A 56,722-nucleotide genomic window follows, 5' to 3' on the forward strand; every position below is an offset into this window, starting at 1 on the left:
TTTTACGACCAACTATCGTTTTCTTAATCTTCAGACAAAATCAATGTCATAGTTTATGCAACGCTAGTGTGCACAGGTAAACTGAAAAACATATTTGAATATATACGGTTCCACTAGCGTTGCATTAATGTTCTCTGAATCTTCATAAATTTCTGTTTTCTCGAAAGGAGAACACAAAAAAATCCTTTACAATAGATCGGAGAGGTAGACCTGTCCATAAATCCATTGAAAAGGATCATCGCATGGACAATCATACGCTATTATCTTCATTTGGTAAATGGCTTGCGCCAATTTGTACAAAAATGTTCATAACTGCTGTAACGGAATGCCAGCAGGATAAATATGCGAAAAAGCTAACCACCACTGCCTATCTCAAGTTGTTTCTGCTTGCACAATTGCAAAATCGTGAAGGCTTGCGCCATATCGCCGACGATGTGCTGTGTGAAGACTTGCAGCGCGAACTCCGCCTGACTTCAATCTCGGCTTCGCAGCTAAGCCGCAAACACAAGCAAGTTGATCCGGAGTTATTGCGACACGTGTTCGAGCGGCTGGCTAAGCTTGCATTGTCACGCCAATGCGCGGTTGCTCATCGGCACAAGATCAAAATCGTGGATTCGACTACGGTGACGTTATGTCTGCAAAAATTCAAGTGGGCTGAGTTTCGCAAGACGAAAGCAGGCATCAAGATCCATAGGCGACTGGCCTTTATGGACGAGCAAGACGTCGTCCCGGAGAAGGCAACGGTGACGGTAGCCAAGAAAAATGACCGCACCCAGATGGATGAACTCGTTTATGAGCCGGGCGTCACGTACGTCTTTGATCGTGGCTACATCGACTATACGACTTTCGATCGCTACTGTTTAGACGGCATCTTATTCGTCACACGGCTGAAGAGCCATACGCATATCGAGCCGCTGGAGGAACTCACTGTTCCCGAAGGCAGCCCGGTTTCAGCCGATTGGCGCGTCCGAATCGGCTCCCAGCAGAAGAAAATGAAGCATGAGCTACGGATGGTACAGACGCAAGATTCTGAAGGTAATCTGCTCTTCCTGGTGACCAACCGTTTCGACCTGACCTGTGATGAAATCAGCGAGATGTATCGCAGTCGCTGGGCCATAGAGACATTCTTCAAGTGGATGAAGCAGCATTTGCAGATCAAGCATCTTTACGGTACGAGCGAGCATGCTGTCTATAATCAGGTCTGGATCGCCCTGATTGCGTTTTGCTTACTCGTACTGGTAAAGCTGGAAACGAAGGTCAAACACAGCTTGTTGCAGCTCACTCGCTGGCTAACGAAGTTATACAAAAGTGAACAGAATTGCATAATTCAACCAAATGGACGAGCTACCTTTGAGAGCTGTCCGACTCTTTCGTTTCACCGCAAAAACTCGTTTTCTGAATATTCGGTTTTTGATAGCGGCAAGATTTTATGCAACGCTAGTGTGTTGAAATATACGACCTGCAAGCGACTTGATGAAGCGTCAATAACCTTGCCGTTACCGGCATAAATGCTGACATACGTAATATCCATTAATCCCCATTTTTATCATAACTCCAGAAGAGCAAGTTAATGATACCCATGACAAACTAAAAAATCTCGGACAACAGCATTAAACTTTAAAGGCTGGCACAGATGGCTTGGATCAAGAGAATCATTGATAATTTCAACTTTGGAACGCGGCAATAGCCTCCTCATTTCCTGTGCTTCCTTAACCAAATATGTGTTTCCTTTGCTGGCAATAAGCAAGACCGGAATTTGAAGTAAAGGGGCAAATTCTCTGTAATTCAAGCGATGAAGCGCATATTCTTGTTTAATCGTTTCTGTCGGCCTTTTCTGGAGCCCTTCTCTTTTTAAAATTTTATAGGCCTGCAGCCACTGAGAATATATGATTCTTGTTGTTCGTGTCCCCATATCTTCAGGAATAAAATGGGACAATGCGGCAAGAGACTGAAAAAAACGAACCGTTCGATTTTGGGTGATTGACCAATGATGACTATCGGCAGCAACAACTGCGCGGACTTTATCAGGATACAAATGCGCAAATTTTTGAACCACAAAACCGCCTCCCGAAAATCCTATGAACACGGCATTTGTTATATCAAGCTGATTTAATAGTGCAGAAATATCTCGACATTGTTCTTGGATGATTTCTTTGCCCGAAACACCAAGCTTTCCGGATTGTCCGTTCCCCCTCAAATCCATAGAAACTACTCTGTAATTATGCCTGAAATATTCAATTTGCGGCTCAAACAAACGATGCGAAAATGAAGGTCCTGGTATAAAAATCAGAGGCAGACCATTCCCGCGGGATTCGTAATATATAGAGCAATTTCTTCGCATGATTTGCGGCATTCTCTTTCACCTCGACCTCGAAAAGTAATGAATTATGATTTGTCCAACGGTTTGGCATGAGGCTCAAAGTCCGCAACAATCAGAACATCCATATGTCGGGCTTGCCGCAGTACAGTCTTGACGATGGAACCATGGCGCACAAGCTTCCAGATGTTCTTGCCGGATTGCCCCAAAACCATTTGCGTTGCCATTCTCTCGTCCGATTTTCCGATCAGAATGGAAGCAATGTCTCGTTCTCTTGCTGTAAATTGCACTTCGAATATGCCTCCCAAACGCATGGACAATTCCTTTAATCGTTCGAGACGCTTGTTCAGCTCATCCGAAATCAAATGGCCCTTGTGAACATAAATCACGTACCACTCGGCTTTCAAACGATATGCGATTCGAAATCCCCTTCTAATCAAACGCTCTGCATTAGGACTTGCCGTTACTCCCACACAAATCGTTTCTTTTCTTCTCCATGGTCCCCGAAGCGAAGCTTTGCGCTCCCAGGATTCCAATCGCTCATCTACATCATCCGCAATCTCCCGAAGTGCAAGCTCACGCAGCGCGATCAAATTTCCTGTTTTGAAAAAAGAACCTAAAGCCTGTTCGATTTTATTAGCTGTATAGATCCTTCCTTCTCTCATGCGCTGCTGCAAGGACGCAGGCGATACATCAATGAGTTGGACTTCGTCCGCCAAATGCAGAATATGGTCTGGAACAGTTTCCCTTACCCTAACGCCAGTAATTTGCTCAACAGCGTCATTCAAGCTTTCCAGATGCTGAACGTTCATAGTGGAAATCACAGAAATGCCGGCATTCAGGACTTCCAGCACATCGGTATAGCGTTTCCGGTTTTTGCTGCCAGGAACATTGGTATGGGCTAACTCATCGATTAACACTACCTCAGGATTACGCTTTATAATCGCCGGAACATCCATTTCCTCGAGCTCTGTTCCTCGATAAGGTGTTTTGTTTCTAGGGATGATCGGCAGTTCGCCTACCTGTTCCAACGTTTCAGCGCGGCCATGCGTCTCCAGAAGACCGATGACAACATCGATTTGTTTTTTAAGGAGGTCATTCCCTTCCCTAAGCATCGTGTACGTTTTCCCAACGCCGGGGGCTGCGCCGATGTAGACTTTAAACTTCCCTCGCTTGATTTTCTGTATTTGTTCCTCCATTTCCTGATCCGTAAGGCGATGATAGGCGCTCGACTCCCGATTTTGGTGCGTCCTGGTAGGCAATACTCGTCTACCTTCCCGTTCTGAGCTGTCGGCCATAAACAAGAGATCGACATTTTTGATTTTGCTCAATAGCCGGTTTGCAAATGACCCCCTCCAAAACTCTTGCCATGGGCTCATCTTGGAATGTCCCATCACGATTCGGGTAACGTTATGGCTAGCTGCGTAATGGCCTAATTTAGATGGTAGCTCGCGCCGGGAAGCAATCGGAATCTCTTCGAATACTCCTTCTACTTTTTCAACCAATTGAAGCAACGAGCGCTTAAAGGTCAACGATTCTTTAGACATCGTTTGTTTCGGATTGACGAATGTGACGACGAGCAGGTCGCCGCCGAGCCGTTTGGCCACCTGCTGGCCTCTTCGCACGTAGATCGAGCCATTCCAATGGTACTGCGCCGACACAAGGATACGCTCTGCCGCACCAGATGGGCCGAACAAGCCAGTAGCTTCCCGATGCTTTTCCAACGATTCGTTCACGCCTTCAGCCATAAGCCGCAAAGCAAGCTCCCGAAGTTTCGCTAAATTGCCCCGTTTGAACAGGCTTGGATCGGGATGATGGAAACGGCCATCAGTTAATCGTTCCAGTATCGCCTCCGGCGTTACATCGATCAAACGAACCTCATCTGCGGAATCCAGTATATCGGAGGGAATCGTATGCTCCGCTGTGATACCCGTTAATTTATGAGCGAGCTCGAATACCCCCTCCAGCTCATAGACATTAACCGTTGTAATGACACTGATTCCCCGATCCAGCAAATAACGAATGTCATCCAGCCTAGTCGGGTGCTGCGCTCCTTCTCGGTTCCGATGGGCCAAGCCGTCCACCAGAACCACTTCCGGATTGCGCTCTAGCAACGAATCCAAATTTAAATCTTTGTATTCGACGCCATCCTTTATCCAATGAATGCTTGGAATCCGCTCCAAATCTCCAATCTGCTCCAACGTCTCGGGGCGTTGTCCGGTTGAAACAGCACAGATCACCACATTAACCCCTTGCCGTTGTAACATTTGTCCTTCCTGGAGCATATGATAGGTTTTGCCTGAACCGCTCACAGCTCCAATGTAAATTTTCAAACGCCCTCGGTGAAGTCGGTAAATGGAATATAAAATTTCTTCCGGCGTTTTTCGCTTGAATGGCTCCATGTCCTCACCTCGTTCCCTTGAGCAAATAACAAACGGAAATTCCCTGCCCCATATAAGCAGGCAGGGAGATTCATATTTCGTTTACCTCGCAAGCAAACGCTGTAGTTCGATATTGAGCTGCAATACATTTACCGCAGGTTCGCCTAAGAATCCAAACGTCCGCTGGCTCGTTTGTTCTTGCACAAGTCTTTCCAACTGTTGCGGTTCCATACCGGTCAAGCGGCTGATTCGAGGAATTTGAGCACGCGCCGCCTCCGGGCTGATATCAGGGTCCAAGCCTGATGCGGAGTTGGTCAGAAGATCAATTGGCAGATCACGGACAGAAACTTCCGGGTTATTCATTTTCCATTCCTCCACAGAAGCTGTCACCCGTTCCATCAATTCGGGATGTGATGGCGCATAGTTCGGCGATCCCGATCCATCCGCCTGATACTCAATACTGGAGATACGGCCATGGAAAAATTCGGATTCGCTAAACAATTGTCCAATCAACCTGGAGCCGATTACGGTTCCATCATCGTCTTGAACCAGGCTTCCATCGGCTTGTTCGGGGAATAAGATCTGTGCCATCCCGGTAACCGCCAGGTTATAACCAAGTCCGCATAATGCCATGAATAGCAAGCTGATTCGCAAGCTGGATGCCAATACTTTCATCTCCGGTCCTTCCTTTCGTCATACCCATAAATGGATAACAAGGTCAATGAGCTTGATGCCGGCAAAGGGGACAATCACACCGCCTAAGCCATATATAAACAAATTACGTTTTAACAGTTGCGCTGAACTGACTGCTTTATAGGCGACGCCTTTCATTGCTAGCGGAATTAACAGCGGGATGATGATCGCATTGAAAATGAGCGCGGATAGAATGGCCGACATCGGCGATCCCAACTGCATGACATTCAGCGTATTCATCTCCGGAATGGCGAGCATAAACATAGCAGGCAGGATGGCGAAGTATTTGGCAATATCGTTGGAAATGCTGAACGTCGTAAGTGCGCCGCGCGTCATCAGAAGCTGCTTTCCAATCGCCACAACTTCAATGATTTTGGACGGGTCGGAGTCTAAATCCACCATATTGGCTGCTTCCTTGGCGGCTACCGTACCACTATTCATAGCGATTCCCACATCCGCCTGCGCCAATGCAGGCGCATCGTTCGTGCCGTCTCCCGTCATTGCGACCAGCTTGCCTTCTGCCTGCTCCCGCCGAATCACGGCTATTTTATCTTCCGGTTTGCTCTCCGCAATAAAGTCATCTACTCCAGCCTCTCTCGCGATTGTAGCCGCAGTGAGCGGGTTATCGCCTGTACACATCACCGTTTTAATGCCCATTTGGCGCATTTGGTCGAAACGTTCACGCATACCGGGCTTGACCGTATCTTTTAAATAGATGACGCCGTAAATTCGGTTATCAACTGCCACGGCCAGCGGCGTGCCCCCGGCAGAAGCGACTTTATCAGCTGCCACATCCAAATCGGTCGGCATGATCCCGTTCTGTGCAGCTACCCATCTTTTAATCGCGTCGACGGCCCCTTTGCGTACTTTTCGGCCATCCGACAAATCAATCCCACTCATTCGTGTTTCCGCTTTGAATTCGATGAACTCCCCACCGGAAGCCGATGATTCGTTATACCCGAGCTCCAGCTTCTTCATCAAGTCCAGTACGGAACGTCCTTCCGGCGTCTCATCCTTCATTGAGCTGATGGCCGCCCATTCGCCTACTTCAATCTGTTTGGCACCGCCAACCGGAATGAATTCGCTAGCCATCCGGTTGCCGTAGGTGATCGTACCGGTTTTGTCAAGAATGATCGTATTAATATCGCCCGCAGCTTCCACAGCTTTTCCCGACATGGCAATCACGTTAAACCGGGTCACCCGGTCCATTCCCGCGATTCCGATCGCAGACAATAATCCTCCGATTGTAGTCGGGATGAGGCAAACGAGCAGGGCAATCAGGACGGGGACATCAATTTCAATATTCAAGTAGTCCCCGAAAAACGGCAGTGTCACAACGACAATAAGGAAAATCAGGGTCAAACTGATCAGAACCGTATTCAGGGCAATTTCATTCGGCGTTTTTTGCCGTTTTGCCCCCTCGACAAGCGAAATCATACGATCCAGAAACGATTCGCCAGGATCGCTGGTGATCCTCACTTTGATCTGGTCGCTAATGACACGCGTTCCACCTGTTACGGAACTGAAATCGCCTCCAGCTTCCTTAATGACAGGCGCGGACTCCCCCGTAATAGCCGATTCGTCTACTGACGCGAGCCCTTCGATGACCTCCCCATCTCCCGGAATCATTTCTCCTTGTGATATGACGACAATATCTCCTTTACGAAGATCCGTTGAAGCCACCTGCTTGATCTCTCCGCCGACCCATTTGTTTGCAACAATATCTTTTTTTGTCTGTTTTAAAGAATCCGCTTGCGCCTTGCCTCTTCCTTCAGCCAATGCCTCCGCAAAGTTCGCAAACAACAACGTCACCAACAAAATGGCAGCAACCACTATATTGAACCAAGCCGGTGTCGAGCCTTGGAACGCTCCGGGAAAAAAGCATAGAAATAATGTGATGATAAATCCTATCTCCACTACAAACAGGATTGGATTACGAAACATGACTCTAGGGTCCAGCTTCATGAACGCTTCTTTGACAGCATTCCGAATAATCGGCCCGCTAAGCATAGATGTTTTAGTTTGCATCGTGAGAACCTCCATTACAATCAAACTTATGGTTTCAATGTCAACTGTTCTGCAATTGGGCCGAGTACGAGACTTGGGAAGAACGTTAACGCTCCAACGATCAGCACAGCAGCCAAAAATACAATCGCGAACAATCCTGTGTCCGTCCTAAAGGTGCCTGTTGTTTCCGGCACCGTCTTCTTGGCAGCAAGCGACCCGGCTACAGCAAGCAAAGCGACAATGGAGAAATACCTGCCTAAGAACATAACGATTCCGGTTGTGATGTTCCAGAACAATGTATTATCACCTAGCCCTTCGAATCCGGAACCGTTGTTCGCAGCAGACGAGGTAAACTCGTACATCGCCTGCGTCAGGCCGTGAAAGCCCGGATTGGACAGCGTATCGGGATAGCTGAACAGCGCAATTGCCGTTGGAACCAGAATGAGAAAAGGCGAAACTAGCATCGTGACGGCAATCAGCTTCATTTCCTTGCCTTCTATTTTTTTGCCCAAGAACTCCGGTGTACGCCCTACCATTAGCCCCGAAAGAAACACACCGATTATGGCATACATGAGTACATTCATAAAACCGGCTCCAACACCTCCGAAAGCCGTATTCAGCATCATATTGGCAATGGTGATCATTCCGCCGATTGGCGTCAGCGTATCATGCATCGCATTGACCGCCCCCGTTTCGGATGCCGTTGTTACGACTGAATACAAGGAAGATTGTGCAACTCCGAATCGAACCTCCTTGCCCTCCATACTGCCTTGTTCATGCTGAATGCCCATTGCATTCAGAGCCGGATTGCCGGCATTTTCAGCCGTCAGCGAAACGCCCAGCAAAACAATAAAGAGCATGGCCATGGAAACAAACAGTACCCTTCCCTGCTTGGCATTCCCGACCATCTTGCCGTATGCAAAAGGTAGGGATGTCGTAAGTAACATCATTAGCAAGATCTGAATCAAATTACTAATCGCATTGGGGTTTTCAAACGGGTGAGCCGAGTTGACGCCCATAAATCCCCCACCGTTATTCCCAAGCTCCTTAATGGACAAGAACGAACCCATCGGGCCTCTGGCAATTGTTTGCTCACCGCCTTGAATCGTTTGAGCGACCGCCGCCGGTTCAAGCGTCTGTGGAACGCCTTGCGCAATAAAAATAAGGGCCGTAACAAAAGCAATCGGCAGCAATACCCGTGTAATAGCACGAGTCATATCGACGAAAAAATTGCCTAACGGTTTTCCGGCCAGCCCGCGCATAAAAGCGAACACCGCTGCAAGCGCGGTTGCCGGAGCCGTAAACATCATAAAAACAATAGCAATCATTTGCGACAAGTACGATAATCCACTCTCCCCGCTGTAGTGCTGCAGATTGGTGTTTGTCATAAAGCTGATTGCCGTATTAAATGCAAGGCTCGGGTCCATATTGGCAATACCGGCCGGATTCAGCGGCAAATACGCCTGTGTTCGAAACACGAGATATACGAGCAGGATCATCACGCTATTACTAATGACTAAGGTCGCAGCGTATCTCTTCCACGTTTGATTTTCTTGGTGAATGCCTCCGATGGCATAAATCAATTTTTCCAATGGGCCATAGACTCGATCCAGTCCTGATGGGTTGTAATCATATGCCTTGGCCATATATAGTCCAGTAGGCCGAGCCAACAGCAGGACTAACAACAATGTAACAACAATGGCAATCATTCCGGCCATATGACGATACTCCTTCCTGAAAACAAGCGGTTTTTTAGAATTTCTCCGGCTTTACCAAAGCATATACCAGATAGAAAAACAACAGGACGACGACACCCTCCAATGCCCACATCATGCTTCTTCACGCCCTTCCTCCACCACTTTGCCTGACCAAGCGGCAAGGCCAATCATGGCTGCTGCCAGACCAACCACCAAAGCAATCATTCCAATATCCAGCATCTTTCACATCTCCTTTTGAGGCTTTACTGGTTTTCACTTAACAGAAAGGACAGGTCATTCCCCTGTGAATGGATCACATAATTGGCACCAAGCCCTTTATAAATGAGCCGACTGTTATGTCCCTGTGTAATGACATAAATCGGTTTTCCCGTCCATGAGCGGCATGTATGAATGTACCTGCAGCATAAATTGAAGCTACGTTCAAACAAGAAAACCTTTCCGATTGGCAACTCAGGGATCATCGGTGGACGACTGTCTCTTGTATCCACCATGAGGATTTCCTTTACTCCGATTTCCTCCAGAGCTTGCTTATCAGCTCTATTATTCGTTAGTGCCACAAATGGCATTCCTTTCATCGCCAACGTCCGCAGAAATGCTTGACCGTCTTCCGTTGGCGCTGAAACAAGAATATAATCCTCTTGTATAATCACTTCTGTCCCTCCTGTCGATAAACGCGGAGGCAACAAAAAAGAAGCTAACGAAAAGAGGTCACTTTTCATCAACTTCCAAGGCACAGCGAATAAACCGTGTCTAGTTTTGATTAATGTTGCCTCTCTTATGTCGCTTGCGAGGTTAGCTGTCGGATTCGGGCGTAAGAGTCGCCCTACGCCGGTACTTCCGGCGATTCACCCCATAAAGCCGATTGTTCCGGCTTCCGTTGGTTCCCCCGCTTCTTTGGCACATCAAAGAATTCAGCGAAAATTGTAAAACCACATGAGGCCTAAGCCCTGTGGTCGAAAGTTACGATCACAAGCTTCATCATTCTCTCTCCATAAGCAACGAAATCTGGCAAAGAGTTGCTCTGCGCTTACGAGGTTAGCTGACGGATTCGGGCGGTGAGAGTCGCCCTACCTGCCAACGAGTCGTATCCCGGTGGCAGGATTCACCCCGCACGGAAGCTTGCTCTCACACAAGCTTCCGCAATTGGTTCCCCCGTTTGCCTATAAAGCAATTCAGCGAATAAAATGGTGAATCATTGAATTCATGAATCGTATGTTACGCCGTATGCAAATAATTGTAAAGCAATACACGGCGGGTATAGGTTTAAATTTTATTGTCTAGTTGCAACTGGACACTCCATCACGCTATATCTTTAATTTCCTTCTCTTTTCTCTTGTTTTCTATTATTTTCGTGATTTTTACGGAACTTTTACCCCCGGAAACCGTTTCTTTTACGCTTTATTTACAGTACGCTTATAGTAAAAGTGAGTCATGATTGGTATTGGAGGCAAAGACCATGACAAATTCCCGTTCAACATTCCGTTGGCATCCTTATGCTATCACCGCGCTGCTCATAGCTGGGATGACGATCCTATTAAAGCCATTTGGACTCGCGTTTGAAACGGCCAATATTGCGTTGATCTTCTTACTCCCTGTTCTTTTAAATGCCGCAGTTTGGGGACTGCGACCGGCATTTTTTGCTGCCTTTCTTGGTGTACTGTCCTTTGACTTCTTTTTTATTCCGCCGGTACTCAGTTTCACGGTCGCGGATTTAAGGTATCTGATCTCCTTCGCCGTTTATTTGGTGGTCGCGGTTTTAACAGCCAGCTTGGCCGCGCGGCTCAAACAACAAGTGCTTTATTCCAAGCAAAAAGAGAAGCAAACCGCCACGCTCTATGCGCTCAGTAAACAGATTAGCTCTGCCGTCGATATGCCGTCATTGCTGGACCGTTTTTCCCGACAGCTATCTGAAATCCTGAAAATGGACGTCACGATCTATCTCGCAGAGAACAACAAAAATCTTACGCTCGCCCGTCGTTCCAGCCCATTTTCCCATCATGTACAGGAACAAGCCGAGCTTGCGCTTGCTAAACGCGTCTACAAACAAGGTAAGTCATTGGAAAAAAGAATTTCCCATACGGGCGGACTCATCGGGCATTTTATCCCGCTTCAGATTGAGGAACACAGATTCGGAGTTATGGTTCTTATTTCCAAGCACGAGCGAGGCGAAACCTTACCAGAACAAGCCTTGTTATTTGAAGCGATTGGCGGGTTGGCGGCCAGTGCAGTCGCACGCGTCAAGTTTGAGGAAGAGGCAAAGTTGGCTCATCTGACCGCCGAATCAGAGCGGCTTCGCATCGCCATATTGAACTCCGTCTCGCACGAGCTTCGTACACCGCTAGCAGCCATTATCGGTTCGGCAACCGGGCTGATCGATGGCGAGAAACTGTTTACCGCCGAGGAACGAATGGAACTTCTTGTGACCATTCGCGATGGCGCGCTACGTATGAATCGGTTGGTTTTGAATTTGCTGGGTATGGCCCGACTCGAAGGCGGCATGCTTACCTTACGGAAAGATGAGTGCGAATTGGAGGAAATCATCGGCTCTACCTGCATGCAGTTGAAAGGCTACCAGGAACATCGCACGATCCGCCTTGACCTGACCGCTGAAATCCCCATCATTCTTGGCGATGAAGCTCTGCTTGAGCAAATGCTGATCAATGTGATCAGCAATGCGATCAAATATAGCCCCAATTACAGTGAGATCATCCTGTCTGTCAAGGCAGGCAGTGAATTCATCCAACTATCTGTTGCCGATGAAGGGGTCGGGCTGAAGGAAAATGAGTTGGAGCGCATTTTTGAAAAGTTTTATCGTTCCGAACAAACTGGGCACCTCACGGGAACGGGCTTGGGGCTGGCCATCAGCAAGGGGATCGCCGAACTGCATGGAGGAACCATCTCCGCCAAGCCTAACGTGCCAAAAGGAACCATCATCACGATATCGCTTCCGCTTGTCCAAGATAACTAATAGGCCAGCCAACAATAGGAGGATGAGACGAATGTCAAACCTTGAACACCATGTTCGAGTTCTTGTTGTGGAAGACGACACTCAAATACGCAAGTTACTCAAGGTGACGCTGCAAGCCCATAAATACAACGTATACGAAGCGTCAACCGGGGAAGAGGGACTGGAGAAAGTTTCTCTTGCCTCTCCGGATCTCGTGATACTCGACTTGGGATTGCCGGATCTATCCGGCCTGGATGTACTGAGGAGTATTCGGGAACGGTCCAATTTGCCAGTAATCGTCCTCACTGCCATTGACCGGGAAGCGGATAAAATCTTTGCGCTGGATCATGGGGCCGACGATTATGTGACCAAACCCTTCGGAATGGGAGAGCTAGTGGCGCGGATTCGCGTAGCGCTACGACACTCAGCCAGGGCTCAAGAAGAGCCGGTCCTGCACCATGGGGAACTAATGATCAATGTTGCGCAAAGAAGTGTGGAATTGAAGGGAGAACCGATAAAGCTATCTCCGACGGAGTTTGATTTGTTGAAAATTCTGGCTTTCAATGCAGGGAGAGTCATTACAAAAAGCCAATTGCTGAAGCAAGTCTGGAACGAGTACGATGATTCCAATCGGCATTATTTGCGCATATATATCGGGCACTTGAGGAAGAAGCTTGAAGACAATCCCGCAGAACCCAAATACATTGTAACAGAACCCGGCGTTGGATATCGCTTTCTCGCTGCTGAATGACCGCGAACATTTTCGAATGTGAATAGTCAAGCAAGCCGCAAGTACACTGTCGAAAATGAACGTAACCTCATTGAAATATGATTCGGATCGTGATTCTAGGCAGAATTTGATTCAAAACCAGTCTGTTTTGAAGATTTACTTTGCAATAGGAATGAAGTATTATTTCCATCAACAACTATATAATGCGTTTCATTCGCTGAATTCCATCGCGGGAAACGGGGGAAACAATCGAGAGCAAGCTTCCGTTTTGCTTGTCTCATGGGGTGAATCCTTGAACCAAGGTAGGGCGACTCTCGCGTCCGAATCCGACAGCTAACCTCGTAAGCGTACTGAGAGAGCAATCCAGCCATGCAGCTTATGTTATAGCTTTTTTTGCTATACCAATCAAGAAGCCGACAGGAAAGTTCCCTCCTCCTTCTGGCTTCTTTTCGTTTTTTATTCTGCTTTTCATCATCCATTTTTGAGCAACCGGAAGCGAGCTTCTGCTTGTTGTTGCGCATATTATATCGACAGGGGCGAAGCAAAATGATCACAACTTCTTACTCCGATTCAACCGAAACCGATGAAAGAATACTCGTTTGTTTGTACTATGGACCGAATTCAGAGTTATTGATTCGCCGCGGCTGGAAGCTGGCCACCGCTCTTCGAGCGCCGCTTACCTTGCTTACGGTAGATCCGATTGATGATAACCGCTATAGTGAGGCGCGGGAGAAAAACATGGCTTTTTGGACCTCCATGGCCGAGACACTACAGGCTGATCTGATTGTCGCAAAAAATGATTCCAGGAATGTCGCAGAAGTCATTGCAGACCATGCAAAGGAAAGGCGAATCACACAAATTATTATTGGGCAGTCGGCTCGCACCAAATGGGAAGAGATTACGAAAGGTTCAATCATTAATCAGCTTCTTCATTTGATCAAAGATGTAGATATTCATATCGCATCCGTACAGCGCGAGATGTAAAAACAAAACGAAGACTATGAGATGGGGGCTGTTTGACCTTGCCATCGACAGGCTGGCCAACCTGAACGATTTCCTGGAAGACAATTTGATGTGATAAAGACAAAACCAACGCCATACAAGGAAAGCGAGCTAAGCGGGCCGCTTTTCGTATCATTATCTTGGACTTCGGGGCAAGTTAGCCCGAAATGGAGGGGGTTGGAAAAGCTCCCCGACAAGCAATGTGATTGTAGCCACAGTCACATTACTTGTCGGGGAGCTTCTTGCGTTTTAGTTGTAATTCATATCAGAACAACAACCATTGACAAACCAGCTACTATGTATTACTTTATAGTAGTAGTAAGTAATACTTAATACCAGTCTTACAGAATTGCAAGGAGTGATTGTGCTGGAAAACCTAACGGAAATGCTCAAAGGGGTGCTTGAGGGCTGTGTCCTTGAAATTATAAGCCGCAAAGAAACTTATGGCTACGAAATCACGCGGCGGCTGAACGCCCTCGGCTTCACAGATGTTGTGGAGGGAACGGTGTACACCATCCTGATTCGGCTTGAAAAAAACAAATTGGTGGAGATCACCAAAAAGCCCTCCGACATGGGACCGCCGCGAAAGTTTTTCGCGATCAACGACGCAGGACGCAAGGAGCTGCGGAAGTTCTGGGAAAAATGGGAGTTCGTATCATCTAAAATTTACGAGTTAAAGGAGAGCGAACAATGAATTTATGGGAAAAAATCACCGGAAGCGACATGACTAAAGAATTGAAAGCTTTTGAGGCGCGAGCCAAAAAGCTGCCTGCTGATTATCAAGCAGCATGGGATGAAATTAAGGCCAATCTGTGGCTGCACTCCGATTTCACCGGTCGCAACCTCATGCCAATTCTTGACGGTGTGCTTGGTCTGCTCGAAGAAACGGCGGCGGACGGTCAGATTGTCCAAGAGGTTTTGGGTGACGATATCAAAGGCTTCTGTTCAGCGCTGGCCGGCGAAGAAGGGGCAAAGTCCTATCGCGACAAGTGGCGCGAGCAACTCAACCATACTATCGCTAAAAAATTAGGCAAATAGGAGGAGGATAAAATGAGAATACGAGATATTATCGAAGGCAAAAAAGAGTGGCGGGCGCATGTGGCACGTGTCAAAGCGCTCCCTCAGGATTATCAGATTGTTTATAAAGAGATTCAAAAATATCTCTTTAAGGTCGGCCCTGTTGAGCTAACCCACGGGACGGTTTTGCTCTCGGGGATTATCGATCTTTTTGAAGAGGGAGCGGTCTTGGGGAAAGGCGTGCTTGAAGTGACGGGCAGTGACGTTGCGGCTTTCTGCGACGATCTAATCAAAGATTCAAAAACTTACGCTGATATCTATCAAGAATCTGTTGACCAAAAGGTTAACAAGGCCATAAAAAAGGTTACCGACATAAAAAAATAAAAGGGGAGTATCGAGATGGAAAAAGCAATTGAAGTGAAAGTTCTGCGAAAGTCTTTCAAGGACACGGAAGTCTTAAAGGACGTCGATTTTGAAGTGAAGCCAGGCGAGATTTTCGCCCTGCTCGGCTCCAACGGCGCGGGCTCGACATCGCCTTGAGCCTTGTGGGAAAACCGCAGATCATTTTCCTCGACGAGCCGACCACCGGGCTTGACCCCGAGGCGCGTATCGAGGTTTGGAATATTGTCAAGGAGCTAGCGGGCGGCGGCACGACGGTATTCCTGACTACGCAGTATTTAGAGGAAGCCGAGCAGCTTGCCGATCGAATTTCCATTTTGCACGAGGGCAGGATTATCGCCAGCGGCACGCTCGCGGAGCTGAAACAGCTGTTCCCGAAAGCGAAGGTAGAGTATGTTGAAAAACAGCCGACATTGGAGGAAATATTCCTCGCGATCATCGGTAAAAAGGAGGCCATCTAATGGAGACTTCAAAAAAACATTTTTTCAGCGATATGAGCGTGATGCTCGGACGCTCCATGCGCCATATTTTTCGCAGTATGGACACCATCTTCACCGTCTGCATCACTCCAATTGCAATGATGTTGCTGTTCGTCTATGTGTTTGGCGGCGCAATCGAAACCGGTACGGATAACTATGTGAACTTCCTGTTGCCTGGTATACTGCTTATAGCGTGCCAGCGGGGTGGCCTACGTGGCTTACCGCCTCTTCTTGGATAAACGGGGCATCATTGAGCGGTTCCACTCCATGCCGATTGCGCGTTCCACTGTGCTGTGGGGGCATGTGCTGACCTCGGTGGTATCCAACGTCCTTTCTGTTGTCGTCATTATTCTCGTAGCTCTCCTTATGGGCTTTCGCTCGTCGGCAGGGGTACTGTCTTGGCTTGCCGTAGCCGGTATACTCGTGCTGTTTACGCTGGCTTTGACTTGGGTCGCGGCCATTGCCGGACTGTCCGCAAATCGGTCCTTATGTTCATTCAAATGTTCAAGGATTATATGCAAAAAGAAGAGGCCTTTCCGCACCTGCAAAAGATGGCAGGAGACCTCAATAAACTGTTTTTTTATGGACTTGTCGGAAGCAAACATAATTGGGAGGAATGACCGGTTGCCTTGCCGATTGCTCTCCGGTCTTAAACAATCCCCGGTTTTTAATCTTGCTGCAGGATGTTAGAAATCGGGGGCATCTCTAGCCAATCAGAACTTTCTCCTCGGGATACCGGAATTTCTCCCGACTGTGTTTTTGCGACAAAGCGAATGCAAGCGTCAAGGGTCCAAGCCTGCCGATAAACATGGTGAGGATAATGATCAGCTTACCGAGCGTGGAAAGCTCCGGGGTCATCCCCATGGATAAGCCTACTGTCCCGAATGCCGAAGTGACTTCAAAAAGAACCTCCATAAAATCCTTCTGCAGGCTATGCTCACTTAGCGTAAGAAGCAAGGTTGCTGCAATCACCACAATCACGGAAATAACCATAACTGCCAAGGCGCGCATAACAATAGATTGAGAAATTCTTCGATGCATGATTTGAACATCCTGCTTGCCTTTCACAATACTGATCAAGGTGAGCAGCAAAACGACAAATGTCGTCGTCTTGATCCCCCCGCCGGTCGAACCGGATGAAGCGCCAATAAACATCAGAAAAATCATAAAAAATTGAGAAGCGGTCATCATCGAAGCGATATCAATGGTGTTAAACCCAGCCGTTCTCGTTACTACTCCCTGAAAGTACCCCGCCCAAATCCTTTCCGACCACGTCAATGAACCAAACGTGGCAGGATTAAACCATTCAATCATCACAATCACAAGAAATCCAGCCACGCACAATATCCCAGAAGTAGATAGCACGATTTTGGAGTGGAGAGACAATTTGCGCCAGCTCCGATTTTTCCATAGATCAATAATGACCGTAAACCCCAGACCGCCAAAGATAAATAGCAGCGTGATTACCCCATTGATGAGCGGATCTCCCACATATCTGCTCAAGCTGTCCGGCCATAATGCAAACCCTGCATTGTTGAAAGAAGAAATGGAATGAAACATGCCATAATAAAATGCAGTTATGAAGTCCATATCGCCCATCCAGCGAATGGTCAGAAAAATAGACCCAAACGCTTCAATAACAAGAGCTGCCGCAAGAATGCCAAGAGACAGCCTCACAACTCCCCGAGTAGACAGGGCATTTGTTGATTGCTGAATCAGCAAGCGATCCTTCAAACCTATTTTTTTGCCTAATACGACCGCTACCAGCACACTATACGTCATAAATCCAAGACCGCCAATCTGAATCAGACACATAATTACAATTTGTCCAAAAAGAGAGTAGGCAGTACCCGTGTCCACGACAACCAAACCCGTAACACATACAGCGGATGTGGATGTAAAAAGCGCGTCCAGCCAGCCGACGCTGCTGCCGTTCGAAGAAGAGACGGGCAATACTAGCAAAATCGCTCCCAATAAGATCGGAATCGCAAAACTTAAAAGAATAATTCGTGAAGAGGTTAAATAAACAAGTGGAGCAAGTCTGAACTTATGTAAAACCATAACGAATGATCCCCTTTCCAATGCCCCGCTCAAAAGAAAATGAAACGGCTATGCTCTATCTTCGTATTATTACCTGAAAATACATCTGCATTCAACCATAACTATGCAAGCAGCCTATGACGGATTTTATCGGATCATCTGTTTACTTTCGAAATGAACTGCTTTATGATAGGTTACAACAATTGCATATTCATCGCTTAATCCTCTATTGAGGAGCGGGGGAACCAACGAAGCGTACTCGCTTCAGGGGTGAATTCTTTCTTTTGCAGAAAGAACGGGGACTCTCAGACCCGAATCCGACAGCTAACCTCGTAGGCGTCATGAGAGAGAACATGAATGCTTCTTTGGTTTGTCCTGACTTCACATTCCGAAGCTTGGCAGCAGAATTTCTCTGCTCCAAGCTTTTTTGTCGTTTCACAGCAATCATTCTGTTACCTTCAAGTTTTAGCAAAGGAGTATAGCCCATGTTAAGCAGTGAGAAAATTATGGTATGTGTGTACCACGCGCCAAATGGAGAACGGCTGATCCAGCGAGGCGGCCAATTAGCTGCCCTCTGCCAATGCCCATTGTTTACTGAAAGTACAGACTGAACTAGAGAATAACCAGATTAGCAGAGACGTCAGTGAACGCATTCTCCATTGGAAAACGATATCCGAAGAATGCCATGCGACATTTATGACCAAAACTCGTGGCAATCACAAGGTCTCCGATGTGATAGCCGATACGGCCAAGCAACTTCAAATCACTCAATTAATCATTGGACATCCCGGTATGACACGATGGCAAGAGATTTGGAATGGCTCCATTGTCAATGAACTATTAAAGAAAATTGGAGTAATCGATATTCATATTATCGCCCTTCAGGAAAGTCAGGATAGACAGACATAAGGAACAATTTCTTAAAAGGATGTGTAATGCATGAAAAAACAGTTTATAGTGATTGGCTTGGGCCGTTTTGGGTCTAGCTTGGTGCACACTTTAGTTCAGAATGGCCATGAAGTACTCGCCGTTGATAAGAATGAGCAGCTCGTACAAGACATATCCGGCGTAGCGACTCATGCTGTGCAAGCAGATTGTACAGATGAAGGAGTACTGAAAGAACTGGGCGCACGAAACTTTACCCATGCGATTGTTGCTATCGGAGATGATCTGCAGGCGAGCATCTTGGCAACCTTGTTGCTTAAAGAATTGCATATACCGAAAATAACGGCCAAAGCTAAAAACGAAATGCATGGGCAAGTACTCATCAAAATAGGGGCGGATCATATTGTGTATCCGGAACGAGACATGGCTGCTCGCCTTGGAAACCAATTAAGCTCCGATAATCTGATTGATTACATTGAGTTGTCTCCCGATCACAATTTGGTCGAACTGAAGGCCCCGCCTGCAATGAATGGAAAATCTCTTCAACAATTAAATATTCGGGCTAAATACGGATGTACCATTATGGCGATCAAAAAAGGAATTCATATCAATATTTCGCCAAAGGCGGAGGATGAAATTAACACGGGAGATATTCTGGTGATAATCGGCAGTAACACGGATATTCGAGACTTGGAAGAAGACTATGAACAGAAATGAAAATCGTATGCATAGCCGTTCCCTCTTCACTATGCTTGTCGCCATCGTAAATCGGCTGAAAACACGAACAAGCCCTCCCCAACTCATTTTAATGATCTTTTTTTGCTTGATCTGGGTAGGCGCTTTGCTTTTAATGCTCCCTTATTCATCATCATCCGGCCAATCGATCGGTCTGCTGAATGCGCTCTTTACGGCAACCTCCGCCATTTGTGTCAATGGCCTGGTTGTAGTGGATACGGGTAGTGTGTTCTCTACCTTCGGGCAAATCGTCATTATGATTCTCATTCAGGTCGGCGGCCTAGGCTTTATGACCGTCGGCGTAATGGTGGCTATCATGATCGGCAAAAGGATCGGGCTTCGCCAAAGGCTGATCATTCAGCAGGCTACGCATTCAACATCATCGCAAGGCTTGGTCAAATTATCGATTTATATGGTGCTTATCGCATTTGCATTTGAAGCATTGGCTACATTGGTACTCACCCTGCGTTGGCAAGCCGATATGGGATGGGGCCAAGCTGCTTATTATGCGCTCTTTCATTCCATTTCGGCGTTTAACAATGCGGGCTTCGCTTTATGGTCCGACAGTTTATCTCCTTTTGTTGGCGACCCTGTAGTCAACATCACCGTCATCCTGCTGTTTATTATCGGGGGGCTTGGCTATATTGTCGTCGTGGATGTCTTTCGCAAACGTTCATGGCGCAAATTATCCCTGCATGCCAAAGTTGTCTTGTTTGGTTCCGGTATTTTGTTTGCCGTCGGCTTCTGCTTGATATACCTGCTGGAAAGCTGGAACCCCGCAACCTTCGGTTCCTTGTCTGCCGGGGAGCGGATATGGGCCGCCTTATTCCAGGGGGCTACGCCCAGAAGCTCCGGGTTTAATACCATTGACATCGGAAGCATGTTGGCCGCGTCGCAATTCCTGATCATCATTTTAATGTTCATTGGTGCAGCTTCCGGCGGAACTGGCGGGGGCATTAAAGTCAATACAGTGTTTGTACTCGTACTTGCAACCATCAATACGTTCCGCGGCGGCGGGCAAATTCACGCCTTCGAGCGCAAAATCGCCTTCGAGACGGTCATGCGCGCATTGTCTGTTGTGATCAGTTCCCTTGCGGTTGTCCTTTTGGTCTCCCTTCTTCTGACGATTTCAGAAGGCATGCTCGAGGAACACTTTCTGGAGGTACTCTTTGAGGCCACCTCGGCCTTCAGTACAACTGGATTATCCATGGGCCTGACAAGCGATTTGTCTCCACTTGGCAAAATCATCGTGACCATTACCATGTATGCTGGGCGACTGGGGCCCCTCACACTGGCTTTTGCCTTAGCCCAAAAAAAGCGTTCATCCAAAATAGGCTATCCCGAAGATCATATACTGATTGGCTAGACTGGAGCGGACTTCCGCTCCAGTTTTTTTAGCTTGCATCATTTTAATGAACGAATTATAATTTTATTCACACATTCACTAAGAGGTGCCTTTATGCCAAGAAAATTTGACGACAATGAAAAGAACAGCATTCATAACAAATTGCTGGATGCCGGATACGAATTGTTTTCACAGTATGGATTTAAAAAAACAAGCGTCAGTGATATTGCTAAAGCTTCCGGCATTGCTTCCGGGACTTTCTATTCCTTCTATGCTAGTAAAGAAGAACTGTTCTTCGCCTTAATGGAGCAAGAAGAGCAGCGCATTCAACACAGCCTGCTTCAGCAGTTCCACGGCGCTCCCATGAACAAGGAAGCGTTTATCGTTTTTTTAAAGCAATCTCTGGAACTGATCATCGACAATCCGATTCTGAAAGAAGTGCTCTTGCCTGAGCAGCTTGAGTCCATCATCCGCAAAGTGCCCGCTTCCCGCTGGGAAGGCAACTACGCTGGAGACGTCGAGAAGCTCGGACCGCTTATCGTAGAATGGCAATCACGCAACGTTGTGCGCGCCGACCTAGAGCCCGCGCTGATTGTCAATCTCATTCGATCGCTGGTTCTGCTTTCGCTGCAAAAAAAAGCGATTGGCAATTTTACGGATACTTTCGAGCATTTAGCAACTTCGGTTGCACAATACTTAACGACTACTGACCATTAATTGACCCAGCGAGGTGAACGTTATGATCGAGGCGACCAATTTAGCCTATGCCTATCCTGCTGCCAAACGTCCTGTCCTAGAAGGACTTCACTTTCACATCCAGAAAGGAGAAATCTTTGGATTTCTTGGGCCGTCCGGGGCTGGCAAGAGCACAACGCAGCAAATTCTGATAGGGAAACTAAAGAAATATAGCGGCTCAGCTCGAGTGCTAGGTCAGGAAATTCGCTCAGCAAATGCAGCGTTTTATGAACGCATTGGCGTCGCTTATGAATTCCCTCATTTCTACAATCGCTTCACGGCGCTTGAGAATCTACAGCACTTCCGTTCTCTTTATCGGAATCAACTGACCAATCCCGTTGCGTTGCTGAATCAGGTTGGGCTGGAGGATGCAGCCCACAAAAAAGTAGAAACCTTTTCCAAAGGCATGAAAATGAGGCTTAATTATTGCCGTTCTGTTCTAAACAACCCGGAGCTGCTGTTTCTCGACGAGCCGACTTCTGGTCTCGACCCCGTACATGCCGACAATCTGAAACGCCTAATCGAAGCCAGGCGCCAGGCCGGAGCGACAATTGTCATTACGACTCATAACATGCAAGCCGCCGAACAGCTATGTGACAGAGTGGCTTTTATGATGGATGGACAAATCCGTTTTATTGACTCGCCCCGAAACTTAAAGTTGCTGAGCGGCGAACGAAAAGTACGCGTGGAATACGAGTTTGGAGAAGAGCGAGCGACGGAGGATTTTCCATTAGAGGGGATCGGATCAAATGAGCGTTACCTGTCACTCATTCGCTCGCATCGAATCATAACTATGCATACGTTGGAAGCATCGCTCGAAGACATCTTTATCGCCGCCGCGGGGAGCATAACGCCATGAGGCTATCACGACTGGTTTGGTTTGACATCTGCTATCAATGGCGGCATCGCTATTACCTTGTCTATCTGATCGTCTGCTCCGTGTATGTTGGCATTTTGCACGCGATCCCGGATTCATACGCTGAGCACGTGCTTGTATTGCTCACCTTTTCCGATCCATCAGCGCTCGGGCTATTGCTTGCCGGCAATATCCTTCTGCTTGAACGGGATCAAGGGATCTGGAATGCACTTTTTTCAACTCCCTTGCGGGCTTGGGAATACCTGGCCTCCAAATGCTTGTCTCTTGGCTTTTTGTCTATGTTGGCTGCCTTCGCAATTCATTTGCCTGTTAACGGTTTGCCAAAATCTCCTTTTGCTTTTGTATTAGGCATCGCGCTAACATCATTTTTCTTTACCCTGCTGGGCATGGCTGCCGCCTTGAACAGCCGCTCGATCAACGGCTTTTTGATACGTTCACAGCTTTATGCCCTGCCCTTTACACTTCCTATTCTAGGATATTTAAACGTGGCTCATATTCCATTCGACCGTCTACTGCCATCCAAGGGCTCACTGATTCTAATCTCAGGGTCTGCTCGTCCGCCTGTACCAGCCGAAGCCGGATACTCATTTGCTATTCTGACCCTATGGATCATCGGTGCCGGAATCATCACCTTGTCTTTGCTGATTGCGAACACCAGACAGCGGGAGGATCGTCATGGCTCTGAACAAATATAGCGCATTGCTGCGACAGGATTTGAAAAATGGGTTGCGAGACCCCATGCTTATGCTTATTTTCATCGGTTCTTTGTTGATTATTGCTGTATTTCGATACGGTGTGCCCTTGCTAAGTAATTGGCTTTTCGTGAAGCTGGAGGTTGACTTGCAGCCTTATCATGCACATATCGCTGCGTTCCTCCTCTCATTAATTCCGCTCCTTATCGGTTCTGCAGCAAGATTGCTCATGCTGGATGAAAAAGACGAGCGCCTTGTGGACTGCTATGCCGTCACTCCATTGCGCAAACAAGGCTATTTCATTTATCGCCTGCTCTTGCCGATCATACTCTGCAGCTTGCTCCTGCTGCTATTTATAGGGATCAACAATAATCTCAATGCACTTCCGGTTTTGCCTTTGCTGTTACTTGTTCTTGAAGCCCCCCTGTATGCTTTGTTCCTGGCAAGCGTTGCATCCAACAAAGTCGAAGGACTGGCTCTTACCAAACTTATCAGCCTTTCCGTCCTCGGTGCACTATGCTCAACCCTGGCGGCCGCTCCCTGGCATTGGCTAGGAAGCTGGATTCCGGCTTTTTGGCCCCTTCAGCTATACCTTAGTCTTGGTCATACTGGGCCTATCCAGGCTGCTCATCTAGCTCAGTTTCTGGTAGCCTTGGCTTTTCATTGCATTCTTCTATATGCAGGATTAAGACGCTTCTCACGCCAAATATAAGCTTCTTACCTAATCCTCAATGTGTCGAAATCGTAACGCGGAAAGGTTGGTACATAAATGGTCGATTTTATATTACTGCTCAAATATATGCTTCTTGGCGCGGTACAGGGATTTACTGAACCTATTCCTGTGTCTTCAAGCGGCCACTTGATTGTCATGCAGCAACTGATTGGACTCCCGCACCGAGGGCTTGCTTTTGAAACCTTTTTAAATACAGCATCGCTAATAGCAATTGTCATCATTTATCGAGAAATGCTGATCAGGCTGACCGTTAATGGTCTACGTTATGTGCGTACTCGAAAGGCCGAGTATCGCTCGGATTTTATGTTTATCGTCTATATTATCGCGGGTACAATTCCCGCGGGCATAATTGGTTTCCTCTTTATGGACAAGATTGAGGCGGTATTTTCATCAGCCAAGATGATTGGTCTAACCTTGCTTATTACGGGGGCAGCCTTATGGTTGATTCGCAATCTGCGAGGGGTAAAGCGTGATGGGGATTTGAAGCTGAAGGATGCCATTATCGTTGGACTTGCTCAAGCGGTAGCGCTGATACCGGGTATCAGCCGTTCCGGAGCCACAGTGATCACTTCAATTGCAGTAGGCATGCGGCAAGAAACTGCGCTGCGTTTTTCTTTCCTTCTTTACATTCCGATTAGTTTAGCCGGACTTGCTTTAAGTGTCTCTGATATTGCCAACGTTTCAGAAATGTCGACGCTGTGGGCACCATATGCCGCCGCCTTCATTGCTTCCTTGATTTTCACCTATGTATCGATGAAGTGGCTAATGAATATTATGGAGAAAGGCAATCTGAAATACTTTGCCTATTACTGCTTTGCGGCGGGCTTATTGTTATTGCTCGTTTTGTAAACCCATTATTCACATTGACTTCCTGACAACTGCCCCTACTTGCTTATTTGCAACAAAGGGTTTTAAATTTGGACAACAGCTTGGCATAAATCACAATACAGGTATAGGCCAAAAGATAGGAAATAAATGTCCATCCGATTGTCCAGTTATTATCGTAGGATACGATCTTCATTAAAAAAGCGATATACTCAAATAAAGTCGTCAACAGAAAAGTACAAGGATATAAATGGGATGGGATGAGTGTTCACTCGATGGATGGTATACACCATAAAGCTCGCTATAACCGGATAGATGCCAAAATCAAAAGGCATTCCCGCAATGGTTTCGTTTGCTTGGATGTACGGTCTCATATTCCAGAAGTTGAAATAGAATCCGATTGTATTAAAAAGCATGGAAATGGCAATGGTAGCCGGAGTAATCAACAGGAACAGCAGCGGTTGCTTGCGAATCCAATGGATAGATACCATCCAAGGCAAAAAGCAGCCAATTAAAATATTCGTTAACATTGTTCATCTCCAAAACTTCATTCAAAGTAGCGCTGATCTGAGCTCGTCTAATAATGATTTTTAGCACAAAACACCACCTCATCTGCTAGTATTGTTGCCTAGATAAATGGCATTCATTCCTATTGGGGTACCACCAACAAAACGCGGAAAACGTACGCTAAGCAATTCGTTGTATAAAAAACCGAGCTATCCCTTTATTCAACAAGGGGCTCGGTTTTCGAAAATCGCTGCTGAGTAAAGTACAACTAAAGTCTCCCTCTTTCAGTAAGGCCTCTCAAGGAGTAAAATAGGGTCAAGACGTGTTTTGCATGCGTCCCATGTGCTTGAATCTCGTCCAACGCTGACACAGATGACATTCTTTTTCTCCGGATCCATAAAAAACGTGATGTAGTTATGGCCTCGCTTCGCTGACGTCTCGTCGGTGCTGATCTTGGTCACATAGGATAAGTCTTGTGCGGACATGGCGTGATCAACGTAGTAATGCAGAATGCGCCATAGCCGCGTATCGTGTTCATCAACAAGCGAGCGACGGCATTCATCGGCATATCTTTAGCCAGCGTCATGATGAGGGATCGAAGTGAAGGGTGAAGTAATGCCTGGGTTTGTCCAGCGCCCATGGTACAGGCTGATTCTCCGCTCCGCAATCTGAACAACGCACGCTTTCTTGCTTTTACACATCCAACTGTTTGATTTCTAGATCGAAGTCCGCTCGATCAACGTACTACGGTTCAGGAATATGGGGAAGTCGCTCCAGAATCTCATTGCTAATGTTAGCGGTGAACATATGAAAACACCATCCTCTACTGGTCTTTTATTTTCCAGTATTGACAGACGTTTTAATTGTTAACGGCGAGGAAGCTGTTTAGGTCGCTTTATTCTTTTCTCATATTCATGTTAGAAAGGGATATGACATTTTAGATGGAATAGAGTTATCGAGTGAAAGCCTTAATCGCTAATCACTCTAAGGCTTGTGAGACTGATGTTTAAGGAGAGGCTTACGATGATTCGTACTTTTGAACCTGACAATGACTTATACAAACTTGTGGACTACATCTGGATCGTAGATTTTAACTTTCTTGCCGATGGAAATAGAGAAGATATTATTATGCCATTGGGGCATATCAATATTATTTTCAATTATGGGTCCCCATACAGGTTGGTAGGAGAAAAGGAGGGAATGGTAGTCCCTGATGTGGACCCGGATTTGGATGAATTATACCTAATGATGATGATCTATAAAGATGTGGAGCAGCGTATCAAGGCAATAAACCAATTTTTGATGAATAAATTAGCGTCAAATGAAACGAATACTGAATGTATAGAGCAAATGCTGACATATGTGGAGCGAGAGTATGAGAGCCTGAATATTGTGAGTATGGCCAAATTTTTTGGTACCTCAGTCAGTTCATTAGAACGGTTTTTCAATAAAAATATCGGCCTGACACCAAAGACTTATGGAAATATTGTGAAATTCAGAAAACATGTTGAGGATGAAGAGCTGAGAAGGGATATACATTATCATTACTATGATCAGTCCCATCTGATAAAAACATCCAAGAAATTTGCAGGTAAAACGATTAAGGAACTGGAAGATCTACCGGATGAATTAACTCTAGGTTACTTATGGCATGGTCAACAGCAATAAACAGCTGAACATCGGTGCTGATTTTTTACAATACAATTTTTGTCCTCCCTGTTAAGCTTGAGTGACTACAAGAGGAGAGGAAGAATTAACGATGCAGGATACCATGATTATTGCAAGTTTGCTGGTGTTTTTAAATGTAACATTTCTCACGATACTGGTTCCGGGAGGGCCGATTGAAAATAGAGATTTTTCAAAATTAACAGGAGTTGTGTTTTGGGGGTTTAATCTGTTTCTGATCTCACTGGGCATCGTTTCGTTTATCGCGTGTTATCTCCTCTTGGTTTCCCATTCTAATGCCGTTCTCATCACGCAAATTATCGCCGTTTTATATTTTATCGTATATATTATCGACTTAGCTGGTATATTTCCAAAATCACCGACTAAAATGTCTAAGCCGCTTATGCTTTTTGAAGTAATTAACACATCTATGGCTGTATTCCTCTTCCTCTTTGTGACGGCGATTGGACATGTGGGTTCGTGAGGATGAGAGTATCTTCAGATATCATGGCATTCTCCAAACAGCAATTGAAGGAAGGAAGGAAGGAAGGAAGGAACAGCTATGAATTAACATTTGAAGCGGGAAGATACACCTGGTCTCTAGGAGGTTCCATACCTGGTTGTTAAGGCAAATCAGTAGATTGTGAGCTAACGCCACAATCCCAAATTCCGTGTGAACCTTCTCCAACCCTCGCAAGGAAAACCGATGAAACGACCGCTTGCCCTTGATGTGACCCAATACGCTTTCGCCGAGCGTAGATGGCGGATTTCTCTTCATCCTCAAGGGCTCTTTTAGCCTTTGCTTTTACCTCTTCCCAGATTGTATTCCAGTGCACCTAGCGATTCCCCTTTGCCTTGGTGCACTTTGCCCGGAATGTACAATCCCCGCAATCTTCACATTCATACATCTTGAAGCTTTGCTCCAGCCCTGAAGCGTTCTTTTTCGTTTGGTATTTCTTGAAGAGAACATACCGGCCATTCGGGCATACAAAGCGGTCATCACCCTCTTCATAATTCCAGTTGGTGGCATGCCGGATATCCTTCTTGTATCGACGTTCCTTCTCTTTCCTGTACGTGCCGTAGGGAATGGGCACATCAAAACGCGGCTCTTTTTCTTCTCCAATCGCATACAAGTAGTTCTCTTCACTGCCATAGCCCGCATCGGCAAAGAAGACGCAGCCAATCCCTCCATTTGCAGAATGAAGCAGCGCGTATCCGTCGACCTCTGATGAAAACTGTAAAACAAAATGAATTGGTTTTCTGTGAACATTTGCACATTGTAGCCCGGTTTTAGTTGACCATTTTTCATGTGGCCTTCCTTCATCCGCATGAACGTTGCGTCCGGGTCCGTCTTGGAGTAGCTGTTGCGATCCCCAAAGCAGGCCTCCTGCTGTTCGCTGCGTGAGTGTCCGAATGTGGGCAAGCGTTGTCTGCAAGGAGCTTGTGAATCATCATTTCGAAAAGCTCGTCCATGAAGGTTTTCATGCGTACTACACGGAAATCGTTCAAGGTATGGAAGTCGGGCTGTTGCATCGCAGGGATGTTTTCGCACAGTAGCTTTTCGATGCCGCGACAGGAATACACCTTTTGCGAGTAGCCTATCAGAATGATTTTGAGCATCATTTTAGGATGGTAGGAACTGCGGCCTCCGCCTGCATAATGAGTAAACAACTGGGAGTCCGGAATTGCTTCAATCATCTCGTCAATGACACGCGCCACATGATGGGCAGAGGAATATATAACTCCAGATCCAGAATCATCTGGGCCTGTTTGTTGTCGTAGTCTTTAAAGGTAGGAGCAAGGGTTTTGGGGAACCAGCTTTTCTTCCAAATCCCCTAGAGGAAGCGTCGGCTCCATGATATACTGTTTGGTAGTAGTCATTCCCATTACGCAAAAAAATCGCCCTCCTGAGTTGGTGGTGTGGTAAATTCCATTCTACAGGATTTGACGATTTTCTTCAATTTTTACCATTCAAACCAAAACAGAGCGTCCAATAGTCAGCTTTTCACTGACTTTCTGGACAGCTCCCATTTAAGCCGATTTATTGCTGATTCCCACGTTTTTAAATGCACCTCGTAAAAAACAGAATACCGGGTTAATCTACAGCCATTACTTAGAAAGCTGACGATTCTATAGAACCACACAAATTTAATCCTCCACAGTCCAAAACTGTGATAAGCTGTTCCCTTCACAATTCTCCCATAAGCAATCAGCTTTTCACCCCTGAAAATATGGCCTCCCATACATCACTTGAAGCTCTGCATCGAATACATTCCGATACACAACCTGCAGACGACTGGACGAGGCGTCAACGACCTTGCCGTTACCAGCGTAAATGCCAACATGCGTAATGTCCATAAATCGCCCGTTTTGCTCGTAGCTCCAGAAGATCAGGTCGCCGGCTGTTAGTTCATCAGCAGTGAGTGTCAGCCCGTTGTCTACGATAAAACGCGCCTGCTCTGCCGCTGTTCTTGGCAAGCCGACCTCCAATTGCTGATACACCCACTGAACGAGATAGCTGCAATCTGTATAAGTCCCTTGTCCCGCCTTTAGCTGACTGTAAGGATCGCCCAGCCGAGTCAACGCCAGCTCAACGACCTGGCTTCCAAGCACCCCGGCGGGCAAGTCTGTTCGGATCGCTTCAAGCTCCCCCGATGACAAGCCTACATGCTCGTCCTTGCCGAGTAGCGCAAGCATCATGGGGCGAAACGCGGCTGACAACAATTCGTTCATGATATCGGTCTGTTCAGCATTGAAATCATAGAGGGCCGCACATAGTCAGTCTACTACTTTATTTTCTTTCCAAGTGGATTAGGGGGCTAAAGAGATACCGTTTAAATTATGATCCAAAATGATAAAAATAGCTGATTTTAATCCATCGAAGAATAAATTTAGATGAAGGTTAAATTATTAATTAATTGGACACTAATTAAAAAAAAGGACTCAACATATTGTATTAAACCAATATGCTGAGTCCTTTGATTTTGATCATGCTTAGAATGTTAATTTTGATTTTAATCTATTTTTCAAATGTATAATTTCTATTAGTTCAATTTTGTCGAACTCATTCAATAATCTGTATCCCTCGACTAATACTTTTTCATTCATATTTGCATAAACCTTTCCTTCCTCAAAACCATCTCCAGTCAGTAACCAATTCAAGTTAACATGATAAGTTCGTTTAATTGATATTAATGTTTCAGCAGAAGGATTACTATTTCCAATCTCGATTTCACTTAAATTACCTTGAGATATCCCAATATTCTTCGCGAATTCAGATTGATTATGATTGTTCTGCTTTCGAATGCATTTTATTCTATACCCTATCTCATTCATATGGTTTCACCGCTTATTCATTTATTTGAGCTTCTTAAAGCTAGCCTAAAGGATTCCTTAGTACAGCAATTTAAAAATCTCACAACGAAAAAAAAGAATAGCCCTGTAAAATAACTTAGGACTACCCTTGATTTTCATAAATTTTAAATTTCTGTTTCGTTTTTTTCTATTTAGAAGAGAACAAGACTTTATTGTAATGAATCACAAATTATCTCGACTAATCTAAATACTGACTAGAAAAGATTAGATTTCTTTTTAATTTAAAGCAAATGTTTGCCGTGAGTTTATTAAAGCATATGCTTGCCGCAACGGCAAAAATATGGTTTAAGAGACACCACAGCTAATGCTGAGGCCCTTTTTCTATCTATGGAGGCGAGGGGAGTCGAACCCCTGTCCGAAGATCACGCCACACAGGCATCTACGGGTGTAGTCACGATTTTGATGTCACCCAGGAGGACGCCTCGTAACCGGCTTCTTCCAAGGTCAGCCTGATTGTCTTCTTCAGCTCACCCCAGGCGGAGATGAGACAGCGTATCCCACTACTTGTTAGCCCCTAGTCTAGTCACATGGGCGATGCTAGGTAGGAGCACGCTCACAGTTTCTTAGGCTGCGAAAGCGTAGTTTGTTTGTTGTTTGCCATTTAATAGGCTTTAGCGTTGATGAAGTGGACGCGTCCCCACTACCCGCAACCCGCGCTCGTCCTATCCCCGTCGAATCCAAGAACGCCCCCGAGTTGGCATAAATGACTCATCCCTGTCGGCTCTAAAAGAACCGCAACCAGATCGTCATTTAGCTAAGATATTGCTTTGCTACTTGCTTAGTATAACACGATTCAAGGAATAATCCCTAAAATGTTATTGGTACCATTAGTAAAATTCAACACGCTTTCCTAGAAAATCTACAATCGCTCTGCACTGCGCTTGCGCACACCACGTCACGTTTAGCGTACGATCTTCTGCTTTTCGCGCAGCGCCCGCTGTATATCACGCTGGGCATCGCGTTTTGCCGCGGAATCGCGTTTGTCGAACTGCTTCTTACCTTTACCTAACCCAATCAGAAGCTTCGCGTAGCCATTGCGCACGTAAATCTTCAACGGCACAATGGAGTAGCCTTCCTGCTTGGATTGGCCAAGCAGCTTGTGAATCTGAGCTTTATGAAGCAGCAGCTTGCGGGCACGCGTCGGATCGGTTGGATTGTGACGGTTCCCCTGCTCGAAAGGGCTGATATGCAAATTGTGAATGAAAATTTCGCCGTTACGTATCGTCGCAAAAGCGTCGCTTATATTGGCCCGTCCGTTGCGAAGCGATTTAATTTCCGTCCCCATTAGCACCATTCCCGCTTCATACGTGTCTTCGATGAAATAATCATGGGAAGCTTTTTTATTTTGCGCAAGTTGCTTGCCGTCGTTTTTCTTACCCATTCTTATCACCTCGACATCATATTTAGCTCCTGAAAATTAAAAAAGCCGCTAGATATATATTGTAGCAATTTTTGAAAATGAAAGCAAGAAAGCAGCTGCCATATTGTAAAATATGGTTCACTCGTCAAAACCATAAAAAGCCGCTCCGACCTTTCGGTCGAAAGCGGCTAAATTTCGCAGTTGATTAAACTACTACAGTTTTACTACGTTTTCAGCTTGTGGTCCGCGGTTGCCTTGAACAACGTTAAATTCTACGCGTTGTCCTTCTTCCAGCGTTTTGAAGCCTTCGCCAGTGATAGCGCTGAAATGTACGAATACATCGTTGCCGCCTTCAACTTCGATGAAGCCAAAGCCTTTCTCAGCGTTAAACCATTTAACTGTACCTTGTTGCATTTGTAAAACCTCCAAAAATAAAATTAATATGCGCCTGTTTCGTTTTGAGAAACAAAAAATTCACACATTGAAAAAGGTCCATGACTCTAATGACACCCTTTTCAATATGTGAATTCAGGTCCATATCATCAATTGCTTTGAGTGTACTATACCCATATTCAAAAAGCAAGCGACAAGCTTAAATAAATTATAAAGCTTGGCCCGCTGAACCAGCGCTGCTACTCCTATTATGAAGAGCAGCGCCGATGCAAGGGACTATACAACTATTTTGTTTTATTTACGTTTTTTTCTAACGAAAGCAGCCGTTGAATTGCCGCCTCCGTTTTTCTTCTTACGCTTCTTCTTAGCTGCTTCTCCGCCTGCTCTAGCAGCGTCTGGCGACTCCTGCTGGCTCGGGCTCACGCCACTTGGCGCTGAGCCCGGCTGCGCCAAGTGGCGCCGCTTGCCGCCTTCAAAGCCACGGCCAGCTCCGGCGCTTCGCTCGCCGCCATCGCTGCGACGGCTGCCGTCTCTAATCGGCAGCCCCCACATATCCGTGCGCGGCGCGCCTTCGCCGCCGCGCCCTTCGCCTCGATCCTGCGGCTCCGCCCGCACGATCCGCTGCGTCTGCTCCGCCGGCGCAAAGCTGCCGCCAGCGTCACCCTTGCGCCCGCGGCGCGGCGAGTTCCCGCCGCCGCTTGCGCCTAGCGCGGCGCCATCACCATCGCGCCGCTGCCCCGCACCAATGTCGTCGCGCTTGCCGCGACGACGCTGCCCGGCAGCAGCACCATCCAGCTGCCACGGGTTCTGCCCATTCCCGGCCTGACCGCTGCTTTGCTGGCCGCCATCTCTTGCTCCTGCTCTACCGCTTTTCCCTGCTCTTCCGCCTCGCCCATCATTTCCTGCTCTAGCGCCTTTCGCTCCGTTCCCTGCTCCAGAGCCTTGCGTACCATTGCCCGCTTTAGCGCCTTTGCCACCCTTGCCTTTAAAGCCGCCATTTCCGCCTTTGCTGCCGGCAGCGGCACTATCGCCCTTTGCTCTGGTGCTCGTGCCTTCACCGCCACCGCTGCTGCGTCCGCCGTTCTTAAAGCCACCGCTGCGCCCACGCCCGCCGCGCGAAGCGCCGAACCCAGCATCAGCGATGCCTTTAAAGCCGCTGCGAGGCTTCATATCGACCATTTCAAAATCAATCGTATGGTCGTTCATATTCACATTGCCAATGCGGATTTTCACCTCATCGCCAATCCGGTATACCTTAGAGGTGCGTTCGCCGATGAGCACCATATGCTGCTCTTGGAAGTGGTAATAATCATCCGTCAGATCGCTCAGACGAATAAGCCCTTCCACTGTATTATCCAGCTCGACAAACATGCCGAAGCTGGTAACGCTGCTGATGATGCCATCGAATTCCTCGCCGATTTTATCAAGCATAAATTCGCATTTTTTCATCTGCTCTGTATCACGCTCGGCATCAGCGGCAACCCGCTCACGCTCAGAAGAATGCTGCGCAATATCCGGCATGCGGGCAGTCAGCGCCTCATTGCGCTTCTCGCTGAGCGCTCCGCCGCCTTCCAGCACTTCACGAATGACGCGGTGGATAACCAAATCCGGATACCGGCGAATAGGCGAAGTGAAATGCGAATAAAATTCCGCTGCCAGCCCGAAATGTCCCAAGCTTTGCGCATCATATTTCGCCTGCTTCATCGAGCGAAGCATAACGGTGGAAATGACCGTCTCTTCCTTCGCGCCTTTAATTTCCTCCAGCAGCATTTGCAGCGCACGCGGATGAACCGAGTTGCCTTTGCCCTTCACCACATAACCGAAGTTGGCGGCAAACTGCATGAAATGCATCAGCTTTTCCTGATCTGGGTCTTCATGAATCCGGTATAGGAAAGGTACGCGCAGCCAGTGGAAATGCTCGGCAACGGTTTCGTTCGCTACAAGCATAAATTCCTCGATAATTTGCTCCGCGACGGAACGATCCCTTTTCACAATATCGACAGCCTTGCCCTGCTCATCAACGATGACCTTCGATTCCTGAAAATCAAAATCGATCGCACCCCGCTTCATCCGCTGCTTGCGAAGCTTCATCGCCAGCTGCTCCATCAGCGTGAACATATCCAGCAAATCGGCGTAGCGCTCCTTCAGCTCGGTCTGCGGCTCCTCTTCGGTTGCAGTCAGCAGCTTGCGCACGTTCGTATATGTCATGCGCTCCTTCGTACGAATAACACTCGTGAACACATCATGGCGCACGCGTTTCAGCGTTTTGGCATCAAACTCCATCTCGCAGGAAAGCGTCAGCCGATCCACCTGCGGATTGAGCGAGCAAATGCCGTTCGATAGGCGATGCGGCAGCATCGGAATGACTCGATCCACCAAATAAACGCTGCACCCTCTGCGGAAAGCCTCCTGATCCAGCTCGGAGTTTTCACGCACATAATAGCCTACGTCGGCGATGTGGACGCCCAATAAATAATTGCCGTTGTCCAGCACCTTCACATGTACGGCGTCATCGAGATCCTTGGCATCCTCGCCATCAATCGTCACGATGACCTCATCCCGCAGGTCACGACGCCCCTGCTGAATAATTTCTTCCTCGGTTATCGAATCCGGCGCCGCTTCCGCCTCTGCGTCCACCTCTTCCGGAAAACCTTCCGGCAGCTGATGCTTGCGGATAATCGACAAAATATCGATGCCCGGATCATCCTTATGGCCGAGTATTTCAATAATTTCGCCTTGTGCTGCTGAACGGCCTTCCGGATAGGTCACGATGCGCACGACTACCTTTTGTCCAGATACGGCGCCTTTAAATTCATTTTTTGCAATAAAAATGTCGCGGTTAATCCGTTTGTCATCCGGCATAACAAAGGCGTACACTTCATGGCTTTCGAAAGTGCCGACCACCTGGGTAACCGCTCTCTGCACAATGCGGACGACCTCGCCCTCCAGTCGCCCTCCAGCTTGGCTCTTGGACGTCACGCGCGCAAGGACAATGTCGCCGTTCATCGCGCTAAGCTGATCATTGGCATGAATATAAATGTCAGGATGCTCTTTGTCGTCAGGCAGCAGGAATGCGAAGCCTTTCGCATGTACCTGCAATTTTCCGCGCAACAAATTCATCCGTTCCGGAACGCCGTAACGGTCATTGCTTGTGCGAAGGATTTTTCCGCTATCCTCCAGTTGGGTAAGCAGCTGCAAAAATGCTTTAAAATCAGCAGCCTCCATCACGCCGAAATGCTGCTCCAGCTCCTGGTAAGTCATCGGTTTATAAGCGGTCTCCCGCATAAAATCAAGCAATTCCTGCTCTTGTGTCATCAGTTTCCTCGTCACCTCATATACCGGAGGCCATTCTATCAGCACTTGCGACCGGTTGATAGATTATTATATATCAATTAGTATACACGAAATTACCCAATCGCATCCGCGAAACCACGAAAAAACAAAAAAAGTGGAGGAAACTCCCCCACTTTTTGCATTCAATACAGAATATTACTGTTGTACGACGTAAGCAACAACGAGCGACAGGACGAAAAATCCAACAGCCAGTGCAATCGTCAAACGCTGCAGGAACAAGTCCAAACCACGCGCTTTCTGTTTGCCGAACAAATGCTCGGCGCCACCACTAATGGCTCCGGACAATCCCGCGCTTTTACCTTTTTGCAGCAATACGACCGCAATCAGGCCAACCGAAAAAATTACCAATAGAATTTTCAAAGCTATATCCATTCAATCCACCTCCAGCATAGGAGCTCCATTAAAACATATAAATTGATTGTATCACAGCGATATGCTGAAAACAATACTTTGCTGTTTAACCCTAACATTTCCTAATTCACGGCTAGCCCTTGACTCCCTGTGGTCCTTTGATGAGCCTTTGCATAAAATGAAAGCTCATCTCCGCGCTTTTCAGCGACGTTTCCGTAAACTGCTGCTGCTCGATAATGATATATTTTACACCCGATTGTTTGACCACCTCATACAGCTCGCTGTAGCCGAATCCCCTCTCCGAGCTCCGTATCCTTGCGTCCCTTCTGAAAATCTTTAAAATGGACAAGCGGCAGCCGATCCGAATAATATCTGACGTATTCAGCCGGATCATAGCCCGCCATGTAAATCCAGCCTAAATCCAGCTCCGCTTCCATTAAGTCTGCAGGTACAAGCTCCAGCAGGTGGACGTACAGCGGCTTGCCTTCAACCTTTTTCCAATCCGCATCATGGTTATGCAGGCATAGCTTTATGCCCTACTGCTTCGTTTGCCAAGCGCATCGCTCCAAAATTTCTGCCAAATATTTAATATCGTCCATTTTCGGCACTTCTGGCACAGGAACCCCAGGCACGACCATATATTGCAGTCCCAGCCGTTGCGTGAAAATATCCCCCAAATTCGACCGCCTTATAGCCGATTTCAGCCACCTTTTCGAGCGACCCCAGCATGTCGCTTTCCGTAATATCCCGCAGCGAGTACATTTGTAAGCTCAGCATTTGTTTATCCATAAAATAACACCTCCTTTTCTACTCAAATCCAGCAACCATTTATAGAACAGGCTCGTCATTAGGGGTGACTGATTCACACATGGATTCTCACACTACTTATGCAGAGGGGGATGCTGCTATGTTTATTATCATTTGTTTGGCCGGGATCATCCTAACCATGATTGTTCTCAAAAAAACTGGCGCCTTATACATTTACTCCAAAGGTGTCTTTATTTCAGTCATCCTTACGCTTATTGCTGCAATCTGTCTTTCACAAAATTATTTGTACAGTCTTATCCCCTCATTCGAGGACGGTATCGCGATTTCCAATTTTATTGCTTATTGGATTATTGGCGATGACGGCTGGTCAGTGAGACTGTTTCAGCAATATTCCGAAGGATCGATACTGCTTGCTATCGGCTTGCTGGTTTTCTACATTATCGTGCTTTCTGTAGAGTTGGCTGTTGGTCGTAAAACTGCACGGCGATAGGTGGAAGGCTGCTGAAAAAGATCTGCGCTGCGTAAAAGTGTTGGGGTTCGATCGCGAAGATGCTTTCCTACGGAAAGCTTTATGCGAACGCTGCGCTTCTCCACCCCAACACTTTTACTCCACTTGCCTTTTCAACAGCCCTCCACCTTTTTTACATACCAAAAATCCCTGCTCCACAATATTTGTGGGCAGGGATTTTTAAGTGCATTAAAGCTTATTCGCATTGAGGCTTGCTCATTTAGAAAAGGCCAGGATACTGGCCGATCACAATGAGCAAGCTGTCATTGGTTTAAGCTTATTTGAAGTTTTTGAGGTTGTAGAATGCCGATTTACCAGCGTATTGTGCTGTAGCACCCAGTTGGTCTTCGATACGAAGCAATTGGTTGTACTTCGCTACGCGGTCCGTACGGGACGGAGCACCTGTTTTGATTTGACCAGCGTTTGTTGCAACTGCGATGTCAGCGATTGTGCTGTCTTCGCTTTCGCCGGAACGGTGGGAGATAACGGCTGTGTAACCAGCGCGTTTCGCCATTTCGATTGCGTCGAAAGTTTCAGTAAGGGAACCGATTTGGTTAACTTTAACCAGAATCGAGTTGCCCACGCCTTTGTCGATACCATCGGACAGACGCTCAGTGTTTGTAACGAACAGGTCGTCACCAACGAGTTGAACTTTGTCGCCCAATTTTTCAGTAAGCAATTTCCAGCCATCCCAATCGTCTTCGGAGCAGCCATCTTCGATTGTGATGATTGGGTATTTATCAACCCATGAAGCAAGCAGGTCAACGAATTCAGCAGGCGTGAAGGATTTGCCTTCGCCTTCCAGGTGGTATTTGCCATCTTTGAAGAATTCAGTCGAAGCTACGTCCATACCGAGGAATACGTCAACGCCTGGCTTGTAGCCTGCGCTCTCGATAGCGGAGATGATTGTAGTGATTGCTTCTTCGTTCGAACCAAGGTTAGGAGCAAAGCCGCCTTCGTCACCTACAGCTGTGTTCAGGCCTTTGTTTTTCAGAACCGATTTCAGGCTGTGGAAAATTTCAGCACCGATACGAAGAGCTTCTTTGAACGTTGGAGCGCCAACTGGCAGAACCATGAACTCTTGTACGTCGATGTTGTTGTCCGCATGCTCGCCGCCGTTGATGATGTTCATCATTGGAACTGGCAGAACTTTAGCGTTGAATCCGCCCAGGTAAGTGTACAAGGATACGTTCAGTGCATCAGCAGCAGCGCGAGCTACAGCCATCGATACAGCAAGAATCGCATTAGCGCCCAGCTTAGCTTTGTTCGGCGTACCGTCAAGCTCGATCATTTTGCGGTCGATAGCTACTTGATCAAGAGCGTCCAGACCAATGATTTCAGGAGCGATAATCGTGTTAACGTTATCTACTGCTTTTTCTACGCCTTTACCAAGGTAACGGCCTTTGTCGCCATCGCGAAGCTCAACTGCTTCGTATGCGCCAGTGGATGCGCCGGATGGAACGATTGCGCGGCCTTGGCCGCCGGACTCTAGGGATACTTCTACTTCTACTGTTGGATTACCGCGGGAATCCAATACTTCGCGTGCATATACGTCAACGATAATAGACATGTTTAAACACTCCTCTTAGTTTGATGATAGTTGTTATTTCTGAATCAGGGAAATGCCCGTCATCTCTGCTGGCTTGGAAAGCTGCATCAGATCAAGCACCGTCGGTGCAAGGTCTGCCAAAATTCCGCCTTCACGCAGCGTTGCTCCAGCAACCGTCACAATGCATGGCACTGGATTGGTTGTGTGCGCCGTGAACGGACGTCCATTTGCATCAAATACCATATCGGCATTACCATGGTCAGCTGTAATAATACATACGCCGCCTTTAGCAAGCACAGCTTCAACGACTTGGCCCAAGCATGCATCCGTTGCTTCCACCGCTTTGATTGTCGGCTCCAGCATGCCGGAGTGACCTACCATATCGGGATTGGCAAAATTCAGGATAATCGCATCATGCTTGTCTGCTTCAATCTCGCTGACCGCAGCTGCCGCTACCTCATAAGCGCTCATTTCTGGTTTCAGATCATAAGTCGCTACTTTAGGCGAATTGATCAGAACGCGAGTCTCGCCCGGCAGTTCATGATCACGGCCACCGCTGAAGAAGAACGTAACATGCGGGTACTTTTCAGTTTCCGCAATGCGAAGCTGCTTCTTGCCGTTTTGCACAAGCACTTCACCAAGCGTATTATCAAGGTTTTTCGGCGAATAAGCGACAAAGCCGCCAATCGTTTCGCTGAACAGCGTCAAGCATACGAAATACAGATTTTTCGGAGCATGCTCCCCACGTTCAAAACCGCGGAAATCTTCATTCGTAAATACTTGTCCCAGTTGAATCGCACGGTCAGGACGGAAGTTGAAGAAAATAACCGCATCCTCCGACTCGACAAGACCTACCGGTTTGCCATCCTCGCCCACGATAACCGTTGGCATAACAAATTCATCATAAACGGATTTCTCGTACGATTCAACTATCGCCTTGAGCGGATCGTTATATTGCGGGCCTTCGCCATACACCATGGCGCGGTAAGACTTTTCTACCCGCTCCCAGCGTTTGTCGCGGTCCATCGCATAATAACGTCCTTGCACCGTAGCAACATGGCCTACGCCAACCTCTTCGATCTTCGCGAGAAGCTGCTCCATGTAGCCTTTTGCACTATCTGGGGAAACGTCACGGCCATCAAGGAATGCATGGATATAGACATCTTCCAGGCCTTCCTTCTTCGCTAGATCAAGCAGAGCAAACAAATGAGCAATATGGCTGTGTACGCCGCCATCGGACAGCAGGCCATACAGGTGAAGCTTCTTGCTATTTGCTTTAGCGTGACGCACAGCGCCAAGCAGCGTTTCATTGTCGAAAAACTCGCCATCGCGGATCGACTTGCTGATGCGAGTCAAATCCTGATAGACGATGCGGCCTGCGCCGATGTTCAGATGGCCAACTTCGGAGTTGCCCATTTGTCCATCTGGCAAGCCTACCGCTTCACCGCTCGCTGTCAGCTGCGTATGAGGGTAAGTCGACCAGTAACGGTCGTAGTTAGGCTTTTTCGCTTGGGCAACTGCATTGCCTGTAACGTCATCGCGTAGACCAAAGCCGTCAAGTATAATTAATGCAACTGGAGCAGCCATCTTACTTGGCCCCCTCGATCAGTGCGATATAAGAAGCAGGCTCAAGGCTAGCTCCGCCTACAAGCGCGCCGTCGATATCTTGCTGACCCATATATTCAGCAACATTGTTAGGTTTAACGCTGCCGCCGTATTGGATACGAACCGCTGCTGCTGTAGCATCGTCATAAAGACCTGCAATTACGCTGCGGATATAACCGATAACGTCTTGTGCATCTTCGGAAGTCGAGGATTTGCCTGTGCCGATCGCCCAGATAGGCTCATAAGCAACGACTACTTCAGCTGCCTGTGATGCGGACAAGCCTTGGAAAGCCGCTACCGTTTGCACGCTGCAAACATTTTTTGTTTCGCCAGCTTCGCGCTCTTCAAGCTTCTCGCCTACACATACAATAGGAGTCAAGTCATTCTTGAATGCTGCATGTACTTTTTTGCTAACGATTTCGTCTGTCTCAGCAAAATAAGCACGACGCTCGGAGTGGCCGATAATCACATATTTTACGCCCAGGTCTTTCAGCATAACGCCGCTGATTTCACCTGTGAATGCGCCATTGTCTTCGAAGTGAAGATTTTGTGCGCCAATCGCGATAGTTGTTCCTTTAGCTGCTTCAACAAGGGAAGGAAGTGCTGTGAATGGCGCGCAGATAACGCTCTCTACGCCATCAACCTCTGCTTTGCCTTTCACATCTGCGAAGAAAGAAGCTGCTTCAGAAACCGTTTTGAACATTTTCCAGTTGCCTGCAATAATTGGTTTTCTGCTCATATATATACCCTCCTGTACTGTATGGGTTGCTTATTTATCGTTAAGTGCTACAACGCCTGGCAATGCTTTGCCTTCCATGAATTCCAGGGAAGCGCCGCCGCCAGTGGAGATGTGGTCCATTTTGTCAGCCAGGCCGAACTTCTCAGCTGCTGCAGCCGAATCGCCACCGCCGATAACCGTGTAGCCAGCTGTTTCCGCACATGCTTTCGCTACCGCTTGTGTACCATGGGAGAAAGGCTCGATTTCGAATACGCCCATTGGTCCGTTCCATACAACCAGCTTGGAGTTTTTAATCGCTTCGGCATAAATCTCACGTGTTTTAGGACCGATGTCGATACCTTCCCACTCTGCTGGAATGCCGTCAACGTCAACGATTTGTGTGTTGGCGTTTTTGCTGAAATCATCAGCGACAACGATATCAACCGGAATGAGGAAGTTTTTGCCGAGCTTTTTAGCTTTTTCGATGAACTCAAGCGCCAGCTCAAGCTTGGAGTTGTCAACGAGCGATTTGCCGATTTCATGACCTTGTGCTTTGAAGAATGTATAGGACAAGCCGCCACCGATGATGATGTTGTCAGCAATTTCGATCATTTTGTTGATAACGTCGATTTTATCCTTAACCTTCGAACCGCCAACGATAGCTGTGAAAGGACGCTCAGGGTTGTTCAGTGCTTTGCCAAGAACATCAAGCTCTTTCTCCATCAATAGGCCGGATACAGCTGGCAGGTGATGCGCAATGCCTTCAGTCGAAGCATGAGCACGGTGAGCCGCGCCGAATGCGTCGTTTACATAAAGATCAGCAAGCTCAGCGAAAGCTTTCGCCAGCTCAGGATCATTTTTCTCTTCGCCAGCATGGAAACGAACGTTTTCAAGCAGCAATACATCGCCAGCGTTCAAAGCCGCGATTTGCGCTTTAACATTTTCGCCGATGGACTCATCTGCTTTTACTACCGATTTGCCAAGCAGCTCGGACAGACGCGCTGCCGATGCTGTGTGGCGAAGCTCTTCTACAACTTCACCATTCGGGCGGCCCAAGTGGCTTGCCAAAATAACTTTCGCGCCTTTTTCGATCAAGAAGTTAATCGTAGGAAGCGTCTCACGGATACGCTTGTCATCAGTAATTTTACCATCTTCGAGCGGTACATTGAAATCGACGCGTACGAATACCCGTTTGCCTGCTACTTCTACGTCACGAACACTTTTTTTAGCCATGAATGTAACCTCCTGATATTAGCGTACAAAGCTTATAACATTTCCATATTCCAACAAAAAGAAGCGTTCCCTCTTTATCAAAAGAAGGAACGCTCCCTCTTGGCCCACGGCCCGAAGGTCCGCGAATAGCCGGTTAAGGTTTCGCTTAAATCGCGTACGCTGCCACAAGGAGCGCCGCGGATTAAGCGTATCCCGTGGTCAGTGCAAGACTGCCCCGGGATGCAAAGCGTTCCATCTAATTGTGGGGCTCGTTCTTACAGACCTTTGCTTGCGATGAAAGCAGCGAGATCAACTACGCGGTTCGAGTAGCCCCACTCGTTGTCATACCAAGAAACAACTTTAACCATGTTGCCTTCAACAACCATAGTCGACAGACCGTCGATTGTGGAAGAAGCTGGATCGTGGTTGTAGTCGCTCGATACAAGCGGCAATTCGTTGTAGTTCAAGATGCCTTTAAGAGCGCCGTCAGCAGCTTCTTTCAAAGCAGCGTTAACTTCTTCAACTGTTACGTTAACTTTCAGTTCAGCTACCAGGTCAGTAACGGAAACGTTAGGTGTAGGAACACGCATAGCCATACCATTCAGTTTGCCTTTCAGCTCAGGAAGTACCAGGGATACCGCTTTAGCAGCACCAGTCGACGAAGGAATGATGTTCTCAGCAGCTGCACGAGCACGACGAAGGTCTTTGTGCGGTACATCCAGAACGGATTGGTCATTTGTGTACGAGTGGATCGTTGTCATCATGCCTTTAACGATGCCGAATTTATCGTTCAATACTTTTGCAAACGGAGCAAGACAGTTCGTTGTGCAAGAAGCGTTGGAGATGATTGTGTGAGCAGCTGCATCGTATTTGTCTTCGTTAACGCCGATAACGATTGTGATGTCTTCGTTAGTAGCAGGAGCGGAGATGATAACTTTTTTAGCGCCGCCTTTAAGGTGAAGCTCAGCTTTTTCTTTAGCTGTGAAAATACCAGTAGATTCAACAACGATTTCAGCGCCTACGGAAGCCCAAGCTAGGTTTTCAGGGTTGCGCTCAGCGAAAACTTTGATTTCGCGGCCGTTAACTACGATTGCACCTTCTTTAGCTTCAACTGTAGCATCAAGAGTACCGTGAGTTGTATCATATTTCAAAAGGTGAGCCAGTGTAGCTGTGTCTGTCAAATCGTTTACTGCTACGATTTCAACATCAGCGTTGTTCAGAGCTGCGCGGAATACGTTACGACCAATACGACCAAAACCGTTAATACCTACTTTAACCATTGTTGTTTCCTCCTAGAGTGTTTTGGGATAAAAAATATATTTCAAGATATTTCGCATGCCGGGTGCCATTGTCTCGCTCGGCGCGAAGCATCAAGATCACTTGCCAAGCGTAAACGGCCGAAAGCCGTCCTCTGGCGGTAAAGCTGCCGTTTCGCGGTGAAATATAAGTCCTATTTATAAGCTGCAACTTATAAATTCTTATATTTTTATGGGGCTGAGCCTTCAATAATCGCAATGATTTCTAACGCGGCCGCCTCATCGGTAACTAACACATCATTGTGTCCAAAACGCATAACCGCAGCGATCGCTTCGCCTTTGCTTTTGCCTCCGGCTACTCCGATAACAACTTCAGTCTTAACAATATCCTCGAGCCGTAGTCCTACCGTCGGCATCTTGTGAACCACTTGCCCGCTGCGATCAAAATAAAAACCGTATGCTTCAGCAAGCGCCCCTTCAGCTTCAATACCCTGCATCGTCGCCTCATCTAGCTTCCTGCGCCGAGCCATCACCATAGCGTCTCCGATGCCGTGCACGACAATACGCGCCCTGCGGATCACTTCTATAATGTCCTGGATATTCGGTTCCTGCATAATGGGAGCATAAGCTTCCTCGCCAAGATGATCAGGAACGTGAAGCAGCCGATAATTGGCACCTGTCCGCTTCGCCATGGTGGAAGCAATCGTATTCGCCTGATAATCGACGCTTTCGCCAAGTCCGCCTCTTGCAGGCACGAACCAATTGGTTTTAAGCGGCGCCACGGCCGAAAGCTGATTTGCTACCTGAGCAGTCGTCGTACCACCTGTAACGGCGATGACGTCGCCTTGCTCCATCGCTTTGCGCAGTACCTGCCCTCCTGCTCTGCCGAGCTCCCGCTTCGTCTGCCCGGATACATCAGAATCGCCGGCCACAACTACAACCTGGCTCAGCCCGAAATAACTTCTGATCTTCTCCTCCAGCTCCGATAAGCCGAATATCGTCTTAACAAAAGGCTCAAACTGTTCCAGCAGTTCTTTGCCAGGTTCGCTGATCCTCATGCCGGAAGCATGAATTTCAAGCAAGCCCTGTGACTTTAGAAAGTCCGTTTCTGCTCGCAGCACCCTCTCCGTCATACCGAGCGTCGTCGCAAGCGTTCTGCGGCCGATTAGATCAGAGAGCATAACCTGATGCAGTATCCTGTAGCGCTTCCTCATCACGTCGAGCAAATCCGGCAGAAGCTGCTGCTGCAATTCAATCATCTGGCGCATCTTCTATTTATTCACTCCACCCGTACTAAGTTAAGCGAAACTGATACTCATGCATAGCGGTGGACACGAAACGTCCCATGCTTTCGTTTTAAGTCCCACCTCTATTTTACCGAACTTGATCTAACATTTCAAGTCAACAATTTCATATGAAACCGTTTACTGACACGATTTTATCAAATTTATTTTTGATAGCTGGCTTGATTTCTATTCGCATTTAACCTATACTAAATCTTGCTGTTACTTTTATACATGCGCCCGTGGTCCAATGGATATGACGTAGGCCTCCGGAGCCTGAGATCTAGGTTCGATTCCTAGCGGGCGCGTTCTGATTGACCGATAACAACTTGCAGCGAGCAATAGGCGTTTATGAAGCCGAGTATGTGGCCACCCTGATGAAGGGTGGTTTTTTTATATCGTTTTTTAGTTATGAAACGGCATGCGCCCGAGAAAAATCTGATTTGTCTGACTATCTTTGACTTTTAACGTTTCATCCGCTATTATGATGTTACGGCAATATCAATCTTGTTATTTTTCGGAGGAGGTTTACAGGATATGAATTTCGTCCCTATGGTTATTGAGCAAACTAATCGCGGAGAGCGCTCCTATGACATCTATTCCCGGTTATTGAAGGATCGTATTATCTTCTTGGGCTCGGGCGTCAATGACGTTGTAGCCAACTCCATCATCGCACAGTTGCTGTTTCTGACAGCAGATGACCCTGAGAAAGACATCTCCCTTTACATTAACAGCCCTGGCGGTTCGATTACCTCGGGTATGGCTATCTATGATACGATGCAATTCATCAAGCCTGACGTATCCACCATCTGTGTAGGTATGGCAGCATCGATGGGCGCGTTCCTGCTTGCAGCAGGCGCCAAAGGCAAGCGTTACGCGCTTCCAAACAGCGAGGTTATGATTCACCAGCCGCTGGGCGGCGCTGAAGGCCAAGCGAGCGACATCGAAATTCGTGCACGCCGCATTATCAAAATGCGCGACCACTTGAACGGCATCCTGTCCGAGCGCACAGGCCAACCGCTTGAGCGCGTGGAGAAGGATACCGATCGCGACTATTTCATGAGCGCAGCAGAAGCTTGTGAGTACGGTCTCGTTGACAAGGTTATTGAGAAAATCTAAATCATTCGGCGTTAATATTCGCTTACAAACAAAACAAACCCGGTTCTCCTGAACCGGGTTTGTTTTGTTATGGGCTTTTTTCAGAAATCTCAAGTTAAAAATACGACCAAAAAAACCGCCCCGGATCATCCTGATCCAGAAGGCGGCATGGCCAAATAATATGGTTATGAGCAGGCACATCCCTGCTGCATACGGCTTCTTATTGGTTCTCCAGCTCTTCCTTGCTTACCAATGCAGCTAAAGCGTTTACAGCCTGTTCTGCGTCCGAACCTTCCGCACTTATGAATACTTCAGTGCCCGAACTGATTGCCAAGCTCATAATTCCCATAATCGATTTGGCGTTCACTTTCTTGTCGTCTTTCTCGACGAATACTTCAGATGAAAATTTATTAGCTTCTTGTACGAATAATGCTGCAGGTCTTGCATGAAGACCCGTCTTTAGTCGAACGACAACCGGAAGCCTTGTCATGGAAACCATACCCCCTATATCTTATTCAATCCTTAATTATGCCGATAATTTTAAACTCATTGTATCATTATACCATCGGAAACATGAAGTTAAAAGTTTAGCCATTGCGTATTTTTTCAGCAAGTTCGTCAATTTTGCGAAGCCGATGGTTTACTCCTGACTTGCTCACTGATCCTTTCAGCAGTTCTCCAACTTCCTTCAAGTTCAGATCGGGGTGCTGCAGGCGGATTTCAGCGACTTCCTTGAGCTTATCCGGCAAGTTTTCAAGGCCCAGCTCGCGATCCAGCAGTTTAATATTATCAATCTGCCGTACTGACGCGCCAATGGTCTTGTTTAGGTTCGCCGTCTCGCAATTGACGATTCGATTGACGGAATTGCGCATGTCGCGCATAATTCGCACATCCTCGAATTTGAACAGCGCCTGATGAGCGCCGATAATGTTCAGCAGCTCAATAATTTTCTCGCCTTCCTTAATGTAAAAAATAAAGCCTTTCTTCCGCTCGATGCAGCGGGCATTTAGATCGAACTTATTGGCCAGCTCAACCAAGGAGCTGCAATACTCCTCATACATTGAAGAGATTTCCAAATGGTACGAGGAACCCTCAGGGTTATTCACTGAACCTCCAGCAAGGAAAGCCCCACGCAAATACGAACGCTTGCAGCAAGACTTCTTGATCATCGTTTTATCGATTCCGGAGTTGAACACGAAACCCTCAGATACGATACGAAGCTTGCTCAATATAGATTGTACCATTGTTGGAATACGTACGATATACACATTGTTCTTTTTCAGCCGCATTTTTTTCCGAACCAACAGCTCGGTGTGTACCTCAAAGTGCTTTTTGACCAGAGAATAAATACGACGGGCTATTGCAGCATTTTCTGTTGAGATGTCCAAAATGACTTTGCGGCTGGATAAGCTGACAGAACCATTCATCCGAATGAGTGCGGAAAGCTCTGCAAGCTCACAGCAGGAGTCCGCTTCGATAAGCGTAAGTTCCTTTTTCGTTTGTGCCGCAAACGACATGGTTTGTCACCTCTTTCTGAGCATCCAATTTTCCACTAGCTTATAAATATGATGGCTTAGACGCTCGGCATCATGCCTTAGAAACGTCTGGAATAAAACAAAACGATCCGCAATAACCTCGCAGCCCTTGCTGCGAATGGCTTCCAAATCAATAGCGACGGGCTTTGCGCCCATCTCTGCGTATTTGGCTTCCACTTGCGGTGAAATTTCACCATTGTTCACAATGACATAATCAAATAATTGCAGGCCGATATGGGCCTCAATCGCATTCATATGATCCGATACCGTATAATTGTCCGTCTCACCCGGCTGCGTCATCACATTGCACACAAACAGCTTGACGGCACAAGATTCCGTTATCGCTTGAGCAAGCATCGGAACAATCAAATTTGGCATAATGCTCGTGTACAAACTTCCCGGCCCAATTAGAATGGCATCTGCTTGCTCAATTGCTTTGACCGCTTCAGGAAGCGCGTGCGCCTTCTCCGAATCAATGAATACACGTTTAATCGCTTGACCTGCCTTTGGAATCATCGACTCGCCAATGACGATCGAGCCATCGGCCATTTCCGCCTTGAGCACGATAGCCTGGGCTGCCGCAGGCAAAACCCGTCCGCGCACCGCCAGTACCCTGCTCAGCTCGCGTACGCCCGTCACAAAATCACCTGTGATGTCAGCCATAGCAGCCAGCATTAAATTGCCGAGGCTATGCCCCGCAAGCCCTGTACCTGAATTGAATCGGTATTGCAGCACCTCTGCGAGCAGCGGCTCGGTATCGGCAAGTGCCATCAGCACATTGCGAACATCGCCTGGAGGCGGAATTTGCAGCTCATTGCGCAGCACGCCGGAGCTGCCCCCATCATCAGCAACCGTGACGATGGCTGTAATATCCATGGGCTTTTCCTTAAGCCCGCGCAGCATAACGGATAATCCTGTGCCTCCGCCAATGACCACGATCTTGGGAGGCGCTCCTATTTTATGCCTGTTCTGCATACGTTCCCTCCGTTAATGCTTGTCGCGGTCGGAATCGCGATGGCTGACGCGTACCCGTTCCGTATCACTGCTTCCCAGCACACGGCCCAAGTATTCCGAAATCGCCACCGAGCGATGTTTTCCTCCGGTGCAGCCAATGCCGATCACGACCTGGCTCTTCCCTTCCTTGTGATAAAGCGGAAGAAGGAACTGGAGCATATCAACCAATTTGGCCAGAAACGCCTGCGTTTCCGGCCATTTCATCACATATTCATAAACCTCTGGCGTCTGGCCGGTATTTGGGCGCAGATGCTCAATATAGTGAGGATTAGGCAAAAAACGCACATCATAAATTAAATCCGCATCAATCGGAATGCCATATTTAAAACCGAAAGAAATGACATTGACTGACAAGCTATTTTGCTCCAAGTTCGTGAACCTGGAAATAATTCGCTCTTTCAGCTGTGCGGGCTTGATGCTGCTTGTATCAATGACCAGCGACGCAGACCCTTTCAAGTCCTCCAGCATTCTGCGCTCCAGCTTGATGCCTTCCAGCGGCAAGCCGTCTGGCACAAGCGGGTGGCGGCGGCGGCTCTCCTTGTAACGTTGAACGAGCACCCCGTCCGTCGCATCCAGGAACAGTATCTCACAGCTTATGGTAGAATGGTCTTTAATATAACTTAAAGACTCCGCCAAAGCTGTAAAAAACTCCCTGCCGCGCAAGTCAATAACCAATGCAACCTTGCCAATTTTCCCGTTTGATTGCTCAATCAGCTCTGCAAATTTAGGGATAAGCACAGGGGGCAAATTATCAACGCAGAAGAAGCCAAGATCCTCCAGACTTTGTACAGCAATCGTCTTGCCCGCGCCTGACATCCCTGTAATAATAACAAGCTTCGCTAGTGCCGCTGCCGTCTCCATCTTCTTCTCCTCCTCACAAGCGGGGAAAATGTCCCTGTTATCCTATGTTAACGCTACGAGCGCAAAATTAATCCCGCTGCGCCAACGACTCCTGCATTGTTGCCAAGCGTAGCAGGGATGATTTTCACGCCATCCTTCGCTTCTTTCTGTGTATACTTCTCGAATACTTCACGAATTTGCTCGAACAGAAACTCGCCAGCTTTGGACACGCCACCGCCAATAATGAAGCATTCCGGATTCAGCACGACCGCCATCAGCGCCATCGAGCGTCCCAAATAATACGCAGCACGGCTTACAATGCGCATAGCTACTTCATCTCCAGCTTTTGCTGCATCGATAACGTCCTTCGCCATAATGTCCGTCACTTGAGCAAGCGTCGTACGATCGCCGCGCTCAACGGCATCCTTAGCCATACGGATAATACCCGTTGCAGAAGATACGGTTTCCAGGCAGCCCATTTTGCCGCAGCCGCACTGAATCGCTTCGAGATCCGGCACAATGGCAATATGTCCAAGCTCGCCAGCCATGCCAGCAAAGCCTTCAACAATTTTGCCGCCGATAATAATACCGCCGCCTACGCCTGTACCAAGCGTATAGCATACGCAGTGGTCGATGCCTTTACCCGCGCCAGCCCAAGCTTCGCCCAGCGCTGCCACGTTCGCATCATTGTTTACTAATACTTTAGTTGCAAGCTTGGCTTCCAAATAATCTTTCAAATTTACGTCGCGAATCTTCAGATTCGGCGCGAACTTAATATAGCCCGACGGAATGTCCAGGAAACCGGCGATTCCTACGCCTACGCCGCCAACCTGCTCCCATTCATAGGAAGATTCAGCGACGATGGCACGCGCATAAGCAGCAATATTTTCAAGGATAGCATCCGTACCTTTATTCGTTTCTGTGGGACCTTCATACGTGTGAAGCAAATCCCCGTTCTCGTTGCACAATCCGACCTTAATTGCCGTTCCGCCAACATCGATTCCAACGTAAATCTTTTGAGACATTTGTAGTCCACCTCATTAATATGTTAATCTTCTCTGTCCACTATAAGCGAAGCTCCTCCCTCTGGTCAAGGCGGGAAGCTCCTTGCTGCCGCTGGATTTGCACGTTGAGTTCACCCCGTATATCCATTAGACTAGTGTCAAGGTTAAACGGCTGTCGCCGTCCTCTGGCGGCGCAGCGCGTTTCATTCCGAGAAATATAGAGAAAGGATGGGAACATCACATACTTTCCTATATTTCAAGCGAAAACAGCCCTTCCCCGTCCCTCAGAAGGAGAAGTCCGTTTCGCATCGGAATCGAAGCAGCGTATACACGCCTAGCTGGCCGCTTATTATAGATCAATGAATCCGCATCCGTGAGAAGGAGGTATTCGGCCTTGCCCTTTCATAACCAGCAAATATTGCCTGCCCCGCGAAAAACGAAGGATTTGGAAAAGCTGATGACTTCTGACTTTTCCTATTTGGTGCTGCTGGAGACGCACATCAGCCAATTGAAGAGCATTTTCGAGCTGGCAAATGCCCATGGCAAAAAAATTCTGCTTCACGCCGATTTAATCGGCGGCCTCAAGAATGACGAATACGCCGCCGAATATTTGTGCCAGATGATTCGCCCAGCCGGGCTTATCTCCACGCGCGGCGCCGTCATTAGCACAGCAAAGAAAAATGGCCTTATTGCGATACAGCGCTTGTTCCTGCTGGACACACAGGCATTGGAGAAAAGCTATGTGCTGCTAGAGCGCACCAAGCCTGATTATATTGAAGTGCTGCCGGGCGTCATGCCGCATATCATTCGTGAAGTTTTTGAACGGACCGGCATCCCGATTTTTGCCGGCGGATTGATCCGTACTGTAGCAGATGTAGAGAATGCCACTGCCGCAGGGGCTACAGCAGTGACCACCTCGCGCAGCGAGCTGTGGACGCATTTTGCGTCCACGAGCAAATAATTTTCTTCGGCAAGTCAATGCCGCTCACATCCATGCTGCGCCATGCGCCAGAACATATCGCTGCTTGTCCTGGCGTACTGCCTAGACATACAAGCGTACAACAAATAACCCTTTGCCTTATTCTTGAGGCAAAGGGTTATTTGCTCTATTGAGATCTAGGCGGGAGATAAGCCCTTGCGCCTTATGTGCGTTAACTAGAACTAACCGCCGAGCTTTTTTTACAGAGACTGGCTCCAGTCATGCGTCATGCTGCCTTCGAGGAAACGCTCGCAGTCGAGCGCCGCCATACAGCCGCTGCCTGCAGCGGTAATCGCTTGGCGATATTTGCTATCCTGCACGTCGCCGCAAGCGAAGATGCCCGGAACGTTCGTCTCGGAAGTGCCCGGCTTCACCTTAATGTAGCCATGCTCATCCGTATCGATTTGTCCATTAAGGAAGCCGGTGTTCGGCGTGTGGCCGATCGCGATGAAAATACCGTGCGTCTCAATAACTTCTTCACTGCCCGTTTCATTGTTGCGTACTTTAAGGCCTGTAACACCCATTGGCCCAGCTACAACCTCAACTGGCGTGCGGTTTAAGCTCCAGTCGATTTTCTCGTTGTCGCGTGCGCGGTCCTGCATGATTTTCGAAGCGCGCAGCTCCTCGCGGCGGTTAACAAGCTCTACGTTCGTCGCGAAGCGGGTCAGGAAGCTAGCTTCCTCCATAGCGGAGTCTCCGCCGCCAACCACGATGATTTTTTTGCCGCGGAAGAAAAATCCGTCGCAAGTGGCGCAGGTGCTGACACCGCGGCCTACGTTTTCTTTTTCCCCAGGAATGCCTAGGTATTTCGCTGAAGCGCCCGTCGAAATAATAAGCGACTCGCCTACGAATTCACCTTTGCCTTCTACTTGCAGCTTGAACGGTCTCGCGGAAGTATCCACGCTGTTCACCCAGCCCGTAATAAACTCCGCTCCGAAACGCTCCGCTTGCTTGCGCATATTAGCCATCAAATCTGGGCCCATAATGCCTTCTGGAAAGCCCGGGAAGTTTTCCACTTCCGTTGTCGTCGTCAATTGTCCGCCCGGCTCCGGTCCTTCAATAACTAGCGGCTTCATGTTTGCACGAGCCAAATAAATCGCAGCCGTCAGTCCCGCAGGGCCCGTACCGATAATAATTGCTTTATACATCCTGTAACCCTCCTTAAATTTTGCGCTATTCTTATTATATTTCACTGACACGTCTGCTCGCTATTCCAGCGGCTCATCTGGCGCAAATACCGAATTGATCGAACGCATCTTTTCCTTAATGCCGCACACTTGATCGATCCGCTTCGCATTTTTGCTGACCGTTGCAATGGAAGTGCCGTAACGAACGGATACCTCATGATATGAAATCGTGCGCCGATGCATCTTCGCCGTCAAATATTCCAGCGCTGCGGCCCAGCCTTCCACCTTGCTCAGCTTCGGAACATCCGGATAAACCCGGCTGAGAAACTCGACCCACAGCGTCATCAGATCATGCTGCTGGATCAGATCATAACGCTTGTTCATTCGCGATAACGCCGCTTCCACCACTTCCTGCCATTTGGCTTCCCATACGGGCAGCCGTGAAGGAACGCGATTCGGTTCGATTACCGTTTCCTTGCCTTCCAATATGGCCTGCAGAGGCTCCTGCACATCAATCGTACGCAGGACGAAAATCGCAATCCGCTTCAAATAGTCATCTTCGCCCGGTTCGATCAGAAACGCTCTAAGCGCATCCTTTACTTCATTGTCGGCAATCATGCCGAGCGCCTGAATGACTTGCAGCTTCGTGTTGCGATCGCCGTGGCGCAGCGCCCAGAAGAAGGAGGAGCGGACAAGCGGGTCGCGCTTCAAATGATCAGGCAGTCCATCCGAAGAGTTTTCCCAAAGCTTGAACTGCTCCTCAAACGGCAAATGATAATGGTAGCTGACCGCTGATTTATGCTGCCCTTGCTTCACCAGTTCCAGCTGCTCCATATAATAGCGTGGAATATTCGATTTAGGATCAAGCTTCGCTGTCTGCCGCCACAACCGCTCGGCTTCATGGAACCGCCCAATATTGCAGGCTGCTACAGCCGCATAATGGTACAGGCAAGGGTCCTGATTCAGATCAGGGTCCCTCAGCAAGCGAAGGAAGTGGCGGTAAGCCGCCTCATGCTCGCCAAGAATCCCCATCGTCGTAGCCAGCTTAAACACATGCTCCTCATGAAAAGGTGCCGTCTTGCGCAGCAGCTCCACCAGTGGAGCGAGACTTTCCTCATCCTCTGCATGCTGATAAAAAATCGCCAAATTGCACAAGGCATGCAGGTTGCCCGCATCAATATCCAGCGCCTCATGAATCGTTTCCATCGCCTTATCGAACAGACCCATATAATAATAAGCGAGCGCCAAATTGTTGCGTGCTGCCAGAAACTCCGGCTGCGCCGCAATAATGTCCTCCAGCAGGCGAACCGCCTCGGTAAATTTGCCTTCCTCCAGCAGCGTGCGTGCCTGATCATGCTCAAACAGACCTTCACGCGCCTTAATGCTCGTTACCCGCGTTGGACGCTCCAGCTCATAATCGAGCAATTCCATCATTTCTTCCGCTTCATCGAGGTACTGCCCATCCGCATCCTCTTCGAGATAATGCACCAGTGCCCCTTCAGCAGCTTCATATTGTTCCATGTTGGCATAGTTATTCGCCATATAGAAATGGCATTCCGTCATCGTAGGATCAAGCTCATCGACGATCCAATGCAAAATTTTATTGGATTCCTCATAATTGCCCATTTCCGATAAAATGCCTGCCATATTACAATGGTTAACCGGATTTTCCGGCTCATATTCCACAGCACGGCGAAAATATTTGAGTGCCTTGTCATAGTGGTATCGGTCCAATGAGCGGACAGCCCGTTCGAAAAAGAATGTGGCATCCCACTGAATAGGTATGATTTTCGTTTTTGGCTCAGCTGTGGCTGCGCGTTTCTTTCCCTTCATTGGCAAGGCACCTCCCGGAAACTTCATTTTCTACGATTATAACATAGGAACGGTCAAGTCGCGCACTCAAACTAAAGGAAACGCTCCAGCACGGCTGCAATCGCCCGCGTTCCCTCAGGACAACAGGAAAAAGTTATGAAAATCGCGGACGTTTTAATAACCGCCCGCGATTTCATATAAGTATTTATGCTGTTTTTGGTAAGGAGTCGATAAAAAAGTTCTCGCTACACGCCTGCATTTTTGAACAGGGTGCTGATCGAACCGCCTTCAATAATGATACGTGTTGCTTCTGCAAGCAGTGGAGCAACCGATAGCACAGTGAAACGGTCCGGACGGTTGTCAGGCAGGAGAATAGAGTCGGTTACGACTACTTCTCTAATACTTGGAATATCCAAACGCTCAATAGCATTGCCGGAAAAAAGAGGGTGAGTAGCGCACACGTACACATCTTCCGCACCACGTTCCTTCAAGCTTTCGACTACATTGACAATCGTTGTGCCGGTGTCAATCAGATCCTCGATAATAATCGGTGTCTGGCCTTCAACATCACCAATAACATGGGTAATCGATGATTCATTGTGTGCCGGACGCTTCTTGATCATAATCGCGAACGAAGTGTCCAAGTAGTTGGCAAGCTTCTCGGCAGTCGAAGCGCGTCCAGCATCTGGCGATACGACAACTGGGTTTTTAATATTTTTCGATTTCAAGTAATCGCTGATCAGATCAAGAGCTGTCATATGATCGACCGGAATATTAAAGAAGCCCTGAATCGCTGGTGCATGCAAGTCAATCGTAACGACACGGGTCGCCCCAACTGTCGTCAATACGTCTGCAACCATTTTTGCGGAAATCGGTTCCCGCGGCGAGGATTTACGCTCCTGACGGGCATAACCGTAATACGGCATAATAATGTTAATGGTTTTCGCCGAAGCCCGTTTCGCCGCATCGATCATAACGAGCAGCTCCACGAAATATTCATTGATTGGATGCGAAAACGATTGAACCAGAAATACGTCGCAGTTCCGGATGGTTTCTTCATAGTGGACATAAATTTCGCCACTCTTGAATCTGGACATCTTAATGGCGCCGAGCGTCAATCCTAAATCCGAAGCAATCTTCTGAGCTAGTTCCGGATTAGACGATCCCGAGAAAATACGCAACTTGTCGCTTAACATAATACCCTCCTGAGCGTTTAAACCAAATAAGTTTTACCTGACTAGGCTTTCAATGCGCAGCGCCTGCTTGCCCTAAGCTTGTGCTCCGGGCACAGCCCGTTTGCGCTTGGTCAATACCATTATACATCGAATTGCTAATAATTCAAAAATCAATACTGACTAATTTTCGACGATCAAAGGTCGCAAGCTTCGAAAAACCGACTTCTTTCAACATCAGACGCGCTTGATCAAGGTATTGTGCCAGTCTTTCTGGCTGATGCGCGTCCGAGCCGACCGTAATTGGAATGCCCAGCTTCAGCGCATATTCAAGCATCCTGCGGCTCGGGAACATTTCCTCCGCTGGCGTCCGCAAGCCTGAGGCGTTCAATTCAATCGCAAGGCCATGCCGCTTGACGGCTTCGAGCGCTGCATTTTCCAAATGCGTCACATCTTCCTCCGGCTTAAAGCCAAAACGCTTGATCACATCGATATGCCCGATAAAATCATAAAGCCCTGTTGCCGCCGCCTTCTGCACCGCATCATAATACTGCTCATACACCGCCAGCCGGTTTTTGCCTTCCCAGCCATGCGTCTGGCGAAAATCGGTAATATCCCACTCGCCGAGAAAATGTACCGAGCCAATCACGTAGTCGAACGGATATGCTTTAATAATATCCTCGATCTGCCGCTCATAGCCTTCGATATAATCGCCTTCCAGCCCAACGCGAATGTCGATTTGCGTTTTGTATTTCTCCTTGAGCATCAAGCATTCCTCGATATAACGCGGCAGCTCCTCCATTGGCATTGCCATCTCCGGATAATACGTCGCCGGATCGACATGAATAAGCGGCAAATGGTCAGACAGGCCTAGCTGGACAAGTCCCAGCTCAATGCCCTTCTGTACGTATTCCTCCAGCGTGCCAATTGCATGCCCGCAGCGAACATGATGCGTGTGGTAATCGATGAGCATAAGGCAGCCCTGCCTTTCCTTTTTGTATATAATTAAAACCGCAAAACGCGGCAATCCGCCTGGCTAGGCTTTGGACTGCTCGCGTTTCATTGCATTATTGCTGGCTGGTTTGCCGTGGCGCTGTACAAGCTCTTGCATCACATCATCCAGTGGCAGGCCCCGTTCTCTGAGCAGCACCAGCAGGTGGAAAATCAAGTCGCTCGCTTCAGAGCGCAGCTCGTCGTTGTCTTGATTTTTCGCCGCGATAATCGCTTCAGTTGCTTCCTCGCCGACTTTTTTAAGAATTTTATCGATGCCTTTATCGAATAAATACGTCGTATACGCACCTTCTGGACGCTCCGCATGACGCTCGGCAATGACGCTTTCCAGACTGCCCAAAATCGCAAAGCGATCGCCGCCTTGGCCCGCTTCCGTTGCAGCTGCCCCAGTGGAGACGGAATCTGCGTCGGAATTTGCCTCACTAGCTGCCTTCGCCAGCTCGATTTCATTGAAAAAGCAGCTGTAGCTTCCCGTATGGCAAGCGGGGCCAACTTGATGAACGCGCACCAGCAGCGTGTCGCCGTCACAGTCATAGGATAAGGACTCAATACGCTGCGTGTGACCGCTCGTTGCGCCCTTGTTCCACAGCTCGCTGCGCGAGCGGCTCCAGAACCAAGTCGAGCCTGTTTCCACCGAAAGCTTGAGCGAATCCTCGTTCATGTAAGCGA

57 protein-coding genes, 1 tRNA gene, 1 other RNA gene, 3 pseudogenes and 4 riboswitches (1 of these 66 cut by a window edge) are annotated in these 56,722 nt (G+C 47.8%); of the genes and pseudogenes, 23 read left to right on the top strand and 39 right to left on the bottom strand.

Annotated elements, in window-relative coordinates:
• Positions 1 to 242 precede the first annotated feature (242 nt).
• On the top strand, positions 243 to 1,508 hold the full coding sequence (locus tag WH37_RS28590; protein ID WP_063838050.1) for an IS4 family transposase: 1,266 nt from the start codon (positions 243 to 245) through the stop codon (positions 1,506 to 1,508).
• A gap of 59 nt (positions 1,509 to 1,567) precedes the next feature.
• Here the strand turns inward: WH37_RS28590 and WH37_RS28595 are convergent, their stop codons facing one another.
• From WH37_RS28595 to WH37_RS28625, 7 genes are all read right to left on the bottom strand, one after another.
• Positions 1,568 to 2,353 carry an alpha/beta fold hydrolase gene (locus WH37_RS28595; protein ID WP_046234077.1) on the bottom strand — a complete coding sequence of 262 codons (786 nt, stop codon included), beginning with the start codon at positions 2,351 to 2,353 and terminating at the stop codon, positions 1,568 to 1,570.
• 32 nt (positions 2,354 to 2,385) lie between these two features.
• Complete coding sequence (locus WH37_RS28600) at positions 2,386 to 4,719, bottom strand: histidine kinase (RefSeq protein WP_046234078.1); 2,334 nt, start codon at positions 4,717 to 4,719, stop codon at positions 2,386 to 2,388.
• An 81-nt stretch (positions 4,720 to 4,800) separates the two neighbouring features.
• Positions 4,801 to 5,373 carry a potassium-transporting ATPase subunit KdpC gene (kdpC, locus tag WH37_RS28605; protein WP_046234079.1) on the bottom strand — a complete coding sequence of 191 codons (573 nt, stop codon included), beginning with the start codon at positions 5,371 to 5,373 and terminating at the stop codon, positions 4,801 to 4,803.
• 18 nt (positions 5,374 to 5,391) lie between these two features.
• Positions 5,392 to 7,419, bottom strand: a complete 2,028-nt coding sequence (kdpB, locus tag WH37_RS28610) for a potassium-transporting ATPase subunit KdpB (protein ID WP_046234080.1) — start codon at positions 7,417 to 7,419, stop codon at positions 5,392 to 5,394.
• A 26-nt stretch (positions 7,420 to 7,445) separates the two neighbouring features.
• On the bottom strand, positions 7,446 to 9,107 hold the full coding sequence (gene kdpA / locus WH37_RS28615) for a potassium-transporting ATPase subunit KdpA (RefSeq protein ID WP_046234131.1): 1,662 nt from the start codon (positions 9,105 to 9,107) through the stop codon (positions 7,446 to 7,448).
• A gap of 43 nt (positions 9,108 to 9,150) precedes the next feature.
• Entirely contained in the window at positions 9,151 to 9,231 is an 81-nt protein-coding gene (gene kdpF, locus WH37_RS37555; protein ID WP_063838051.1) for a K(+)-transporting ATPase subunit F, read from the bottom strand.
• Between the two features lie 127 nt (positions 9,232 to 9,358).
• Positions 9,359 to 9,766: a hypothetical protein gene (locus WH37_RS28625; protein ID WP_052737278.1), complete on the bottom strand. Its 408-nt coding sequence runs from the start codon at positions 9,764 to 9,766 to the stop codon at positions 9,359 to 9,361.
• Positions 9,767 to 9,881: 115 nt separating this feature from the next.
• Positions 9,882 to 10,043, bottom strand: a riboswitch (cyclic di-AMP (ydaO/yuaA leader).
• A gap of 83 nt (positions 10,044 to 10,126) precedes the next feature.
• Positions 10,127 to 10,304, bottom strand: a riboswitch (cyclic di-AMP (ydaO/yuaA leader).
• 268 nt (positions 10,305 to 10,572) lie between these two features.
• Here WH37_RS28625 and WH37_RS28630 point away from each other — a divergent pair.
• The 8 genes and pseudogenes from WH37_RS28630 to WH37_RS28665 all read left to right on the top strand — a co-directional run.
• Positions 10,573 to 12,084: an ATP-binding protein gene (locus WH37_RS28630; RefSeq protein WP_046234082.1), complete on the top strand. Its 1,512-nt coding sequence runs from the start codon at positions 10,573 to 10,575 to the stop codon at positions 12,082 to 12,084.
• Between the two features lie 31 nt (positions 12,085 to 12,115).
• Positions 12,116 to 12,814, top strand: a complete 699-nt coding sequence (locus WH37_RS28635) for a response regulator (RefSeq protein ID WP_046234083.1) — start codon at positions 12,116 to 12,118, stop codon at positions 12,812 to 12,814.
• Between the two features lie 184 nt (positions 12,815 to 12,998).
• A riboswitch (cyclic di-AMP (ydaO/yuaA leader) is annotated at positions 12,999 to 13,157 on the top strand.
• A gap of 182 nt (positions 13,158 to 13,339) precedes the next feature.
• A complete protein-coding gene (locus WH37_RS28640; RefSeq protein ID WP_046234133.1) occupies positions 13,340 to 13,777 on the top strand; it encodes a universal stress protein in 438 nt (145 codons plus the stop codon).
• Between the two features lie 403 nt (positions 13,778 to 14,180).
• Positions 14,181 to 14,489, top strand: coding sequence for a PadR family transcriptional regulator (locus WH37_RS28645; protein ID WP_269431354.1), 309 nt, complete (start codon positions 14,181 to 14,183; stop codon positions 14,487 to 14,489).
• Positions 14,486 to 14,833, top strand: coding sequence for a DUF1048 domain-containing protein (locus tag WH37_RS28650; RefSeq protein WP_046234085.1), 348 nt, complete (start codon positions 14,486 to 14,488; stop codon positions 14,831 to 14,833). Before WH37_RS28645 ends, WH37_RS28650 begins: the two co-directional genes overlap by 4 nt.
• 12 nt (positions 14,834 to 14,845) lie before the next feature.
• On the top strand, positions 14,846 to 15,196 hold the full coding sequence (locus tag WH37_RS28655) for a DUF1048 domain-containing protein (RefSeq protein ID WP_046234086.1): 351 nt from the start codon (positions 14,846 to 14,848) through the stop codon (positions 15,194 to 15,196).
• Between the two features lie 15 nt (positions 15,197 to 15,211).
• Positions 15,212 to 15,672: pseudogene (locus tag WH37_RS28660) on the top strand (AAA family ATPase).
• Positions 15,672 to 16,167: pseudogene (locus tag WH37_RS28665) on the top strand (ABC transporter permease); the annotation flags it as partial. The pseudogenes WH37_RS28660 and WH37_RS28665, both read left to right, overlap by 1 nt.
• Positions 16,168 to 16,395: 228 nt before the next feature.
• On the opposite strand, the gene WH37_RS28670 reads toward WH37_RS28665, so the two are convergent.
• The gene (locus WH37_RS28670) at positions 16,396 to 17,751 is read right to left on the bottom strand and encodes a TrkH family potassium uptake protein (protein ID WP_046234087.1); all 1,356 of its coding nucleotides are present in this window, start codon (positions 17,749 to 17,751) and stop codon (positions 16,396 to 16,398) included.
• A 184-nt stretch (positions 17,752 to 17,935) separates the two neighbouring features.
• Positions 17,936 to 18,085, top strand: a riboswitch (cyclic di-AMP (ydaO/yuaA leader).
• Positions 18,086 to 18,426: 341 nt separating this feature from the next.
• Here WH37_RS28670 and WH37_RS34030 point away from each other — a divergent pair.
• From WH37_RS34030 to WH37_RS28715, 8 genes are all read left to right on the top strand, one after another.
• Entirely contained in the window at positions 18,427 to 18,639 is a 213-nt protein-coding gene (locus WH37_RS34030; protein WP_052737279.1) for an adenine nucleotide alpha hydrolase family protein, read from the top strand.
• A 30-nt stretch (positions 18,640 to 18,669) separates the two neighbouring features.
• Positions 18,670 to 19,332: a potassium channel family protein gene (locus WH37_RS28685; protein ID WP_046234089.1), complete on the top strand. Its 663-nt coding sequence runs from the start codon at positions 18,670 to 18,672 to the stop codon at positions 19,330 to 19,332.
• A gap of 31 nt (positions 19,333 to 19,363) precedes the next feature.
• Entirely contained in the window at positions 19,364 to 20,716 is a 1,353-nt protein-coding gene (locus WH37_RS28690; RefSeq protein ID WP_046234134.1) for a TrkH family potassium uptake protein, read from the top strand.
• A 93-nt stretch (positions 20,717 to 20,809) separates the two neighbouring features.
• Complete coding sequence (locus WH37_RS28695) at positions 20,810 to 21,412, top strand: TetR/AcrR family transcriptional regulator (RefSeq protein ID WP_046234090.1); 603 nt, start codon at positions 20,810 to 20,812, stop codon at positions 21,410 to 21,412.
• A 22-nt stretch (positions 21,413 to 21,434) separates the two neighbouring features.
• On the top strand, positions 21,435 to 22,289 hold the full coding sequence (locus tag WH37_RS28700; RefSeq protein ID WP_046234091.1) for an ABC transporter ATP-binding protein: 855 nt from the start codon (positions 21,435 to 21,437) through the stop codon (positions 22,287 to 22,289).
• Positions 22,286 to 23,002: a fluoroquinolone export ABC transporter permease subunit gene (locus WH37_RS35030; protein ID WP_052737280.1), complete on the top strand. Its 717-nt coding sequence runs from the start codon at positions 22,286 to 22,288 to the stop codon at positions 23,000 to 23,002. The genes WH37_RS28700 and WH37_RS35030 overlap by 4 nt, the downstream gene beginning before the upstream one ends.
• Positions 22,983 to 23,711, top strand: a complete 729-nt coding sequence (locus WH37_RS28710) for a hypothetical protein (RefSeq protein ID WP_046234092.1) — start codon at positions 22,983 to 22,985, stop codon at positions 23,709 to 23,711. The genes WH37_RS35030 and WH37_RS28710 overlap by 20 nt, the downstream gene beginning before the upstream one ends.
• Positions 23,712 to 23,768: 57 nt before the next feature.
• The gene (locus WH37_RS28715) at positions 23,769 to 24,581 is read left to right on the top strand and encodes an undecaprenyl-diphosphate phosphatase (RefSeq protein WP_046234093.1); all 813 of its coding nucleotides are present in this window, start codon (positions 23,769 to 23,771) and stop codon (positions 24,579 to 24,581) included.
• Positions 24,582 to 24,769: 188 nt separating this feature from the next.
• On the opposite strand, the gene WH37_RS28720 is transcribed toward WH37_RS28715, so the two are convergent.
• Complete coding sequence (locus WH37_RS28720) at positions 24,770 to 25,087, bottom strand: hypothetical protein (protein ID WP_046234094.1); 318 nt, start codon at positions 25,085 to 25,087, stop codon at positions 24,770 to 24,772.
• A gap of 291 nt (positions 25,088 to 25,378) precedes the next feature.
• A pseudogene (locus WH37_RS37670) lies at positions 25,379 to 25,871 on the bottom strand (helix-turn-helix domain-containing protein); the annotation flags it as partial.
• A gap of 216 nt (positions 25,872 to 26,087) precedes the next feature.
• Here WH37_RS37670 and WH37_RS34035 point away from each other — a divergent pair.
• Together WH37_RS34035 and WH37_RS28730 are read left to right on the top strand one after the other, a co-directional pair.
• The gene (locus WH37_RS34035) at positions 26,088 to 26,732 is read left to right on the top strand and encodes a helix-turn-helix transcriptional regulator (RefSeq protein WP_052737282.1); all 645 of its coding nucleotides are present in this window, start codon (positions 26,088 to 26,090) and stop codon (positions 26,730 to 26,732) included.
• A gap of 91 nt (positions 26,733 to 26,823) precedes the next feature.
• Positions 26,824 to 27,213: a DUF8051 family protein gene (locus WH37_RS28730; RefSeq protein ID WP_046234095.1), complete on the top strand. Its 390-nt coding sequence runs from the start codon at positions 26,824 to 26,826 to the stop codon at positions 27,211 to 27,213.
• A gap of 21 nt (positions 27,214 to 27,234) precedes the next feature.
• Here the strand turns inward: WH37_RS28730 and WH37_RS37560 are convergent, their stop codons facing one another.
• The 13 genes from WH37_RS37560 to WH37_RS28770 form a co-directional block, all read right to left on the bottom strand.
• Positions 27,235 to 27,507 carry a transposase gene (locus WH37_RS37560; RefSeq protein ID WP_074904993.1) on the bottom strand — a complete coding sequence of 91 codons (273 nt, stop codon included), beginning with the start codon at positions 27,505 to 27,507 and terminating at the stop codon, positions 27,235 to 27,237.
• Positions 27,508 to 27,565: 58 nt separating this feature from the next.
• Positions 27,566 to 27,823, bottom strand: a complete 258-nt coding sequence (locus WH37_RS37565; RefSeq protein WP_414812528.1) for a transposase — start codon at positions 27,821 to 27,823, stop codon at positions 27,566 to 27,568.
• Positions 27,824 to 28,049: 226 nt separating this feature from the next.
• Positions 28,050 to 28,427, bottom strand: a complete 378-nt coding sequence (locus WH37_RS37570; RefSeq protein ID WP_143088699.1) for a transposase — start codon at positions 28,425 to 28,427, stop codon at positions 28,050 to 28,052.
• Between the two features lie 519 nt (positions 28,428 to 28,946).
• Entirely contained in the window at positions 28,947 to 29,462 is a 516-nt protein-coding gene (locus WH37_RS28740) for a C40 family peptidase (protein ID WP_052737285.1), read from the bottom strand.
• Between the two features lie 261 nt (positions 29,463 to 29,723).
• Positions 29,724 to 30,065: a helix-turn-helix domain-containing protein gene (locus tag WH37_RS37575; protein ID WP_046234096.1), complete on the bottom strand. Its 342-nt coding sequence runs from the start codon at positions 30,063 to 30,065 to the stop codon at positions 29,724 to 29,726.
• A gap of 364 nt (positions 30,066 to 30,429) precedes the next feature.
• Positions 30,430 to 30,795, bottom strand: a transfer-messenger RNA (tmRNA) gene (gene ssrA, locus WH37_RS34265).
• 210 nt (positions 30,796 to 31,005) lie between these two features.
• Positions 31,006 to 31,485 carry an SsrA-binding protein SmpB gene (gene smpB / locus WH37_RS28750; protein ID WP_046234097.1) on the bottom strand — a complete coding sequence of 160 codons (480 nt, stop codon included), beginning with the start codon at positions 31,483 to 31,485 and terminating at the stop codon, positions 31,006 to 31,008.
• Positions 31,486 to 31,677: 192 nt separating this feature from the next.
• Positions 31,678 to 31,878 (bottom strand): cold-shock protein, encoded by a 201-nt coding sequence (locus WH37_RS28755; protein WP_028609190.1) that lies wholly within the window; start codon positions 31,876 to 31,878, stop codon positions 31,678 to 31,680.
• Between the two features lie 273 nt (positions 31,879 to 32,151).
• On the bottom strand, positions 32,152 to 35,172 hold the full coding sequence (gene rnr, locus WH37_RS28760) for a ribonuclease R (protein ID WP_046234098.1): 3,021 nt from the start codon (positions 35,170 to 35,172) through the stop codon (positions 32,152 to 32,154).
• A gap of 174 nt (positions 35,173 to 35,346) precedes the next feature.
• Positions 35,347 to 35,583 carry a preprotein translocase subunit SecG gene (secG, locus tag WH37_RS28765; protein ID WP_046234099.1) on the bottom strand — a complete coding sequence of 79 codons (237 nt, stop codon included), beginning with the start codon at positions 35,581 to 35,583 and terminating at the stop codon, positions 35,347 to 35,349.
• 112 nt (positions 35,584 to 35,695) lie between these two features.
• Positions 35,696 to 35,830, bottom strand: a complete 135-nt coding sequence (locus tag WH37_RS37170) for a hypothetical protein (RefSeq protein WP_269431353.1) — start codon at positions 35,828 to 35,830, stop codon at positions 35,696 to 35,698.
• Position 35,831: 1 nt separating this feature from the next.
• The gene (locus WH37_RS36740; protein ID WP_231594414.1) at positions 35,832 to 35,999 is read right to left on the bottom strand and encodes a hypothetical protein; all 168 of its coding nucleotides are present in this window, start codon (positions 35,997 to 35,999) and stop codon (positions 35,832 to 35,834) included.
• 148 nt (positions 36,000 to 36,147) lie between these two features.
• Positions 36,148 to 36,351 carry a hypothetical protein gene (locus WH37_RS28770; RefSeq protein WP_046234100.1) on the bottom strand — a complete coding sequence of 68 codons (204 nt, stop codon included), beginning with the start codon at positions 36,349 to 36,351 and terminating at the stop codon, positions 36,148 to 36,150.
• Positions 36,352 to 36,469: 118 nt separating this feature from the next.
• Between WH37_RS28770 and WH37_RS28775 the strand changes: the two genes are divergently transcribed.
• Entirely contained in the window at positions 36,470 to 36,820 is a 351-nt protein-coding gene (locus WH37_RS28775; RefSeq protein WP_052737286.1) for a hypothetical protein, read from the top strand.
• A 295-nt stretch (positions 36,821 to 37,115) separates the two neighbouring features.
• On the opposite strand, the gene eno is transcribed toward WH37_RS28775, so the two are convergent.
• The 6 genes from eno to WH37_RS28805 all read right to left on the bottom strand — a co-directional run bounded on the left by eno (position 37,116) and on the right by WH37_RS28805 (position 44,446).
• Positions 37,116 to 38,408 carry a phosphopyruvate hydratase gene (gene eno, locus WH37_RS28780; protein WP_046234101.1) on the bottom strand — a complete coding sequence of 431 codons (1,293 nt, stop codon included), beginning with the start codon at positions 38,406 to 38,408 and terminating at the stop codon, positions 37,116 to 37,118.
• A gap of 33 nt (positions 38,409 to 38,441) precedes the next feature.
• Entirely contained in the window at positions 38,442 to 39,974 is a 1,533-nt protein-coding gene (gene gpmI, locus WH37_RS28785; RefSeq protein WP_046234102.1) for a 2,3-bisphosphoglycerate-independent phosphoglycerate mutase, read from the bottom strand.
• Position 39,975: 1 nt separating this feature from the next.
• Positions 39,976 to 40,731, bottom strand: coding sequence for a triose-phosphate isomerase (tpiA, locus tag WH37_RS28790; RefSeq protein WP_046234103.1), 756 nt, complete (start codon positions 40,729 to 40,731; stop codon positions 39,976 to 39,978).
• A gap of 30 nt (positions 40,732 to 40,761) precedes the next feature.
• Complete coding sequence (locus tag WH37_RS28795) at positions 40,762 to 41,943, bottom strand: phosphoglycerate kinase (RefSeq protein ID WP_046234104.1); 1,182 nt, start codon at positions 41,941 to 41,943, stop codon at positions 40,762 to 40,764.
• Positions 41,944 to 42,197: 254 nt separating this feature from the next.
• The gene (gene gap, locus WH37_RS28800; protein WP_046234105.1) at positions 42,198 to 43,202 is read right to left on the bottom strand and encodes a type I glyceraldehyde-3-phosphate dehydrogenase; all 1,005 of its coding nucleotides are present in this window, start codon (positions 43,200 to 43,202) and stop codon (positions 42,198 to 42,200) included.
• A 206-nt stretch (positions 43,203 to 43,408) separates the two neighbouring features.
• Positions 43,409 to 44,446, bottom strand: coding sequence for a sugar-binding transcriptional regulator (locus tag WH37_RS28805; RefSeq protein WP_046234106.1), 1,038 nt, complete (start codon positions 44,444 to 44,446; stop codon positions 43,409 to 43,411).
• 251 nt (positions 44,447 to 44,697) lie between these two features.
• Between WH37_RS28805 and WH37_RS28810 the strand changes: the two genes are divergently transcribed.
• A tRNA-Arg gene (locus tag WH37_RS28810) sits at positions 44,698 to 44,769 on the top strand.
• Between the two features lie 229 nt (positions 44,770 to 44,998).
• Positions 44,999 to 45,580, top strand: coding sequence for an ATP-dependent Clp endopeptidase proteolytic subunit ClpP (gene clpP, locus WH37_RS28815; RefSeq protein WP_046234107.1), 582 nt, complete (start codon positions 44,999 to 45,001; stop codon positions 45,578 to 45,580).
• 199 nt (positions 45,581 to 45,779) lie between these two features.
• Here clpP and WH37_RS28820 read toward each other — a convergent pair whose 3' ends face one another.
• From WH37_RS28820 to WH37_RS28840, 5 genes are all read right to left on the bottom strand, one after another.
• Positions 45,780 to 46,049 carry an HPr family phosphocarrier protein gene (locus tag WH37_RS28820; RefSeq protein WP_046234108.1) on the bottom strand — a complete coding sequence of 90 codons (270 nt, stop codon included), beginning with the start codon at positions 46,047 to 46,049 and terminating at the stop codon, positions 45,780 to 45,782.
• 97 nt (positions 46,050 to 46,146) lie between these two features.
• Complete coding sequence (gene whiA, locus WH37_RS28825) at positions 46,147 to 47,076, bottom strand: DNA-binding protein WhiA (protein ID WP_046234109.1); 930 nt, start codon at positions 47,074 to 47,076, stop codon at positions 46,147 to 46,149.
• 6 nt (positions 47,077 to 47,082) lie between these two features.
• On the bottom strand, positions 47,083 to 48,069 hold the full coding sequence (locus WH37_RS28830; RefSeq protein ID WP_046234110.1) for a gluconeogenesis factor YvcK family protein: 987 nt from the start codon (positions 48,067 to 48,069) through the stop codon (positions 47,083 to 47,085).
• A gap of 12 nt (positions 48,070 to 48,081) precedes the next feature.
• Positions 48,082 to 48,969 (bottom strand): RNase adapter RapZ, encoded by an 888-nt coding sequence (gene rapZ, locus WH37_RS28835; RefSeq protein WP_046234111.1) that lies wholly within the window; start codon positions 48,967 to 48,969, stop codon positions 48,082 to 48,084.
• A 53-nt stretch (positions 48,970 to 49,022) separates the two neighbouring features.
• Positions 49,023 to 49,973, bottom strand: coding sequence for an ROK family glucokinase (locus tag WH37_RS28840; protein ID WP_046234112.1), 951 nt, complete (start codon positions 49,971 to 49,973; stop codon positions 49,023 to 49,025).
• 373 nt (positions 49,974 to 50,346) lie between these two features.
• On the opposite strand from WH37_RS28840, the gene WH37_RS28845 reads away from it, so the two are divergent.
• Positions 50,347 to 50,913 carry a glycerol-3-phosphate responsive antiterminator gene (locus tag WH37_RS28845; RefSeq protein WP_046234113.1) on the top strand — a complete coding sequence of 189 codons (567 nt, stop codon included), beginning with the start codon at positions 50,347 to 50,349 and terminating at the stop codon, positions 50,911 to 50,913.
• Positions 50,914 to 51,131: 218 nt separating this feature from the next.
• Here the strand turns inward: WH37_RS28845 and trxB are convergent, their stop codons facing one another.
• From trxB to hisIE, 5 genes are all read right to left on the bottom strand, one after another.
• On the bottom strand, positions 51,132 to 52,079 hold the full coding sequence (gene trxB / locus WH37_RS28850) for a thioredoxin-disulfide reductase (RefSeq protein ID WP_046234114.1): 948 nt from the start codon (positions 52,077 to 52,079) through the stop codon (positions 51,132 to 51,134).
• A 60-nt stretch (positions 52,080 to 52,139) separates the two neighbouring features.
• Positions 52,140 to 53,891, bottom strand: coding sequence for a tetratricopeptide repeat protein (locus WH37_RS28855; RefSeq protein ID WP_046234115.1), 1,752 nt, complete (start codon positions 53,889 to 53,891; stop codon positions 52,140 to 52,142).
• 224 nt (positions 53,892 to 54,115) lie between these two features.
• The gene (locus WH37_RS28860; RefSeq protein ID WP_046234116.1) at positions 54,116 to 55,066 is read right to left on the bottom strand and encodes a ribose-phosphate diphosphokinase; all 951 of its coding nucleotides are present in this window, start codon (positions 55,064 to 55,066) and stop codon (positions 54,116 to 54,118) included.
• 142 nt (positions 55,067 to 55,208) lie between these two features.
• Positions 55,209 to 56,015 carry a histidinol-phosphatase HisJ gene (gene hisJ / locus WH37_RS28865; RefSeq protein WP_046234139.1) on the bottom strand — a complete coding sequence of 269 codons (807 nt, stop codon included), beginning with the start codon at positions 56,013 to 56,015 and terminating at the stop codon, positions 55,209 to 55,211.
• 63 nt (positions 56,016 to 56,078) lie between these two features.
• Positions 56,079 to 56,722: the 3' portion of a bifunctional phosphoribosyl-AMP cyclohydrolase/phosphoribosyl-ATP diphosphatase HisIE gene (gene hisIE, locus WH37_RS28870; protein ID WP_046234117.1), read on the bottom strand. Its footprint extends 91 nt past the window's final position; only the last 644 of its 735 coding nucleotides appear in the window; its start codon lies off the right edge, out of view; its stop codon occupies positions 56,079 to 56,081.

Origin of the sequence: Paenibacillus algorifonticola, assembly GCF_000971975.1 — a bacterium.
Lineage (GTDB): Bacteria > Bacillota > Bacilli > Paenibacillales > Paenibacillaceae > Pristimantibacillus > Pristimantibacillus algorifonticola.

Bases quoted from the DNA above. Each gene is read 5' to 3' on its own strand.
- WH37_RS28690 (WP_046234134.1), top strand. From the start codon at position 19,364: ATGCTTGTCGCCATCGTAAATCGGCTGAAAACACGAACAAGCCCTCCC.
- WH37_RS28640 (WP_046234133.1), top strand. From the start codon at position 13,340: ATGATCACAACTTCTTACTCCGATTCAACCGAAACCGATGAAAGAATA.
- WH37_RS28795 (WP_046234104.1), bottom strand. From the start codon at position 41,943: ATGGCTAAAAAAAGTGTTCGTGACGTAGAAGTAGCAGGCAAACGGGTA.
- WH37_RS28820 (WP_046234108.1), bottom strand. From the start codon at position 46,049: ATGACAAGGCTTCCGGTTGTCGTTCGACTAAAGACGGGTCTTCATGCA.
- kdpB (WP_046234080.1), bottom strand. From the start codon at position 7,419: ATGCAAACTAAAACATCTATGCTTAGCGGGCCGATTATTCGGAATGCT.
- WH37_RS28740 (WP_052737285.1), bottom strand. From the start codon at position 29,462: ATGAACGAATTGTTGTCAGCCGCGTTTCGCCCCATGATGCTTGCGCTA.
- whiA (WP_046234109.1), bottom strand. From the start codon at position 47,076: ATGTCGTTTGCGGCACAAACGAAAAAGGAACTTACGCTTATCGAAGCG.
- WH37_RS28730 (WP_046234095.1), top strand. From the start codon at position 26,824: ATGCAGGATACCATGATTATTGCAAGTTTGCTGGTGTTTTTAAATGTA.
- WH37_RS28710 (WP_046234092.1), top strand. From the start codon at position 22,983: ATGGCTCTGAACAAATATAGCGCATTGCTGCGACAGGATTTGAAAAAT.
- WH37_RS28775 (WP_052737286.1), top strand. From the start codon at position 36,470: ATGTTTATTATCATTTGTTTGGCCGGGATCATCCTAACCATGATTGTT.
- WH37_RS28755 (WP_028609190.1), bottom strand. From the start codon at position 31,878: ATGCAACAAGGTACAGTTAAATGGTTTAACGCTGAGAAAGGCTTTGGC.
- WH37_RS28650 (WP_046234085.1), top strand. From the start codon at position 14,486: ATGAATTTATGGGAAAAAATCACCGGAAGCGACATGACTAAAGAATTG.
- WH37_RS34035 (WP_052737282.1), top strand. From the start codon at position 26,088: ATGATTCGTACTTTTGAACCTGACAATGACTTATACAAACTTGTGGAC.
- WH37_RS37560 (WP_074904993.1), bottom strand. From the start codon at position 27,507: ATGAAGAGAAATCCGCCATCTACGCTCGGCGAAAGCGTATTGGGTCAC.
- WH37_RS28700 (WP_046234091.1), top strand. From the start codon at position 21,435: ATGATCGAGGCGACCAATTTAGCCTATGCCTATCCTGCTGCCAAACGT.
- WH37_RS28715 (WP_046234093.1), top strand. From the start codon at position 23,769: ATGGTCGATTTTATATTACTGCTCAAATATATGCTTCTTGGCGCGGTA.
- WH37_RS37570 (WP_143088699.1), bottom strand. From the start codon at position 28,427: ATGATTGAAGCAATTCCGGACTCCCAGTTGTTTACTCATTATGCAGGC.
- WH37_RS28655 (WP_046234086.1), top strand. From the start codon at position 14,846: ATGAGAATACGAGATATTATCGAAGGCAAAAAAGAGTGGCGGGCGCAT.
- WH37_RS37575 (WP_046234096.1), bottom strand. From the start codon at position 30,065: ATGAATGAGATAGGGTATAGAATAAAATGCATTCGAAAGCAGAACAAT.
- WH37_RS34030 (WP_052737279.1), top strand. From the start codon at position 18,427: ATGACCAAAACTCGTGGCAATCACAAGGTCTCCGATGTGATAGCCGAT.
- WH37_RS28635 (WP_046234083.1), top strand. From the start codon at position 12,116: ATGTCAAACCTTGAACACCATGTTCGAGTTCTTGTTGTGGAAGACGAC.
- kdpC (WP_046234079.1), bottom strand. From the start codon at position 5,373: ATGAAAGTATTGGCATCCAGCTTGCGAATCAGCTTGCTATTCATGGCA.
- WH37_RS28595 (WP_046234077.1), bottom strand. From the start codon at position 2,353: ATGCCGCAAATCATGCGAAGAAATTGCTCTATATATTACGAATCCCGC.
- trxB (WP_046234114.1), bottom strand. From the start codon at position 52,079: ATGTATAAAGCAATTATTATCGGTACGGGCCCTGCGGGACTGACGGCT.
- kdpA (WP_046234131.1), bottom strand. From the start codon at position 9,107: ATGATTGCCATTGTTGTTACATTGTTGTTAGTCCTGCTGTTGGCTCGG.
- WH37_RS28720 (WP_046234094.1), bottom strand. From the start codon at position 25,087: ATGTTAACGAATATTTTAATTGGCTGCTTTTTGCCTTGGATGGTATCT.
- secG (WP_046234099.1), bottom strand. From the start codon at position 35,583: ATGGATATAGCTTTGAAAATTCTATTGGTAATTTTTTCGGTTGGCCTG.
- WH37_RS28830 (WP_046234110.1), bottom strand. From the start codon at position 48,069: ATGCAGAACAGGCATAAAATAGGAGCGCCTCCCAAGATCGTGGTCATT.
- WH37_RS36740 (WP_231594414.1), bottom strand. From the start codon at position 35,999: ATGGAAGCGGAGCTGGATTTAGGCTGGATTTACATGGCGGGCTATGAT.
- WH37_RS28770 (WP_046234100.1), bottom strand. From the start codon at position 36,351: ATGGATAAACAAATGCTGAGCTTACAAATGTACTCGCTGCGGGATATT.
- WH37_RS28860 (WP_046234116.1), bottom strand. From the start codon at position 55,066: ATGTTAAGCGACAAGTTGCGTATTTTCTCGGGATCGTCTAATCCGGAA.
- WH37_RS28855 (WP_046234115.1), bottom strand. From the start codon at position 53,891: ATGAAGGGAAAGAAACGCGCAGCCACAGCTGAGCCAAAAACGAAAATC.
- tpiA (WP_046234103.1), bottom strand. From the start codon at position 40,731: ATGAGCAGAAAACCAATTATTGCAGGCAACTGGAAAATGTTCAAAACG.
- eno (WP_046234101.1), bottom strand. From the start codon at position 38,408: ATGTCTATTATCGTTGACGTATATGCACGCGAAGTATTGGATTCCCGC.
- WH37_RS28685 (WP_046234089.1), top strand. From the start codon at position 18,670: ATGAAAAAACAGTTTATAGTGATTGGCTTGGGCCGTTTTGGGTCTAGC.
- kdpF (WP_063838051.1), bottom strand. From the start codon at position 9,231: ATGATGTGGGCATTGGAGGGTGTCGTCGTCCTGTTGTTTTTCTATCTG.
- gpmI (WP_046234102.1), bottom strand. From the start codon at position 39,974: ATGGCTGCTCCAGTTGCATTAATTATACTTGACGGCTTTGGTCTACGC.
- WH37_RS28840 (WP_046234112.1), bottom strand. From the start codon at position 49,973: ATGTCTCAAAAGATTTACGTTGGAATCGATGTTGGCGGAACGGCAATT.
- WH37_RS28805 (WP_046234106.1), bottom strand. From the start codon at position 44,446: ATGCGCCAGATGATTGAATTGCAGCAGCAGCTTCTGCCGGATTTGCTC.
- rnr (WP_046234098.1), bottom strand. From the start codon at position 35,172: ATGACACAAGAGCAGGAATTGCTTGATTTTATGCGGGAGACCGCTTAT.
- WH37_RS28630 (WP_046234082.1), top strand. From the start codon at position 10,573: ATGACAAATTCCCGTTCAACATTCCGTTGGCATCCTTATGCTATCACC.
- WH37_RS28645 (WP_269431354.1), top strand. From the start codon at position 14,181: ATGCTCAAAGGGGTGCTTGAGGGCTGTGTCCTTGAAATTATAAGCCGC.
- WH37_RS28600 (WP_046234078.1), bottom strand. From the start codon at position 4,719: ATGGAGCCATTCAAGCGAAAAACGCCGGAAGAAATTTTATATTCCATT.
- gap (WP_046234105.1), bottom strand. From the start codon at position 43,202: ATGGTTAAAGTAGGTATTAACGGTTTTGGTCGTATTGGTCGTAACGTA.
- rapZ (WP_046234111.1), bottom strand. From the start codon at position 48,969: ATGGAGACGGCAGCGGCACTAGCGAAGCTTGTTATTATTACAGGGATG.
- WH37_RS28695 (WP_046234090.1), top strand. From the start codon at position 20,810: ATGCCAAGAAAATTTGACGACAATGAAAAGAACAGCATTCATAACAAA.
- hisJ (WP_046234139.1), bottom strand. From the start codon at position 56,015: ATGCTCATCGATTACCACACGCATCATGTTCGCTGCGGGCATGCAATT.
- clpP (WP_046234107.1), top strand. From the start codon at position 44,999: ATGAATTTCGTCCCTATGGTTATTGAGCAAACTAATCGCGGAGAGCGC.
- WH37_RS35030 (WP_052737280.1), top strand. From the start codon at position 22,286: ATGAGGCTATCACGACTGGTTTGGTTTGACATCTGCTATCAATGGCGG.
- smpB (WP_046234097.1), bottom strand. From the start codon at position 31,485: ATGGGTAAGAAAAACGACGGCAAGCAACTTGCGCAAAATAAAAAAGCT.
- WH37_RS28590 (WP_063838050.1), top strand. From the start codon at position 243: ATGGACAATCATACGCTATTATCTTCATTTGGTAAATGGCTTGCGCCA.
- WH37_RS28670 (WP_046234087.1), bottom strand. From the start codon at position 17,751: ATGGTTTTACATAAGTTCAGACTTGCTCCACTTGTTTATTTAACCTCT.